The following is a 57671-nucleotide window of genomic DNA, read 5'->3' on the forward strand; positions in this document are numbered from 1 at the left end:
CACCGACGACGCCGACAACGGAGCCTCGGGCGACTCACCCCAGTCGAGTTTGAGACCATCTACAAGGCCGCTCAGGCGGCTTGAGAACCATCAACCCCGAGTGTCAACCGAACCCGGGGCAGTCCCGAACACCATTCCGCCCTACTGTGAGCGCGGTGCGGCCGATTTCCGCGCGAGAAACCAGGAGGACCCGATATGCGTTTTCCACGAGCCTTGACGACGTGGAAGTCCGCTGTGGTGGCAGCGGTGAGTGCGACATTGCTCGCGGCCACGGCGGCACCCGCGCTGGCGGCGGGAGACCGGTACCTGAACCTGCACCAGTGCGTCTACACGAACGGGAGCTACCTCTACACGAACCTCCTCGCCAACACGCCCAACACACCGTTCAACACCGGGACGAACATCTCCGACACCAGGGATACCGTGGCGAAGTGCGGTCCGGCCGCCCCGGGCTGGCGACTCGATCCCGCGAATGTGTCCGTGCTGTCACTGGATCGGGTGCGCGGCCGGTACCTGAACCTGCACCAATGCGTATATTCCAATGGCCGGTTCCTCTACACGAACCTGCTCTCGAACACACCCAACACGCCCTTCAACACGGGCACCAATCTCTCCTACACGCCGGACACCACTCCGAAATGCGCACCCGGGGCGCCCGGGTGGACGCTCGACACCGCGAACGTGGCCGTGCAGTCCCTGGACCTGGCGAGTGGCCAATTCCTGAATCTGCATCAATGTGTGTACTCGAACCGCTATTTCCTCTACACCAACCTGCTCGCCACCACACCCAACGCCCCGTTCAACACCGCCACCCACGTCTCGGGTAGCCAGGACTTGGCGGCCAGGTGCGGTCCCGGGGCCGCGGGGTGGGCCATCGACGCCGCCAACATCGCCGCCCTCCCGCTGGACCTCGGTACGCCCTGACGACTGACCGCACGGGGCGCGCCGCGATCAAGCGGCGCGCCCCGTGCTCTCAGGTCGCGAGGGCCGCGCGGTCGGTCTTGCCGTTCCGGGTGACGGGGAGTTCGGCACGCGGGACGAACGTCGTCGGGACCATGTGCCTCGGCAGCCGGGCCAGGGCGAAGCGGCGCAGGTCGCGGGTGTTGAGCGGGGCCGGGCCGAGCGGGACGACGTGGGCGACGAGTCGGGGTTCGGCACCGCTGTGGTCCACGAGCACCGCGGCCTGCCGGATCCGCGGGTGGGCGGTGAGCACGCTCTCGATCTCGCCCGGCTCGACGCGGTGGCCGCGCAGCTTGAACTGGTCGTCGTCACGACCCAGGAACACCAGTGCCCCTTCCGCGATCCGGCGCACCAGGTCGCCGCTGCGGTACAGGCGGGCGCCCGCGCGGAACGGGTCGGGGACGAACCGGGCCGCTGTCAGCCCGGGTCTGCGCCAGTAGCCGCGGGACACCCCTGCCCCACCGATGTACAGCTCCCCTTCGAGAGCCTCCCGCCCCGCCTCGTCGAGCACGTGGGCCGTGGCGCCCTGGATGGGGACGCCGATGGGCACCGAGCCTGCCAGCGGCTCGTCCACCCCGACCAGGTGGCAGCAGGCGAACGTGGTGCACTCGGTGGGCCCGTAGCCGTTGACGATCCGGCAGCCCGGCACCCGCTCGCGCAACGCCAGCACGTGCGGGACCGACAGCGCCTGCCCGCCCGCGATCACCGTGTGCAGCCCCTCGAACGCCTCCAGCGCCTCGTCGACCTGCCGGTGGAACAACGCGGCGGTCAGCCACGCCACGGTCACCCCGTTCGCCCGCACGAACTCGGCGATGTCCGCCGCGGACAGCAACCACGGCGGCCCCACGACCACGCACGCGCCGTTGAGCAGTGGCCCCCAGATCTCGAACGTCGCCGCGTCGAAGGCGACCGGGGCGAACTGCAGCACGCGGTCGGCCGGGGTGAGCCGCAGGTAGTTCGGGTCGGTGACCAGGTTGAGCACGTTGTCGTGGCCGACCATCACCGCCTTGGGCGTGCCGGTGGAGCCGGAGGTGTAGGCGATGTAGGCGAGGTCGCCGTCGACGCCCGGCTCGGCGGCCAGGTCGCGGTCGCCATCCGGTTCGCAGCGCAGCTTCGGCAGGTCCACCCCCGCCACGGACAACCCGGCGCCGTCGCACACCGCGAGCGCGGGCTGGGCGTCGGCGAGCAGGGCGGCCAGCCGGATCGCCGGGTCGCCGGGGTCCAGCGGCAGGTAGGTGCCGCCCGCCTTGAGCACCGCGAGCAGGGCCACCACCAGGTCGACCGACCGGTCCATGATCACCGCGACCACGGCGCCCGGCACCACCCCCGCCGCCGTGAGCCGGGCGGCGAAGCGGGACGCCCGGGCGTCGAGCTGGGCGTAGGTCAGCCTGCCGTCGGCGGCGACCACGGCGGGCGCGTCCGGGGTCTCGCGGGCCCAGCGCTCGAACCGGGAACAGATTCCGGCCACCTCAGATCATCCCCACCAAGACGCGCCGGTCCCCGGTGTACGGCTCGCGGCCGTGCAGGACCAGCATGTTGTCCACGATCAGCAGGTCACCCGACCGCCACGGCACCGCGAGGGTGTGCGCCCGGGCGGCGTCCCGGACCGCGGCGAGATCGGCGGCGGTCAGTGCCGAGCCGTCGCCGTACCGGGCGTTGTGCGGCAGGTTGTCCTCCCCGCCGACCGCGTCCACGAGCAACGCGGCCTCGTCACCCGGCAGGTTCGACACATGCCACTGGTCGGCCTGGTTGAACCACACCTGTTCTCCCGTCCGGGGGTGCGCGCGGGTCGCGGGTCTGCGCTGGGTGATCCGCAGGTCGTCGTCGGCGGTCCAGGCGAACTCGGCGTCGGCCCCGAGGAGGAACTCCTCGACGGCGGCCCGGTCGGTGGTCTCGAACGTGTCCTGCCACGACTTGCCGAACCCGTACCCGCCGTGCAGGTGTTGGCGGTACTCGACGCCCCGCGCGGTGAACCGCTCGCGCACGGCCGGGTCGAGGTCGGCGAGCAGCGCCCGGCCGTCGCACACCGGGGTGGCACCGCCGGTCTCGGCGGGTACCAGGCAGCAGAAGTACAGCCGCTCGGGCCACCGCGGGGCGTAGGAGAGCTCGTTGTGCTGGGAGATCGGGTATCGCGCCGGGTACTCGGTCGAGGTGAACACCCCGGTGGCCACGGTGCTGCGCGGGGTGTTCCCGCCGCGGTAGCTCGTCGCGGGTTCGCCGAACACGCGCACCGCCTGGCCGAAGTCGTCCGCGGTGGCGAGGCCGAGACCACGCACCAGCACGGCGCCGTGCCGGGTGAGCGCCTCGTCAAGTTCCCCTCCCAGGCGGGGCAACGCACCCCGGTCGTCCACTGTGTACAGAGCAAGCGCCGTGCCACCGCGGGTCAGCAGGTCAGGCTTGGACATGGGTCTCCTCCAGCAGGCTCCGCAGGGCCGCCACCGGCCGGTCGGGGTCGGCGGCCATCAGGTCGAGCAGGGTGCACAGCCGGGCGGCCAGGTCGGCCGCGAACGCCCGGTCGTACAACTGGGTCCGATAGGTGAGCAGGCCGCGCAGCGGACCGCCGTCGTCGGTGAGGTCGACGAACACGTCGCACTTGGCGCCACCGTTGTCGACCTCGACCCACTGGGCGTCCAGGTCGACCAGCTGCGGGCGCGGCGCGGGCTCGTTGTGCATGGTGAGCATGACCTGGCACAACGGCCGGTAGGCCGGGTCGCGCGCTCCGCCCAGGTCCCGGACGATCCGGTCGAAGGAGACCCCGGGGTGGTCCAGCGCGTCCACCGTGGACCGCATGACCGCCCCGAACAGGTCGCGGGCGGTCGACTCGACGCCGACCCGGGTGCGCACGGCCACCGTGTTGATGAAGCAGCCGACGACCGACTCGGCGTCGGGTTCGGCCCGTCCGGCGACCGAGGTCGCCACGACCACGTCGGTCTCCCCCGAGTCCCAGGACAGCAGCGCGACCAGGGCCGCCATGCACACCGCGTAGGTCGTGGTCCCGCAAGCGGTGGCCACCGCCCGGACGCGCTCGGTCGACTCGGGCCCGATCGGCAGCGGGACGCTGTCGCCCGCGTCGGTCAGCGCCGCCGGGCGCGGCCACGATCCCGCGAAAGTGGTGCGGCTGGGCGCTCCCCGGAGGTGGTCGACCCACCACCGCACGTCGGAGTCGGTCGCCTCGGGCTCGACGACATCGGTGTACTGGCGCGGCGTCGCGGGCGCGGGCCCGAGGCCGCGGTGGAAGGCGTACAGCGAGGCCAGGTCGTCGAGGAGCAGCGCACGGGACCAGCCGTCGCCCGCGATGTGGTGCAGCACGAGCGAGAGCACGTGGTCCGTCGCGGACAGCCTGCACAGGGTGGCGCGGACGGGCAGCTCGGTGCCGAGCCGGAACGGCAGCCGGGCCTGGGCGCGCAGCCACCCGTCGAGGTCGTCCTCGGTGACGCGGAGCATCCCGACGGCGAACCGGTCGGCCGGATCCACCTCCGGCACCGGTTGGCCGTCGCGGTCCGGGTAGCGGGTCCGCAGCACCTCGTGCCGCGCCACCACGTCGCGCAGGGCCCGGCGCAGGGCCGGGGTGTCCAGGCGACCGCGGATCCGCACGGTCAGCGGGATCGTGTAGGGCGAGTGGCCGTCGGAGAACATCTCCGCGAACCACTGCAGCCGCTGGACGTCCGACATCACCCGCGCCGGTCTGTCCACAGTGGGGGGTACAACCGGCGCGGACGCGACCCGGGCGGCGAGCCCGGCCAGGGTCGGGTCCTCGAACACCGCGCGGACCGGCAGGTCGACGCCGAGCCGTTTCCGGACCCGCGCGGTCAGCCGGGTGGCGGTGACCGAATGGCCGCCCAGGGCGAAGAAGTCGTCGTCCGGTGCCACGGAGTCGACGCCGAGCAACTCGGCCCAGACCCGACCGAGCAGGGCCGTCACGTCGGTGGTGGCCGTCATGCGGGCTCCTGTTCGGTCGCCGGGACCTCGCGCAGCCGGACCAGGGGCGAGAGGAACTGGAACACCAGGGGCAGCAGCAGACCCACCGCGCAGATCGCGATCGTGGTGCGCGTGCCCAGCGGTTCGGCGGCGAACCCGGCCGCGAGCGCGCCCAGCGGTGAGAGACCGACGCCGAACGCCCGGAAGGTCGCCGCGACCCGGCCCTGGAGCCGGTCGGGGGTCACCGCCTGCCGGATCGTCATCGTCACGATCACCCCGAGCGGCATGCCGACCCCGAAGAGCAGCTGCGCGGCGGCGAGCACGGCAACCGCGAGCCAGACCGGGTCGGTCGCCAACGGCAGCAACAGGAACGAGCCGTTGCCGAACACCCCGGAGATCAGCAGCATCCGGCCGAGACCGATCCGCTCGACGAGCTTGGGCCCGAGCGCGGCGCCGACCAGCGCGGCGGGCGCGCCCGCGGCCAGGACGAGCGCGATCGCACTCGCCGGGACGTGCAGCTCCCGGTAGGCGTACGGGAAGTAGAGGGTCTGGATCCCGGTCCAGAAGAACATGAAGAACGCGGTGGCCAGCAGCGTGGGTCGCAGCAACGGCTGCCCCCACACGAAGCGCACGCCGTCCTTGATGGACCGCAGCACCGGTTCACGCGTGTTCCCCGGTCGCGGCGGCACCACTTCCCGGTGCCGGATGAGCAGGCAGGCGACGGCCGAGACCAGGAAGGTCACCGAGTCGATGACGATCACGACGGCGGCGGAGAACCAGCCCAGCAGCAGCGCGACCAGACCCGGCCCGGCGATCTGGGCCACCGAGTACGAGACCTGGATCTTGCTGTTCGCCTCGGTCAGCCTGCGCTTGTCCACAAGAGACGGGAGATAGGCGAGGTCGGCGACGTCGAACACCACCTGGCACGCGCCCACCAGGACGACCACCGCGCACAGCCAGGCCAGCGTCAGCCCGTCGGCCAGGAAGAGCACCGGGACCGACGCGAGCAAAACCCCGCGGGCGAGGTCGGTCGCCACCAGCAATGGCCGTCGCCGCACGCGATCGACCCAGACCCCGACGAACAGGATCAGCACGAACGGCAGCCGTTCCAGGGCGGACAGCACGCCCATCTGCGCGGGCGATGCGGCGAGCAGGGTCACCGCGACCAGCGGCATCGCCACGAGCGTGACCTGCGAGCCGACCAGCGACAGGCTCTGCCCGGCCCACAGCAGCCGGAAGTCCCGGTTGCGCCAGAGCCCCGGCACCTCGGTCTTGTCAGCGGTTTCCGTCGACACGGTCGAGCACCTCCCGCAACACGGCCGCCGTTCCCCGCACGTGGGGCTCCTCCGCGGTGTCGTACCTGCTCCCCGGCACGGTCACCACGTCGAGCCGCCCGGTGACCACCTCGTCCCAGCCGTGCGCCGGACCGAACGGGTTCTCGCCGTCCTGCTCGGGTGTCAGCAGGACGAACGGGCCGCCGTAGGGCGCGTGCCGATAGCCGCGCAGGGCGGTTGCGTTGGCACGGAACACTTTCAGCATCCGCTCCGCCTGGTCGAGGTCGGTCACGGCCGGGTCGAGCGACCCGGTGGCCGACGCGCCCTCGACGATGGCGGCGAGCCGTGCACGTGGCGGCAGGGCCGCGAGCGTGTCGTGGTCGACGCCGATGGGCGCGCCCGCGAGCGCGCTGAGCATCAGCCTGGTGTCGTCGGCGAACTCCGGTGACACCGAGTCCACCGCCTGGGACCAGAACACGGCCACCAGCGGCACCGGCACGCCCTTCGACCGCAACCGCCGGGCGACCTCGAGCGCGAGGTTGCCGCCGACGCAGAACCCGGCGAGGACAACAGGCTGGTCCGGGGTGGTGGCGAGGATCCGGTCGACGTAGTCGTCGACCATCGCCGTCACCGTGTCCTGGGCGCTCTCGTCAGCGGCGAAGCCGCGGGCAGGGATGCCGTAGGCGGGTTGGTCGTCGCCGAGGAGTCCGGCGAGCTTGCGGTAGCGGAAGACCTGACCGCCCAGGGCGTGGATGAACCACACGGGCAGCCGTGAACCGTGCTCGCGCAGGGGGATCACCGGCGCGGCGGGCGCGAGCTGTTCCGGCGAGCGGAGCAGTGTCGCCAGTTCCTCGATGGTCGGGTGGGTCATGAGCGTCTCGACCGGTACCTCGCGGCCGAACTCCTTGCGCAAGCGCATCACCAGCCGCAACGCGCGCAGGGAATGGCCGCCCAGGGCGAAGAAGTCGTCCCGGATGCTGACGGCCGGGAGTTCGAGGACCTCCTCCCACAGCGTCTCCAGCCGCGACTCCACCAGGTCCCGCGGCGGCTGGAAGGCGACCTCGCGAGCACCCGTGGCGGGCAGCGCGGCCCGGTCGGCCTTGCCGTTGGGCAGCACCGGGATCTCGTCGAGGAACTCGAAGCGACCCGGCACCAACCCGGCGGGCAGGCGGTCGGCGCAGAACGCGCGCAGGGCCGCCGCGGCCCCCTCTCGCTCCCCCGCCCACACGACGTAGGCGGTGAGCACCTGCCCCCGCTCGGCGGGCAGCACCACGGCCGCCTGCAGCACGCCGGGGTGCTCGGTCAGCCGCACCTCGATCTCGCCCAGCTCGGCCCGGATGCCGTTGATCTTCACCTGGTCGTCGCGGCGTCCCGCGAACTCCAGCAGGCCCCCGGGCAGCCACCGCGCCCGGTCGCCGGTGCGGTAGAGCCGCGCGCCCGGCCTGCCGGAGAGGTGGTCGGGGACGAACTTGTCGGCGGTGAGGCCCGGCTTCCCCAGGTAGCCGCGCGCGATCTGCGGTCCGCCCGCGTAGACCTCGCCCGGGGTACCGATCGGGGCGGGTTCACCGGCGTCGTCGAGCACGTGCAGCTCGGTGCCGGGACCGGGGCCGCCGATCGGCACCGGCCCGTCCGGGTTGCCCGGGTCGGTGGGCCACTCGGTGGCCGCGACCCCGAGTTCGGTGGGGCCGTAGATGTTGTGCAGCCGGGCCCCGGACTGGGCGCCGAACGCCTCGACAACCGCGCGCGGCAGCGTCTCGCCACCGGAGACGACGTGCCGGAGCGAGGCCACCCGGCCGACCGCGCCCGCCTCGACCAGCGGCGTGAGCAGGCTCGGGACCAGGTAGGCGGTGGTGACGCCGTGCCGGGTGCCGACCTCGGCGAAGGTGTCCGGGTCGATCACGGCCTCGGTGGGGACCACGACCGCGGCGGCGCCCACGGCGTAGGCCATGGCCAGCTCGATGAACGTGCCGTCCACGCTCAGCGGGGAGCGCTGCAGGACGCGGTCGGCACCGGTGAGCCCGATGTGCCTGCCGTGCCAGGCGCAGAACTGGGTGATGGCCTGGTGGGTGAGCAGCACGCCCTTGGGCCTGCCGGTGGACCCTGAGGTGAACAGCACCGCCGCCAGGTCGTCCGGGCGCGCGGCGCGAACTGCCTGCGATGTCGAGGTTCCAGCGCCGGCGCCCGCCACCAACACGGTCACGCCGTCGAACCGCGCGCGCACGGCATCGGTGGCGATGACGACTCGCGCACCCGCGTCGGCGACCAGTTCCCGCAGCCGCAGGATGGGGTGGTCGAGGTCGAGCGGCAAGGCCGCGCCGCCCGCTTGAAGCACCGCGAGCACGGCGACCAGCGCGTCCGCCGAACGCGGGATGGCCACAGCCACCACGACATCGCGCCGCACGCCTGCGTCGCGCAGCCGGTCGGCGAGCAGGCCGATCCGGTGCCACAGCGCGCCGAAGGTGACGGTCGCGCCGTCGTCGATCAGGGCGGCGCGGTCGGGGGTGACCGCGGCCCAGTGGGCGACCATGCCGTGCAGGGTCTCGGCCGCGGGCGCGGCGACAGCGGTGCCGTTCCACCGGTTGATCGACTCGAGGTCGTGCCGCAGCAGTGGCGCGGTGCGACGCGGGTCGCCGTGCGGGTCGGTGGTCAGCGACTCCAGGGCGGCGAGGTAGTACGCGCTGATCGCCGCGACCTGCTCGGCTGGGAACCGGGTGCGGTGGTAGGACAGCGTGAGCCCGGCCTCGCCACCGCCGCGCGCGAACACCGCGGTGAACGGGATGTCGGTGGTCTCGGCGTGGTCTTGGCGCACCACCCGGACGCCGTGGTCCGCCTGCGCGCCGCTGGACTCCTCGCCACGGGAGTCGTCGACGTGGAAGTCGTGGAAGTCGAACGCGGTGCCGAAGAGCGGGGACCGGCCCGCCAGGCGTTGCACCTCGAACAGCGGCAGCCGCCGGTGCGGCAGCAGCGCGGTGTGCACGGCGTCCACTTCGGACACCAGGGCGGCCCAGCCCGGCTGGTCCACCCGCACCCGCAGCGGCACGGTGTTGAGAAACAGCCCGGCCACCTCGGCGCCGCCCTCGGTCTCCGGGCGGCCGTGGGTGACCACGCCGGTGACGACCTCGGGCAGGCCGGTGAGCAGGCCCAGCACGCGCAGGTGCACGGCGAGCAGCAGGGTCCGCACCGGCCTGCGCAGCTCGGTGGCGGTCGCGGCGAGCCGGTCCCGGAGACCGCGGTCGAACTCGACCACGTGCCGGTCGCTGACCAGCGGCCCGTCGGCCGGGTAGCCGGGCCGGAACGGGATCTGGCACGTCGGCGCGCCGTCGACCACGCCGCGCCAGTGCTCCAGGGTCACCGGGTCCGACACCGCCTGCCGCTCGGCGGCGACGAAGTCGCGGAAGGTGTCCACGGGCGCGACCACCGGCAGCGGTTCACCCGCGAGCCGGGCGGTGTAGCGGCGGACCAGCTCGTCGACCAGGCCCGCGACGCTCCACCCGTCCAGGATCGCGTGGTGGAAGCTCAGCGAGAGCGCGAACTCGCTGTCGGACAACAGGTGCACGGTCGCCCTCAGCAGTGGAGCGGCACCGAGGTCGTGCGGCCGGAACTGCTCCTGCGCGCGCCAGCGCCGCAACGCCTCGGTGGACGGACCCGGCTCGGCCCGCCAGTCGAGCACCCCCAGCGGCACCGTCGCGGTGGCGTGCACCAGCTGCACCGGCTCGGAGAAGTCGGCCAGGTCGAACGAGGTCCGCAGGACCGGGTGCCGGGCGACCAGGTCGGCCAGGGTGTCGGCGAGCACCGCCGGGTCGCACCGCCCGGCCAGGGTCAGCGTGAGCACGTCGTGGAACGCGGCGGTGCGCTCGCGGAACTCGGCGTGGTAGAGCATACCCGCCTGCAACGCGGCGAGCGGATAGGCGTCCACTATGGACTGTGTGGCCGTCATGCGGCCCCTTCCTTTCCGGGTCCGGCGAGCCGCGCGCGGTCGGCCGGGCTGAGCAGGTCGAAGGCACTCGCGGTTGGCGCGGGTGCCGTCGGGGTGGGCGCGTGGTCCAGGCGTGCGGCCAGCTCGCGCACGGTCCGGGACCGGAACAGGTCGGCGAGCGAGACGGTGAACCCCACCGCGCGGAGCCGGGAGACGACCTTGAGGCTGCGGATCGAGTCGCCGCCGACGGCGAAGAAGTCGTCCTCGGCGGTGACCTCGCCGAGGACGAGCACGTCCCGCCAGATCCCGGCGACCACCGCCTCCCGCTCGGTGAGGGGCGCGGGCGGACCCTCCGCCCGCGAAGCACTCACGCGGGTGTCCGGCAGTGCCGCCCGGTCGAGTTTCCCGTTCCTGGTCAAGGGAAGCCGGTCGAGCCGGTGGAACACGTCCGGCACCAGCTGGGCGGGCAGGCGCTCGCCCAGTCGAGCCGCCCAGTCGACGTCGGCGTCGGTCGCCAGGTAGGCGACCAGCCTGCCACCGCGGGCCACGACCGCCGCGGCCCGCACCTCCGGTTGGTCGAGCAGCGCCGCCTCGACCTCACCGGGCTCGATCCGCACACCGCGCACCTTCACCTGGTGGTCGAGCCTGCCGAGGTACTCCAGCGTGCCCACCCCGGCACTCGCGGGCGCCGAGCGCCAGCGGGCCAGGTCGCCGGTGCGGTAGAGCCTGGACCCGGGCGGCCCGTACGGGTTCGGCACGAACCGGTCCGCGGTCAGCCCCGGCTTGCCCAGGTAGCCCCGCGCCAGCTGCACGCCACCGACGCACAGCTCGCCCGGCACCCCGACGGGCACCCGGCGGAGCCCGGTGTCGAGGACCTCGACCGCGGTGTTGTCCACCGGCCTGCCGATCGGCACGCCCACACGCGGGTCGAGTCCGCGCAGCGGCTGCCAGGTCACGTCGACGGCGGTCTCCGTCGGGCCGTAGAGGTTGTGCAGCTCCGTGGCGGGCAGCGCGGCGAGGCAGCGCGCCGCCAGGTCGCCGGGCAGCGCCTCCCCCGAGCAGAACACCCGGCGCAGCGACCCCGCCGGACCGCCGAGATCGGGTTCCTCCAGGAAAGCATCCAACATGGACGGTACGAAGTGGACAGTGGTGATCCACTCGCGGTCGATCACGCTCGCGAGGTACCGGGAGTCGCGGTGCCCGTCCGGCACGGCCACGACCAACGCCGCACCGACGGTGAAGGGCCAGAAGAACTCCCACACGGACACGTCGAAGCTCGCGGGCGTCTTCTGCAGCACCCGATCGTCGCCGTCGAGCGGGAAGTGTCGCTGCATCCACGAGATCCGGTTGGCGATCGCGCCGTGGGACACACCGACGCCCTTCGGCCGCCCGGTCGAGCCGGACGTGTGGATCACGTACGCGAGCGCCTCGGGCGGAGTCGGGACCGGCGCCGACAGCGGAACCCGGGCGGCCACCACCTCGCGCTCGGTATCGAGCAGTACCAACGTATTCGCGTAGACACCCGCGTGTTCGGACGTGGTGACCACAACGCTCGCCCGCACGTCCTCGACCAGCAACCGCGAGCGCGCCGCCGGGTGGTCCGGATCCAGCGGCAGGTACGCACCACCGGCCGCCTGCACCGCGTGCAACGCCACGACCAGGTCCACGCCGCGCGGGAGGCAGACCCCGACAACGGTGTCCACCCCGACCCCCAGCGCGACGAGGTGCGCGGCCAGCCTGCCGACCCGGTCGTGGAACTCCCGGTAGGACAACCACTCCCCCGCGCCGTCAGCCCGGATCGCGGGCCGGTCCGGCCACCGGGCCGCCGCCTCGGCGACCCGGTCGGGCAGCCGCGGGCACGGGGCGTCCTCAGTCGTCCGGTTCCACGCCCCGAGCAGCGCCTCCTCCTCCAGCGTCAGCACCGGGAGACCGGCGACCGGCAGCGTCGGATCGGCGACCGCGGCGCTGAGCAGCTGCCGGTAGTGCCCCGCGATCCGGCGGGCCCGGTCGGGCTCGAACAGCTCGGCCGCGTAGACCAGTTCGCCGCGCAGCCTGCCGCCGACCTCGGTGACCTGCAGGTTGAGGTCGAACTTGGCGGTCTCCGGGGCCAGGTCGAGCTGCACCAGCCGCACCCCGGCCGCCGAGGTGAGCGGGGCGGGCGTGTTCTGCAGGACGAGCATGACCTGGAACAGCGGGTTGCCGGTGAGCTCGCGGGTCTCGGCGAGCTGGTCGACCAGCCGCTCGAACGGGTAGGTGCGGTGGTCGAAGGCGGCGAAGACGCGGTCGGTCGTGCGGCGCAGCACGGTCCGGAAGTCGGGGTCGCCCGACAGGTCACCGCGCAGCACCAGCGTGTTCAGGAACAGCCCGGCCACACCGTCGAAGTCGGCGTCCGGCCGGATCGACACCGGGCTGCCGACCGGGATGTCGGTGCTGCCGGTGTACCTGGACAGCAATGCCTGCCAACCCGCGAGGAGCACCGTGAACAGCGTGGCGCGCTCGGCGCGGGCGAGCGCGTGCAGTCGGGCGGTCAGGTCGTCGTCGAACCAGAAGGTGACCTGACCACCCCGGTAGGTCGGCCGCGCCGGGCGCGGTCGATCCGTGGGTAGCGCTAGCGTCTGGGGCATTCCGGCCAGCGCCTCTTGCCAGTAACCGAGTTCCTCGTCCACCCCGGGTTCGGTGTAGCGGGTCGCGAAGTCGGTGTAGGTGGCGGGCAACGGGGCCCACGAGGGCGTGCGGCCCTCGACGGCGTCGGCATAGGCGCTCAGCAGGTCGGACAGCACGAGGGAGAGCGACCAGCCGTCGAGCGCGATGTGGTGCGCGGCGAGCACGAGCACGTGGTCGCGCGGGCCCAGCACGAGCAACCGCGACCGGATCAGCGGACCGGCGGCCAGGTCGAAGCGCCTGCCGGACTCCTGCCCCGCGATCCGCCGAAGTGTCGGCTGCCGCTCCTCCGACGGCAGGTCGGACAGGTCGGTCACGGTCATCGGCACCTCGCCCGCGACCGGCCGGACCACCTGCCGGGGTTCGCCGTCGGTCTCGGTGAAGACCGTTCGCAGCACGGGATGCCGCTGCAGCACCGACCGCAGCGCCCCGGCCAACGCGGTCCGGTCGAGGTCACCCTCGACCCGCCACGCGGCGACGATCACGTACGCCGGGAACTCCGGGCCGAGCTGGTCGAGGAACCACATCCGCCGCTGGCTGGGCGAGAGCGGCGCGCTGGCCGCGGCCAGCCGGGCGGGGGCGGGCGTGCGGGTGCCGCGGGCGGCGCGGAGCCTGCGCTCGAGCTCGGCGCGCTGCGCGGGTCCGAGGGCGGCGACCCGGTCCAGGGGATTGGTCACCGGTCCGCCTCAACCTCGGCCAGCAGGTCCTCGCCGTCCTCGGCGGTGGCGAACTGGCCGACCAGCACCACCACCGCGAGGTCGGCGACCGTGGGGCTGTCGAAGCACCAGCGCAACGGCACCGCGACCCCGTAGTCCTGCCGGATCCGCGCCACGACCCGGGTCGCCAGCAGCGAGTGGCCACCCACGTCGAAGAAGTGGTCGGTCACCCCGATGTCCGGGTTCCCGATCAGCTCGACCCACACCCGGCACAGCTCCGCCTCGAGCTCGGTGCGCGGCGCCACGTAATCCTCGTCGTCCGCCGCGGCGGCGACCGCCTCCTCGACCGGCACGGGCAGCGTCGGGTCGGCGCTGACGAACCGGGAGACCGGCGCGTCCGGGTCGGCGAGCACCTCGGTGAACACCTGCTCGAACCGGGCGGCCAGCGGGGCGACACCGGCCGCGGTGAACAGGTCGGTCCGGAACTCCAGCTCCCCGGCCAGCCCGCCCGCCACGACCTCGAACAGCGCCACCAGCTCCGCCTTGGCCGTGCCGGTGTCGACCGGTTCGGCCTGCAGGGTCAGCTCGTCGAGCACGACCGGCGGCCGCTCCTCCTCGGCCACCATCATCATCACGTTCACCAGCGGCGTGTCGCCGAAGCGCCTGCGCGGCCGGATCTCCTCGACCAGCGCCTCGAACGGCAGGTCCCGGTTGGCGATCGCGTCGAGGGTGACCGCGCGGACCCGGCGCAGCAGCTCGCGGAAGCCCAGACCGCGGTCGACGTCGGTGCGCAGCACCAGGGTGTTGCCGAAGAAGCCGACCGTGCCCTCCAGCTCCGGCCGGGGCCGGAACGCCACCGGGATGCCGACCGCGACGTCGCGCTGCGCAGTGCGCTCGGCGAGCACCAGGTGCAAGCCGGTGAGCAGGACCATGAACAGCGTCGCGCTCTCCGCCGCCGCCAACGCGCGCAGCCGCTCGGTCAGCTCCCGCGACACCGCGAAGCGGACCCGGTCGCCCGCCGGGCTGACCTCGTCCGGGCGCGGCAGGTCGGTGCGCAGCTCGACCCGGGCGGGCAGCCCGGCGAGCCGCTCCCGCCAGAACTCCAGCTGCCGGGCGTAGGCGCCGCGGGCGAGCAGGTCGCGCTGCCAGACCGCGAAGTCCGCGTACTGGGCGGCGGGTTCGGGCAGTTCGGGCGCGTTCCCGGCCAGGAGCGCGGGGTAGAGCTCGCCGAGCTCGCGGTGCAGGATCCGCATCGACGGTCCCTCGGTGGCGACGTGGTGCATGGTGAGCAACAGCAGGTGCTCGTCCTCGGCCAAGCGGGCGATGAGCGCGCGGACCGGGATCTCGGCGGTCAGGTCGAACGGGCGCTCGGTGCACTCGGCGATGAGCGCCCGGAGCTGGTCCTCGCGGCGTTCCTCGGCGGTGTCGGACAGGTCGACGTGCTCGAACGGGATCCTCGGGTCCGGCTCGATCACCTGCACCAGCCCGTCCGGGCCCGCCACCAGCCGGGTGCGCAGCACCTCGTGCCTGCGGACCAGCTCCGCGACGCACGCCCGCAGCACGGCGGTGTCCAGCTCGCCGAGCGCGCGCACGCCCAGGTTGGTGTTGTAGAGCGGGCTGGTCGGGTCGAGCTGGTTGAGGAACCACAGCCGCTGCTGGCCGTGCGAGGCGGGCAGTGGACCGGTGCGCGGCGCCCTGGCCACCGGCGGCAACTGCGCACCGCCCCTGGTGCGGGCGGCGTCGACGTGCTCGGCGATCCCGGCGACTGTCGGCGCCTCGAACACCTGCCGGGCCGGGACCTCCACGGCGAACGCGGCGCGCAGCCGGGACAGCAGCTTCGCCACGAGCAGCGAGTGTCCGCCCAGGGCGAAGAACCCGTCAGCGTGGCCGACGCGGTCGAGGCCGAGGAGCTCGCCGAAGAGGGCCGCGACCGCGCGCTCGGTGTCGGTGCGCGGGCCGTCGCCGGTGTGCACAGCGGGCTCGGGAAGCCTTGTGGTGTCCAGCTTTCCGTGCGCGGTGAGCGGGAACGCGTCGAGTGCGACAATCACGTCGGGCACGAGGTGGGCGGGCAGCGATTGCTCGACGTGGGCTCGGATGGCCGCGGTGTCGGTGGCGTCGGCGGTGTTGGTGTTGGTGGTGTCGGTCAGCAGGACGTAGCCGGCCAGACCGGCGCGCCACGGCACGACAACGGCGTCGCGCACGGACGGGTGCCCACGCAACACCTCGGCCACCTCACCCGGCTCGACCCGGAATCCGCGGACCTTCACCTGGTCGTCGGAACGCCCGAGGAACTCGATGGTGCCGTCGGCGCGGCGCGCGCCGCGGTCGCCCGTGCGGTACATGCGCGCACCCGGCCGGGCGGCGAACGGATCGGGTACGAACACCGCCGCGGTGCGACCGGGCAGCCCGAGGTAGCCCCGGCTGACCTGGTCGCCCCCGATGACGATCTCCCCCGGCTGCCCGTCGGCCACGGGGTCGCCGTGCTCGTCGAGCAGGTACAGCGACGCGTGCCGCATCGGCGGCCCGAGCGGGGTGTCAGTGCCCGGGTCGACCACGCCCGCGGGTCCGCGCAGCGCGGCCACACCCACGGTCGTCTCGGTCGGGCCGTAGTGGTTGACCACGGCGCAGCCGGGCCGGGCAGCCGCCAGCTCGGTGAACCACGACCAGCGCGAACGCTCACCGCCGAGCACCAATGCCTTGCGCGGCAACAGGTCCGCGTCCGCGCCGCCCGCGTCCCGCAATGCGACGAGGTGCGAAGGGGTGATCTTGACGTAGTCGACCCGCGCCTCCGCCAGGTGGCCGCGGACCCAGGCCGCGTCCACCACCTGCTCCGGGGTCGCCACCCACAGCGTGCCGCCGGTCGCCAGCGCGGGGTAGATCACCGTGGCACCGGAGTCGAAGGTGAACGGCTGCAGGAGGCTGAACACGTCCCCGGGCTCGGGGGCGAGCACGTCGAGGATCTGGTCCAGGTAGGCGGCCAGGTTCGCGCGGGTGACACCGACGCCCTTGGGGCGCCCGGTCGACCCCGAGGTGTAGCAGACGTAGGCGAGGCTGTCCGGGTGGTGGACCAGCGGGGCCGCGTCTTCCTCGGGGGCCTCGGCCAGCGCGGTTCCCAGCGACACCGCCGGTAGGTCACCCAGCTCCCCGTCGGTGAGCACCAGCCGCGCACCCGCGTCGTGGAGCAGTGTCCGCAATCGGTCTGCCGGGTCGGCCGGGTCCAGCACCAGGTAGGCCGCACCCGCCTCGAGCACGCCCAACATCCCGACGACGGTGTGCACCGACGGCGCGAGGGCAAGGGCCACAACGCTTTCCGGCCCGACACCGGTCACGCGCAGGTAACCGGCGAGCAGGCGCGCCCGCTCGCGCAGCTCGCGGTGGGTGAGCCGCGCCCCGGTGCCGTCCGCGACGGCGACCGCGTCGGGGTTCACCGAGACCCCGCCCGCCAGCCGGGCGGCGAGGTCGGCATAGGACGCTCGCCGCTGTGCCGCCACGGTCATGCCTGAACCGCCCGGCGCAGGCTCGCGGGCCGCAGGTCGGTCCAGACCTGGTCGATGTGGTCCAGACAATCCGCCCTCGCCCCGGTGAAGCCGGTCTCCCGCCACCCGGCGGGCAGCTCCCGCCCCCGCGGCCACACCGAGTACTGCTCCTCGTCGTTGACGACGACCACGAACGCCTCAGGCACTTCGGAAATCCCCATCCCCCGGTCGAGGTCTCAACCGGACGAGCGGACGCTAGGAGCCCGCGTGGACATCCCTCGGACAACCAGCGGACCGGCCGTACGCCTGCCCCGGGCGTCGGCGGGCGCATAGACTCGCGACATCACGCTCTGGGGGGATTTGTGGTGGTGGACTTTCGCGTGCTGGGACCGGTCGAGGCGTGGCGGGAGGACCGGCCGCTGCCCATCGGCGGGCCCAAGCAGCGCAGCTCGCTCGCCGTGCTGCTGCTCAACGCGAACCGCGTGGTGCCCCTGGACTACTTCGTCACCCACCTGACCGCCGACGACCGGCGCGACGCGCGGGGCGCGGTGCGGCGCCAGATGTCGCGGCTGCGCAAGGTGCTCAACGACAACGCCGCCGCACCGGTGCTCACCGCCCGCCAGGGCGGGTACGCGCTGTCGGTCGACCCGGAGGCGGTCGACCTGCGCCGGTTCGAGCGGCTGGTCGCCCAGGGGCGCGCCGCTCGGGCCGCGGGCGAGCCCGCCCGGGCCGTCGAGCTGCTGGGTGAGGCGCTCGCGCTCTGGCGCGGACCCGCGCTCACCGGGGTGCTCGACGGCGTGCGGGAGGCGTCCGCGGCCCGGCTGGAGGAAGCGCGGATGCAGGTGGTCGAGGACCTCGCGGAGCTGCGGATCGCGCTCGGCGAGCACGAGCGGGTCGTCGCCGAGCTGAGCGAGGTGGTCGTGCTCGACCCGACACGGGAGCGCCTGGTCGGGCTGCTGATGCTCGGGCTGTCCCGGTCCGGTCGGCAGGCCGAGGCGCTGGAGGTCTTCAGCCGCACCCGGCGGCTGCTGGTCGAGGAGCTGGGCCTGGAACCGGGCGGGGCGCTGCGCCGGGTGCAGCAGGCGATCCTGTCCGGACCCGAGACCGAGCCGGTGCCGCGGTGCCACCCCCGGGCGCCCGCGCCCGCGCAGCTGCCCGCCGACCTCGCCACCTTCACCGGCCGCTCCGCTGAACTCGCGGTGCTGCTGTCCGCGCGGTCCGCCGCCACCGTGACGGTGTGCGCGATCGACGGGATGGCCGGTGTCGGCAAGAGCGCGCTGGCGGTGCACGCCGCGCACCGGCTCGCGCCGCACTACCCGGACGGGCAGCTGTTCGTGGACCTGTGCGGGTTCACCGAGGGCCGGGACCCGGTCGAGCCCTTCGACGCGCTCGACCGGGTGCTGCGGGCGATCGGCCTGACCGGCGAGCAGATCCCGGCCACGCTGGACGAGCGCGCCGCGCTGTGGCGCGGGCGGGTGGCGGGCAAGCGGGTGCTCACCGTGCTGGACAACGCCGCGCACGAGTCCCAGGTGCGCCCGCTGCTGCCCGCCGGGCCGGGCTGCCTGGTGCTGGTGACGAGCAGGCGCAGGCTGGCCGGGCTCGACGACACCCGCGCGGTGTCGCTGGACGTGTTCTCGCGGGCGGACGCGATCACGCTGTTCACCCGCGCGACGGACCACGACCCGGTCGCCGCCGCGCGGCCGGACCGGGTGGCCGAGATCGTCGAGCTGTGCGCGCGCCTCCCGCTGGCGATCCGGGTCGCCGCGGCCCGGTTGCGCCACCGGTCGGCCTGGACCGTGGACCACCTGGCGGAGCGGTTGCGCGACGAGCACCGGCGGCTCACCGAACTGGCCGCGGGCGACCGCAGCGTCACGGCCGCCTTCGACCTCTCCTACGCCCACCTCGACCGCCCCCGGCAGCGGATGTTCCGCCTGCTGGGCCTGCACCCCGGCCCCGACATCGACGTGGCAGCGGCCGCCGCCCTCACCCGGGTCCCGACCGACGACGCCGGGCGGTTGCTGGAGGACCTGGTCGACGCGCACCTGGTGCAGCAGCGCAAGCCGGGCCGGTACCGGATGCACGACCTGGTCCGCGCGCACGCGGCCCGGCTCGTGGTCCAGACCGACCCGCCGCCGCGCAGGCGGGCGGCGCTGGCCCGCCTGCTCGACCACTACGTCCGCACGGCGGCGGCCGCCACGCGCGTGGCGTACCCGCGGGAGGTGCGCCGCCACGGCGCCGTACCCGCGCCCGCCCGCCCGTTCGCCGGGAAGGCGAGCGCGGTGACCTGGCTGGAGGCCGAACTGCCCAACCTGCTCGCGGTGGCCGCCCAGGCCGCGGGCATCACCGGCTTAACCGACTACACGGTGTCGCTGTCCGCGCTCCTGCACCCGTACCTGCGCACCTGCGGTCAGTGCAGCGACGCCAAGGCACTGCACGGGCAGGCGGTGCGCGCCGCGGGCGACACCGGCGACCAGGTGGGTCTGACCCGCGCACTCACCGACCTGGGCACCATGCACCTGGTGCGGGCCAGGCACGAGGAGGCCAACGACCGCCCGCAGCGGGTCCGGCGGGAGTACAGCTCGGCCGCCGAGTACCTCGGGCAGGCGCTCGAGGCGACCCGCGCCACCGGCGACCGGGCCGCGGAACCGGCGCTGCTGGACCACCTGGGCCACATCCACCGGGCCCTCGGCGACCACGACCGGGCCCGCCAGGCCTGGCGGCGGGCGCTGACCGCGCTCGCCGACCTCGACCTGCCCGCCGACGCGGACGAGATCAGGGCCAACCTCGCCGCGCTGTGACCGCGCGCAAGAAGCACACCGGCGCACAGGAAGGGCACAGCGGGGTCAAAGGACCCACGGAGGATGAGGGCGCACTGTTGGGCCATGACCGTCATCGCGCCCCGGACCAGCCTCGTCCCGACCGTCGCGCTGCCGCGGCACCTGGTCCGGTTCGCCGCGGTGAGCGTGGCCAACACGGTGCTGTTCCTGGCCGTCTACCTGCTGTTCCGGACGGTGCTGCCCGCCACCGGTGCCAACGTGCTCGCGACCGTGCTGACCACGGTCACCGGCACGGCGGCGAACGGGCGGGTGACCTTCGGGGTGGACGGCGCGATCGGCGTGCGCAGGCACCTGAAGAGCATGGCGATCACCGTCCTGGGACTGGTGATCACCACCGGGGCGGTGAGCCTGGTGGGGGCGGGCGGCGGGACGGTGGACGAGATGGCCGTGCTGGTCGTGGCAGGCGCGGTGGCGGGCGGCCTGCGGTTCGCGCTGCTGCGGCACTGGGTGTTCGCGCCCGCCGTGGACTGAGCTCGTGCCGGGGTGATCAGCGGGTCGCCGCGTCCAGGCCCGCGATGATCACGGCGCTCTTCTCGGGGGTGAGCAGGCGCAACCCCATGAAGTTGTCGCCGGCGGTGAACCCGGGCAACGCCCAGACCACCTCGTAGGGAACCTGGACGCGGCGGTAGTCGGTGAGGCTGTAGACATTGCTCCACAGGCACCGGGCCGGGTCCGGTGTCCACAGCCTGCGGGCGAACTCGGGGGCCCGCACGAGGTGGCCGATCCGACCGATGGCCCGCACGTGCTTGGCACCGGTCAGCACCGCCACGTCGCCGGTGCTCAGCCGGTCGACCCGGTGGTCGTGCCGCTCCGTGGTGCCCCAGAACCGCGCGGAGCCGGACGGGTGCAGGGCGCGCAGCCTGCTCAGGTCCTCGGCGCGCAGCGCGTCGGCGTAGTGGGGTTCGGCGAAGGGGACCTCGGTGTCGAGCGTGTCGGCCCAGTGCCTGCGGACCTCTGGGCTGCCGTAGGAGGGCTGGATCACCACCAGCGCGGCCGGGTCGGTCAAGTCGACGGGTTCTCGATGAAGGTGATCGTGTTCCCCGACGGGTCGACCACCGAGCCGAGCGTGGCGTTCTTGGCCGTCGTCGTGGTCTCACCGAGCGTGATACCCCGGGCCGCGAGGGTGGCCGCGTGCTCGGCGAGGTCGTCGACGGCGAAGTTGAGGAACGTGCGCCCGGCCCGCTCCGGGTCGGTGAACACCTGCACCCAGGCCGTGTCGAACACGTGCCAGTCGGCCAGGCCGGGCATCGGGCGGGCACTCGGCCCGACCCCGAACAGCGACTCGTACCAGGTGAGCGCGGTGTCGAAGTCGGACACCGGGACGACGGCGAGGACCTTGGTCACGGGCACGGTGGGTTCCTTCCGGTCGGGTGACCCAGCCAAGCGCATCCCGCGCGGTCCCGCTCGACGTGGTGGCTCACCCGCGGGCGCGCTCGATCACCTCCTCCAGCCGCAGCGGGCTGGCCGGGTGGTGGGTCAGGCAGAGCGGGGTGGTCACCTGCCGGAAGCCGAATGCCTCGCCCGAGACGTAGAACTGGGCGCGTTCCAGCCGGGAGATGTCGGTGACCGGACTCCCCTTGGCCCGGGCCAGCTCGGTGGCGGCGGCGATCTGGGCCGGGCTGTTGAGCCTGCCGAAGAACTGGGTCATCGCGTTGCCCACGACCTGGTTGTGCAGCCCCTTCGGCGCCTGTGTGGCGAACAGCAGTCCCAGCCCGTACTTGCGCGCCTGCGACGCGAGCACGATGGTGCTGCGCGTACTCGCCGACAGAGACCCGGACGCGGCAAGGGTTTGCGCCTCGTCCATCACGAACAGTGCCCCCAACGGCCGGTCGCCAGCCGGGTTCCGCTTCACCCAGGCGAAGAGCTCCATCTGCAACTGGTTGACGAAGTTCTGCCGCTGCTCCTCCCCCGGCAACCCCACGAAGCTGATCACCGAAACCCGCGCCCGCTTTCCCTCCCGAGGGGCGAGCAGCAACCCCGGGTCAACAGGTTCACCACCCCCGGCGAACAAGGGGTCGTTCACCATCGCCGCCTTGAGCGCCTCCGCGAGATCAGCGGCAACCCGCCGGGCGTCGTTGAGCGTGCTCACACCCTCAGGTAGATCGGCCAGAACCTCGATGAGCGCGGGCAAACTGCGCGACCCGGTCCGAGCGTGGTGGACCACGGCCTGCCGGAGCACGGCGAGCCCGATGTTCGCCTTGACCGTGCTCCCGGTCAACCGAACCTGCGGCGCCAACGTCGCCACCGCCACCTCCACGGCGGCACCGAACTCGTCGTCGTCATCAAGAACCCCCGCGAAGTCCGGCAACGGCTGGAAGGCCAACGGCCGCCCACTCGCCCGCCCCGGCGTCCACACCACCACATCGGTCTCAGCCAGGTACCGCTGCGCCGCCTCGGCGTCCCCCGGCCCCCAGGCACCCGGCGCCTCCGGCCAGGCGTCACCGAGCCGGGAGAGGTCGTTGTTGGGGTCCAACACGATCGCCGAGACACCGAGCAGCGCACACTCCTCGACGATCCGCCGCAGGAGAACCGTCTTACCCGACCCGGAGCCAGCGAACACCACAGCATGCTTCCGCAACGCAGAAAGCTCCAGCCGCACCGGCTCCCCAGTCCCGATCACCCTCCCCAACGTGATCTCCCCCTCACCCGGCGGGGGGTGCGTCCCTTCTTTTGGGTGCCCCGACGAAACCTCCGGCAGCACTGCGGACAGCAACTCGGAGCGACTGGCAGGTCGACGCTGGACCAGCCACTCGTGCAGCTTGGTGCCCCCCTTGGCGAACATCTCGTTGAGCGCCCAAAACGTGCGCACATCCGATTCGGAGAACTTCAATCGCCGCCCGCCCACGGCCTCGAACGACTTCAGTTCTGCCTGGGTCGTGCGGCCCTTCGACCACGACGCGTCGCGAACCAGGATCAGGTGCCGGTCATCGGCACCTTGCCGCAGTCCTGCCGCCGAACGAGCCTTCCGAAAGCGGTGCAACGCGGCGACGGGGTGGTGGTCGGCGCCGATCACCCGGAACGCCCAGTGCTCCACGAGGTCGGACGCCTCATCCACGGTCCGGGTCAGCCAAGCGTGCAGCTCGCTTCCCCGGTTCCGCTTCTCGCACTCCCACTCCATGTTGTCGTCGCCGACCTCGGTGATCCACGCCCGCAGCGCCGCGGACAGCAGGCCTGGCATTACCTTGTCCTCAGTGTCCTTGTGCATCAGCGCCTTGACCTTGGCCGCGGCGCGCAGCTTGTCGAAGGTGCGGTCGAACTCGGCGAAACCATCGGACTTCGGCGCCGGACGCACCGAGGGCACCGGGCGGGGCGCGTGATCATCGAATGTGGTCAGCTCACGCACCTCACCACTGCGCAGGCAGGCATCGATGTGCGCACCGATGCGTTTGAGCACCTCGCGCGGGGTGAGCTCCTCCCAGGCGCCCTCGAACGCCGAGGGCGCCACCGGCCACGTCGAGTACGGCGGCTCGAAACCCATGTTCTTGTAGGCCACCCCCAGCCGTCGCTCGACCAACGCGTGGCCGAGTCGGCCGTCGGTGACCCGGCCCAGGGTCGTGAGTTCGCGAAAGCGGTCGGGAACGCTTTCGGCGGCCTTGGTCTTGATCTGCAGCCAGGTGGTGGGCAGACAGGCGAGCACCGTCACAGTCCGCCGGGTCACCTCGCGCAGCCGCATCAGGCCGTCCGCGATCTGGGCGACCAGCAGATCGCCCTCGCCGCCGGAGCTGACTTTCTGGGTCTGCAGAGCCGACCGCGCGACCAGCGTGTCGAGTTGGTCCACGGCGATGACGATCGGACCGGTCAGCGCCAGGAGCCTGGTGATGTCGTGCACCTGGGCCAACACGGACTTCGGCCGCGGCTGGATGCCCCACTTGCGCCGCTCGCCGTCCTTCGACTCCTCGAATCCGCCCAGGTAGTCGTCGCCGATGTAGTTGGTGCGCTCGTCCTGGTTCGCGGAGAGCACCAGGGCACGCGCGGTGTCGGCACTCGCCGTGGCGAGCTCGCGGTCGAGGGTGCGCAAGCCCGCGATGAACGCGTCGACATCCTTGCGGTCGAGTTTGTGTCCACTCAGGATCGCGGTGGTCGACCGGGGATCGACGGCGCCGCGCTCGCAGACCCGGCGCAGGAAGCTGGCTAGCTGCGAGTCGCCGGAGTCATCGGACCGGGACAGCCCACGGCGCAGCGCCTCGGCCGTGTTCTCCCAGAAGGCATCACCAGCGGTGAGGTCGTTGAGGAAGAAGTAGCCGCCCGCGCTGTGCGTCTGCCTGCGGACAAGCCCGAGGAGGTGGGTCTTGCCGACGCCCTTCTGCCCTTGCAGGACCAGCCCGATCGGGCTGGGGCCGTCACTGGCCGCGGCATCGGCGATACCCGAGTCGATCGCGGCGGCGACGTCGGTGTGCAGACCGTCCACGTGGTACGGGGAGTCGCGCCACACGTGGTCCGGGGTGTCGGCCCAGTCGAAGCGGACTGTCCCGAGCACTGCCAGTTGCTCGGTCATGACGCCTCGATGGAGAGCAAGTGGTTGTCCTCGCCGCCGATGCGGACGGCGGCGTCGCGGTCGGCAGCCGTGATCGTCTTGCGGTTCGCCTCCGGGATCAGGTGCGCCTGACCCGTTCGGCTCAGCTCCTTCAGGACGGCGTCAACGTCGCGGGTCGGCGCGTCACCCAACATCGGCCGCAGGTCGACGAGTCCTACCCAATCGCGCGGCGAGGGGGCGAGTTTGCGGTACGCGGTTCGGATGCGGCTCTCGATCTCGTCGGCCGTCAACTCGACGTCGGGGGTGAACACGTCAGCCAAGCGCAACTTCTCCCGTCGGAGATACCGGTCCAAGCCACCCAGCAGGATGTACAGCGCGACACCGAGGCTGCTGCGGGGAGCAGGAGCCTCACCCGCCCCCAGCTCCTCGTCGCACCACGCCCACCCGCTGTCGGTCAGTTCGTGGACGAAGAGCCGACCCTGTTTGCGGCTGGCGACCAACTGGAGGTCGTTGAGGCGCCTGCGGTCCGCACCGACTAGGGTGAACCCAACCAGGTCTTGCAGCTCCGGGTTGGACACCTCGCGCGACAACGACATCAGCGTGAACATCGCCGCGATCTGCTTGTGCCCCAGACGATCTGTCATTCTAGGTCCTTCCGCAAGGTGGTCGCCCGACCGCGTGGTCGCGGCGGGCGGTACTTCCGTGAGCCCAGGCCGGGCTCATGCCCGCGTGGAATCGGTGGCGTCGCGACGAGCACCTCCACTGGTGGCGCGGGTGCCGAGTACTCGCACGACCCATTCGATCGCGGCACGCGTCGGCGCAGGCACACCCACCCGATCCTCACCGGGACCGGAACGGGGCTTGATCGTCAGAGCCAGGTCGGTAGCGAGTTCCTGACCACGCACGTCGTCCCCGGCACCCACGGCCGCGGACAGGCCCAGGACGACCTCGTCCACCAAGGCCCACAGCGCCGGGCGCAGCCGCGCTCGAACGGCTTGCTTCAGCACGCCCGCGATGTCGACGTCCTCGGTGTCCACCAACCCGGACGTGCGGTTGAGCTGGTCAGCCAAGTCGCGTGCCACCTCGGCCGGGCCTCGGGAGGGTCCGAGTCGCAGGTAACGCAAGTTCCCGATGTAGCCGGGCAGGGTGTTGGGCTGCGCGTGCTCGGTGAGCACGGGGATGACCCTGCGGTCTTGACCGAGAGTCCGGTGCAGGAACAGTTCGACCTCCGCCTTCTGCCACCGGCTCACCTCCTCGTCGATGACCAGGCACAGGTGGCGCGCGTCGTCCTCCGGCCTCGCGAGCAGTGACCGGTCTCCGGACAACGAGCGCTCCACCCGCACACCGAGCTCGCGCAGCTCGGTGATCAGCGCGTCCAATACGTCCAATGTGGAACGTGGACTGCTCACCCGCAGGTCCAGGTCGAAGTCCACCCGCTCAGGTCGCGCGGCGGCGACGTAGGCGTCACGGTTCTCCGCCAACAGGTCCGTGCGGTCGAAGTGGTGCGCCACGACGGCCGCGACGGTCTCCAACGCGAAGCTGATCTGGTCCGAACTGGGATTGGCCTCGGAACTGACCGGGAGCTGTTCACCGAAGCTCCAGTAGGACACGTAGGGCAGGGTCAGATGTCGGGCCATCACATCCGGCTCGACGTTCGAGTAGAGCCAGTTGTCGAACAGCGGCTTGGTCTCCTGCAGACAGATGCGCCTCCATTCCTCCGACCGGTCGTACTCCTCACGGGAGTCGAACCTGGACAGCACGGGAAGGACCGTGAGCCCGGGTCGGTCGAAGGGCAACCGGTCGCGGGCGACGTTGGCACGTCGAGCGATGTCGACGGCGCCCCGAACGCTTTGCATGTTGGCGGTGAACAGCACGACGAGGCGGTCCGGGAGCTGTGCGGTGCAGATACCACCGATGTCGGAGACGCCGGTGCGACTGTCCAGCAGCACGAAGTCGTAGTCGGCCGTCCACTGCTCGCGGCATCGTTCGAGGTAGTCGCCGAAGCCCATCTCGTACAGCCGTTCCCAGTCGATGTCCTGAACCCGGCCCGGGTAGTGGGCGTCGTGCCGCCCCGCAGCGAGGAAGTCGAGTGCGCCGACGTCTCGCAACCGGGCCGCGCGGTCGACCGGACGCGTCTTGCCCGCGAGGAAGTCGTCGACCAGATCGACGACACCACCGGCCGGTGGGGCACTGAGCATCGGCTCGAAGTACTCGTGCAGCCCTGGGGCTTCGAGGTCCCAGTCCACGCACAGCACCCGGTAGCCCCACCGGGCCAGCAGGATGGCGATATTGGCCAGCGTGAAGCTGCGGCCGACACCGCCCTTGTAGGAGTAGAAAGTGACCACGGTTCCCTGCATGCGTCAGAACCTCGGCAGCTTGGGGGTTGTGGGCGGGCCGGGCTCTGGTGTGTCAACTGGCCAGTCGGGTCGCCATTCCGGCACCCGTTCGAGGAGGTCCACCAGCTCCTCGGCGATCCGCTGGACCTCGCGGTGGAACCCGAGGTACTCCACGGTGTCCTGGAACTGCGGATAGGGCAAGTTCCACGTCTTGAGGTCCTGCAGCCTGCGCTCGTGCGCGTAGTTGGGGAAGTTCTCGGAATCGCAGAAGATGACCGGGTAGATCAAGCCGTGTGATTGCTCCGACGATGTCATCCCGACCATTTCCTCTCGCCGCGCCATGGAGTGCCACTCGGCGAGGCACCACTCGTTAAGGAAGTACCTCGGCGAGCAGACGGCGAGCAGGACTCGGGTTCGCTGCAGGGCGCTGCGCAGCGCCGAAGGCACTTTGACGCCACCGGGCAGCTTCTCGTCGAAGAAGACCTTCACGTCCCGGTCGAGATTGTCGTGCAACACCTCCAACAGGCGCGGGTAGAGGTGTGTGCGTACCCAGGCCGGAATGAGGTTGCCCTCGCGTTGGTAGCTGATGAACACGTCGTACTCGTACACGCGTGTCATCGCTCCTTCGGACCGGTCACCGGGCGGTCATGATCGTAAGTTGCCGGGCCCACGTCGAAACAGGCGTGCGGCGTGACAAAAGTCGGACAGTCTTCGGTCATACCCGGCTGATCACTACCCCTGGGATCCGGTGTGTCGTCCACAATTCCTGTCGGTTGGCAGTACCGGGTTCGAGGAGCGGGAGCGTCGATGTCCGATCGCGGAGCGCCCAAGGTGGTCATCGCCTACGCACGTGAGTCAGAGCAACACGACACAGTGGTACGTCTGTTCGCGACATTCCTTCGCGTCCACCTGGGGTTGGCAGTGGAACTCGACCAGTGGGAGGAGGGCAGGCGCCGGGACAAGGTGCTGTGGGCGACCAAGCACTTCAGCGAAGCGGACTTCATCCTGGTCATCGCCTCACCCGCGTACCGCCGCCAAGCGGAGGGCACAGCACCACCGGACGAAGGGCGGCAGGCGCAGTTCGAATCAGCGTTCATCACCAACCTCCTGGTGAAGAACCTGCGCAGTGGGACAGCCCAGATCCTGCCGGTCGTGCTACCAGGACACACGGTCGACGACATCCCGGCGTTCCTCGCGCCGCACTCCACAACGATCTTCAAGGTCGAGTCGTTCACCCAGGAGGGCGTGTCGAGGTTGGTCGGCGCGATCACCGGGCACGCCCGGTACCCGATGCCCGAACGGGGTGTGTGGCGGGATGGATTGGCTACCACTCCCACCAGGTCGCAACTGCTGCTGACCGACCGGTCCCAGTGGGTGGCCAGCGGCTGGGACGTGCGGCCCAGCGATGCGTGGATCGATGGTGTGCACTACGACGACAGCATCGTGTTGCGCCCCTCCTCGGTCACACCGCAGGCGCGAGGTTTCGTGGAGGTCGACCTTGCTGGGGCCTACCGCAGGCTGACGTCGGTCGTGGGGGTGCTCGACGATGCCGCCGAAGCGTTCCAGGTGGGGCGGTTCGCGGTCTACCTGGACGGTCGAGAGCACCCGGAACACCAGGCGTCCTACCGAAAGCCGAGGATGGTCGAGGTGGATGTCACCGGAGCTATGCGGTTGCGGCTGGAGATGTACCGCCCGAGTGTGTCGTCTTCGCCGTTGCGCGCAGGCACCCGAACGGCCCAGGTCAGTCGGTTGCCGGAGTTGGCCTGGGGCAATCCGACCCTGCTCTGACCCGCTAGTCCCCGCTGGCGAAGCGTTCCCAGGCCGACTGCCGGGTCATCCCCAACGCTTCTCCCACCTGCGACCAGGTCGCTCCCAAGGTCCGGGCCTTCGCCACCCACAGTCCCAGGTTTCGCTCCGCCTGGGCGCCCGCCGCGGCCACCGAGCCCAGGGTCGCGAGTACCGCCTCCAGGGACAGTTCCAACTCCCACGGCGCCACCGGCGACCCCGACGACTCCGCCGACTCGGCCACCCGGGTCCCGGCGATGACCTGGGCGGCGAGCGCCACGCAGCCGTCGCAGATGAAGACTCCTGGGCCTGCTACCAGGGTGGTGACCTCGGTGTTGGGTTTGCGGCAGAACGAGCAACTGGCGATCGACATCTGACCCCTCCGCTTCGCGTCAGGGGTTACCTTACGGGCGTCAGGGCCATCCTGACAACTTCACTTCAGCAGGGTGGCCACCAGTGCCGGGTCGGCGCCGAGGTCGACGTAGAGCTTGGCCCAGTCGCGGTCGGTGGTGGTGGCGGGTTGGTTGTCGCAGTAGGGCTTGGCGGTGTTGGCGGTGTAGTAGCGCAGCACCGCGAGGGTCTCCTCGGTCCTGCGCTGCGCCGGATCGGTGTAGCGGGGGCCGGGTGCGGCGCTCTGGTGGTTGAGGCAGGTCAGCTCCGCCTGCGCCTGGTCGTCGAACCGGGGACCGGGGTCGGGAGTGGCCGAGCACGCCGCGAGGGTGAGCAGGGTGGCGACCGCGAGGGTGGTGGTGCGCATGGCTATCCGATCCCGGAGGCCGCGCGGGCGGCCAGTCCGACGCCGACGACGAGGACGAGCAGGGCGGTGACCACCGGCAGGAACGCGCTGAACCGGGCGACCCGTGACCGCAGGCCGTTGAGCCGCTCCACCCGTTCCAACCGGTCGCGGAAGCGCACGAGCAGGATGCCGACCAGGGTCAGGGTGCCCGCCATGCCGAGGCCGTAGCCCAGGACCAGCAGCACGCCGAACCACGTCCGCCCCAGGCCCACCGCGCCGAGCAGCACGACCAGGGCCGACGGACTGGGCACCAACCCACCGGCGACGCCCATCCCGATCAGGCCGGACCGCCCGATCCGCTGCCCATGACCGTGCGCGTGACCGTGTCCATGCCCATGGCCGTGCCCGTGCCCGTGACCGAAGCCGGAACCGGAACCGGAACCGAGGGGCGAACCATGCCCGTGGTCCGAACCGGAGCCGTGTTCATGGCCAGAACCAGAACCCGGCCGCGGATCGAGGTCCGGGACCACGCCCACACCGGCCGGGGCACCGGCGCCGACCAGCGCCGGAACCGGGCTGGACAGCACCGTCCCCCGCGTGCGGTCGCGCAACGCCGAGCGCAGCAGTCCGGCGCCGATGGCGGCGACCAGCACACCGCTGGCCACGCCCAGCCAGCTCAGCACGCTCTCCCCCGCGATGGCGCTCGACGCGCTGATCAGCAGGCCCAGCACCAAGACGCCCGCGGTGTGGGTGACCGTCACCGTCGCGCCGACGGTGAGCGCGTCGCGGGTGGTGCCGTGCTTGCCCGCCAGGTACGCCGCGATGACGGTCTTGCCGTGGCCCGGAAGCATCGCGTGCGAGGCACCCAACAGCAGCGACAGCAGCACGGCGAGCACCCCGACAAACGGCGTCAGCTCCCGGGTCCCCGCGAGCCCGGTGAAGAACCCGGTGACCTTCGCCAGCCCGGCGTCCAGCCAGCTCGATCCCGTGGACACCGATCCGGCGACGCCGGAACCGTTGCCCGGCCGCACATCCAGCGTGGCCGTGCGCACGTTCAGCGGATCGGCCAACAGGTCTGCCGGGTAGGCGCGCAGCTCATCGCTGACGGTGCGGTCGGGCACCGGCGACCCGGTCAGCGCCACACCCTCGCCGCGGGCGGTGATCTCGTGCCAGCCGATCCGGTCGCCGCGGAAGGTGTCGGTGATCGTGACGGTCGTCGCACTGTCCATAGTGGCCGGACCGGTCAGTTCGCACGTCAGCCGGGTGGTGGGCAGCCCGGCCTCGCCCGGTGGAGACTCCAGGACCACGCTCGGCACAGCCCACGGAACCGCCTTGCCCGCGACGGTCACGGTGACCGCGCGTGCCAGTTCCCCGCACTGCTCTCGGGCGTAGTCGGGCCCGATCGGCTCCTGCACGGTCGGGATCTCGGCGAGGTCGACCACGGCGCGCAGGTCGACCCGGTCCGGGTGCAGGGTCAGGCCGTTGTAGTGGTTGACGGTGAAGTTCCCCAGCGGGTGCGCCGAGGCCGTGCCCGGGGCGGCGAGCAGGGCGCCCGCGCACAGCAACAGCAGCAGTGCCAAGCGCCTCACCGCGGTCCTCGCAGTTCGGTCAGGGCGCGCTGCGCCTCGGGGCCGTGCAGCAACGAGAAGTCCGGGTTCACCCGCAGCGCTTCTTCCAAAGTGGACACCGCATCCCCCGCGCGCCCGAGGCCGGCGAGGATCACGCCCCGGTGGAACAGGAACGTGGCGTTGCGCCAACCGAGCGCGGCCGCCTTGTCCGCATAGGACAGTGCCTCCGCGTCCCGGCCGTTGAGGTGCAGCGCCCAGGCCATGGCGTCGGCGACGAGCACGTTCTGCCTGCGCCCCCACTCGGCCTCGGCCAGGCGCAGCGCGGTGGCGGCGTCGCCGCGGTCGGCGGCCACGACCGAGTCGGCGAGGTCGTCGACCGCGCCCGACGCCTGCGCGAGCGTGCGCTGTTTGTCCAGCACCGCGAACTGGCTGTCGGCGGGCTGCCCGGCGGCGGTGAGCAGGAGCGCGTACTCGTGCAGGTACTGCGGCAGCGGCACCCTGGCGACCAGGTCCCGGTACCCGGCGATCGCCTCGTCGGTGCGCCCGCGGGCGGCGGCGACCTTGGCCCGGCCCTGCAGCAGCGCGGCGTTGGTCGGATCGGCGCGCAGGCCGTCGGCGTAGTGCGCCTCGGCCTCGTCGAGCTTGCCGCTGTCGAAGGCGAGCTCACCGAGGTGGTAGCGGCAGAACGACGCGTCGGCGACGCTCACCGAGGCGGCCAGCGCCCGGTCCAGCGCCTCGCGGGCGTCGTCCACGCGACCGTGCAGCTCGAGGTCGTAGGCGGCCCGGGTGAACGAGGCGACGCCCGGTTCGAGGTCGAGCATCCGCTGCACGGCGGCGGTGGCCTGCTCGGCCTGGCCGAGCTGGGTGTAGGCGTCGGCGAGCACCCCGTACACCTCGGCGGTGTCCGGCGCGGCGACCCGGGCGCGCTCGCCCCAGTCGCGGGCGGTGCCGAACTCGTGCCGGGCGTTGGCCAGCGCGCCCAGACCGATCAGCGCGGGTCCGTTGCCGTCGGCCTGCTGGGCGAGGGACTTCTCCAGCGCGCCCTGGGCCTTGGGGTAGTAGGTGGCGTCGCCGGTGACCCTGGCCTGCTCGATGTAGGCGGTGCCGAGCAGCGCCCAGGTGGCCGGGTCGCGCGGGGTGCGGCGCAGCTTGTCCTGCGCGGTGGCGATGGTGCGCTCGAGCGGCGGGCGGTCGGCGGTGGCGGTGGGCGCCGGCGCGGGGTCGGCCGGGGCGACCAGGGTCGCCACCGTGGCACCGAGCAGGCCGACGCCCGCGACGATCACGGCCACGGCGAGCACGCGCCTGCGGCCGGGTGTGGGAGACATGCGGGGAACCTCCGACAGGGCGGGCGGGGTGCCCCGGGACCGCGGCTCGCGGCCCCGGGGCTGGTGCGGACTACGCGACCGCGGGTGTCCACTCGGGACGGCGCCGGAAGAGCGCGACGCCCGAGCCGATGAGCACGGCGGCGACCAGGCCGCCGAGCAGCGACTGGAACGGGAAGTGACCCGAACCGCCGCCCGCGGGCACCGCGGCGGCGTCCCCGGACGACTGGTTGACCGCGGTGTTGCCCGGCAGCGCGACGTAGGGGAACACGGTGCCGAACGGCTTGTCGTTCGCGTTCACCTTGTCCCCGGCCGCCAGCGCCGGGACGATGCCGCTGACCGCGGCGCCCTCGACGGCCTGCACGGCGATGTCGAGCACGTCATCGGTCAACCTGCGCCCGTTCGGGAAGCCCTGCAGGTCGTTGGCGAGCACGCCGAGCCGGTTGGGGCTCGCCGCGGGCGGGATCGAGACGTTGAGCCGGAGCTGCTCGGAGGGGTTGAACCGCTTCGGGTCGACGTCGGCGTTGTTCAGCTGCGAGTTGAGGTCGGCCGCGATCGGCCCGCCCGCCTTGGTGGTGATCCCGGTCAGGAAGATCTCCACCAGGTCGTTGCGCGGGGTGGCGGGCGCGGGCAGCCCGTAGATGCCCTGGATGAGCTTGGGCAGTTCCGGGTCGGTCACCCGGTTCACCAGGTCCGGGACCTTGCGGTCCTGGTCCGGGGTGAGCGCGTTGAACTTGTCCTTGAGCCCGGCGGGCACGACGACCTCGTTGACCAGGGGGTTGCCCAGCCGCGAGACCTGCACGTACGGGCCGAAGGCGTGCGACTCCCCCGGGCTGATGAACATCGACTTGCGCTCGGTGTCGCTCCACACCCCGATGACCGGGTTGCGGGTCGGGTTGCCCCTGAGCACGACCGCGGACTTGGGCAGCTGCAGCGCGATCGTGTTCACGCTGTAGCCGGCCAGGGTGTCCTGGCCGACCTCGGAGAGGTTGCCGCCGTAGAGCAGGTCGAAGACCCGCAGGTCCAGGAAGAACGAGTCGTCCGCCTGGCCGACGTAGGTCTTACCGCCACCGGGCACGTCCACTGTGGCCTGGTCGCGCAGGGCGCCGTAGTCGGGCATGGAGGCCGCGCCGGTGTTCGACGGGGCGACCTTGCCGTCGCGGATGACCGTGCTCTCGTGGCCGTAGCGGTCGATGACCTGCAGGGTGTAGGTCTGCCGGAACAGCAGGTTCGGGTCGTCGAGGGAGGTGACCGGCCCGTTGTCGTAGAGGAAGGTGTTCTTGCCCCGGCGGTCGTCGGTGCGGAAGGTCCACCGGTAGGTGAGGTCGGCCTTCGCGTCGCCGTCGTTGTCGATGTTGATGTCGTAGTGGGCGTCGGTGGCCCACGGGTAGAAGTTCGGACCGCCGTTGGGCTCCTGGAACGGGTACCAGTTGGCGATCAGGGTGACGGTGTCCGGCTTGTCCGGGCTGACGAACGCGTACACGTCGGTGTTGTCGGCGGGCGGGTCGCCCGCGATCAGGGGTGCCTCGCGGTGGCTCGACGCGGTGGCCGTGCCGGGCGCGAGCCCGACCAGCGCCCCGGTGAGCACCGTGCTGCCTGCCGCGACCAGCGCGACAGCCACCCGTCGTCGACGGCGAGTGGGGTGCGGTGTTGACATGCTCCATCCCTTCGCCGGCCCGCTCAGGACGCGGACCGACTTCGTTGGGGAATCGGACAGTCGGTTATTCGAGACAGAATGGCATTCGGCTCGGAATTAAATGCGATTCACCTTGGCACTGTTGCCAGTCGGTGGCAATTAGCGATCAATATCGGGAAGTCAAACAATCACTGATTAGCCCGTGCGGGTGACAAGGGATCGGAGATATTCGACGCAGTGCCGCAATCACCGAACTGGAGCCCCCTGTTCCAGCGACACACCATCCGGCGCGCGCGGTCCGCTCAGTGACCACACCATCGGGTGGACCTGCCCGCCACGGGGGCCGGGACGACCGCGCGATGCGCCAGCCTGGGCCACGACGATCCAGCCGGTCCGCAGGTCCGATCACCAGGGAAGAGGCAGCAGTGCGCGCAACAGTGGAGACCGGTCGGGTCCGACGGGTGCTGGCGGCGGCCCTGCTGCTGACCGCGGCCGGGTGCGGCGGCAGTGGGACGTCGACCCCCGCCGGGTCGGCCGCGCCCGCGTCCTCCGCCGCCGGGCAGGTGGCCAGCGGGGAGGCGACGGTGGAGGTCAAGCAGTTCACCTTCACCCCGGCGGCGCTGACGGTGGCCGTCGGGACCAAGGTGACCTGGAAGTTCCTCGACAGCGCCAAGCACAACGTCAAGGCGAACGACGGCAGCTTCAAGTCCGACGACCTCGCCGGCGGCGCCACCTACAGCTACACCTTCACCAAGGCGGGCGAGTTCCCGTACATCTGCACCATCCACCAGTACATGACGGCGACCGTCACGGTGCGCTAGTCCGCTCACCCGACCGGGTAGGTTGGCCCGGTGGCCCCGCGCGTGATCGAGTCGGACCGGCTCGACCCGGGCGGGTGGGCCACCGTCGGCACCCAGCGCGCGGTGCTCGCGGTGGTGCACAACGTCACCGCGGCGACCCGCCTGCTCGACGTGCTCGACCTGGTCGCCGACGACGACCGGGTGCGGGTGGCGTTCACCATCCCCGGGACCTCGGCGTTCACCGCGGGCACCGAGCAATTCCTCGTCGACCGCGGGATGGCGGTCCGCCCGTGGGACTCGGCCGCCGACTACCGGGCCGATCTGGTGATCAGCGCGAGCCTCGGCGGCAGGCTGCGCGCGGCCGGGACACCGCTGGTGGTCCTGCCGCACGGAATGGGCTACAACAAGTTCCTGGACACCGAATCCGGGAATGGGAACGCGGTTTTCGGCCTTTCGCCGGAGTGGCTTCTCGACGACCAGGGCAGGCTCATCCCGGACGTCCTGGTCCTCTCGCACGAGGAACAGCGGGCGCGCTTGGCCCGCTCGTGCCCGCCCGCGGTCGGGGTGAGCGTGGTGGCGGGCGACCCGTGCCTGGACCGGATGGTCGCCAGCGGGCCGCTGCGCGGGGTGTACCGGCGGGCGCTCGGGGTGCGCGCCGGTCAGCGGCTCGTGGTGCTGAGCTCGACCTGGGGGCCGGACTCGCTGTTCGCGCTGGGCGCCGGGCTGGTGGAGCGGTTCGCCGGGCTGGCCGTGGACGGGCACCGGGTGGTGCTGGCGCTGCACCCGAACATCCGGGCGTGGCACTCGCCGTGGCAGGTCGACCGCTGGCTGGCGCGGTGCGCCCGCGCCGGGGTCGCGCTGCTCCCGCCGGACGAGGGCTGGCGGGCCGCCCTGGTGGCGGCCGACGTCGTGGTCGGCGACCACGGTTCGGTGACCTTCTACGGCGCCGCGCTGGGCAGGCCGGTCCTGCTGGCGACCGCGCCCGCGCACACCGTGGCCGCGGACTCGCCGATCGGGCGGTTCCTGGCGGTGGCGCCCAGGCTGACCGCGTCCGACCTCGCCGACCAGCTCGACGCGGCGGTCGGCGCGCACCGGCCCGGTGCGCTCGCCGGGCTGACCGACCTGGCGACGTCGGTGCCCGACCGGTCGGCGGCCGTGCTGCGCTCGGAGCTCTACCGGGCCATGGACCTGCCCGAGCCCGCGCACCCGGTGCAGGTGCGGGCCGTCCCGGTGCCGCGGACCGACGCCGCCGAACCGGGGGCCCAGCTGGTGCGGGTGGACCGTGCGGTGGGCCGGGCGGTGGTCACCCGGTACGCCGCGGTGCTGCTGGCGGCCGGTGGTCCGCTGCCCGAGGGGACGCACCTCGTGGTCGACACCGAGGAGCCGACCCGGCGGGAGCTGGAGCTCGCCGAGATCGTGGTGGCTCCCGACCCCGCGCTCGCGGCGGACCTGCTGCGGCGCCTGCCCGGCTGCGCCCTGGCGACCGCCCCGGTGGCCGCGGACAGCTGGGAGGTGCTGACGCGGGCCGGGGAGCGGGTCCGCGTCGACGGACTCGGCGAGCACGGACGCGTCGGTGCTTCCCTTGTGCACCAGTGGTTGTGCACACAGGGTCCACTCGCCACATTGCCCGACCGACTGTCAGTCCACTGTGGAGCGGCCGGCTTCGACGTCACCTTCTGGGTCGTGCCCTAGCGACGACAGCCTGGCCCGCAGCTCGCGGGCACGCGGCTCGTAGCCGAACGACTCGGCGACGACCAGGGCGCGCCGGTACTCCTCGACGGCCGCGGTGACCTCGCCCCGCGCCGCCGCGAGGTCGCCGACCGCGGTCAAGGCGTGCGCCTCGTCGAACGGCCGGGCCAGCTCCCGTGTCAAGCGGTGCGCGGCCGACAGGCACGCCGACGCCCGCTCGTACTCCCCCGCCGAGGTGAGCGCGACGCCGAGCAGGAGATCGCACTTGGCGACGTTGTGCGCGTCCCCGGTCCCGTCGACGAACCGCTCGCGGGCCGCGGTCAGCAACCGCACCGCTTCCGCGGGTTCGACAGCCTTGGCGAGGTGCATCCGGGCGAGCGCGATCCGGCGTTCGTCGCCGGTCGCGGTGGCCAGGTCTACGTTGCGGCGCAACAGTTCGGCGGCGTCCGGGCGGCCGAGGGCGAGCGCGGCCAAGCCCAGCGACTCGACCGCGGTGGCCAAGGCCGCCGGGAGGTCGGCCGCCAGGTCGACGGCGGTGCTGAACAGCGCGTACGCGGTGTCCGGGTCTCCGCCGTGCAGGGCCGCGAACCCCTCTTGGGTGCGCAACACCGCCTCGACACCGACCAGGCCCTCCCGGTGCGCGGCCTCGGCACCGAGGGCGCTCGCGGTCGCCAGGTCGTCGAGGTACTTGCCGCGTTCGTGCACCGGCCACAGCAGCAGCGCCAGCTCCCAGGCCCGCGCGGGGTGCGCCGACTCGGCGGCGCGGCGCACCGTGGTCAGCAGGTTTACCCGCTCGGCGGCGAGCCAGGCGGCGGCGTCCTCCGGGACCTGGTCGTCGAACGCGGCCAGGTGCGGCGCCAGCAGGTCGCGCCAGGGCCGTCCCGGCATCACCGCGTGGCCCGCCGCAACGCCGACCCGGTGGTAGAAGTCGTCCACCGCGGCGAGCAACCTGGCAGCGACGCCGTCCTGCTCGGCCTTGGACAGCGCGTGCAGGCGGACCAGGTCGTGCAGGCTCAGCCGTTCGCCGCGGCCCTCCTGGGCCAGGCCGGTGGCGAGCAGCTCGTCGACGGCGTCCCGGGCGTCCCACTCGGCGAGCCCGAGCACGGCGGCGACGGTGTCGACGTGCACATCGCCGGGACCGGGGTGCACGCCGAGGAGCTGGTAGCAGCGCCGGGCGGTGTCACCGAGCCGCTCGCTGGCGCTGTCGAACACCGCGGCGACCGACGCGTCGGCGGTCCTGGACAGCGGCGCGAGGCCCTCGCGCCGATCACGCACCTCGCGCACCAGCCGGGCGATCGGCCGGTGCGGGTACGCGGCCAGCGTCGCGCCCACCACGCACAAGGCGATCGGCAGGCCCGCGCAGAACGCGATCAGCTCGGCGACAGCCGCGGGCTCGGCGCGCACCCGGTCCGCGGTGGCGATCCGGCCCAGCAGCTCACGCGCGGCGGAGTCCTCCAGCGGCGTCAGCTCGATCTCGGCGACCACTTCCCGGACACCCAGTCCGACCAGGCGCGCGGGCACGGTCACCACGACCACCGAGCGGCCGCCCCTCGGCATGAGCATCCGGACCTGGCTCGCCGTCAGCGCGTCGTCGACCAGCACCGCGACGCGCTTGTCCGCCGACCACTCGCCGAACGCGAGCGCGCGGCTCGCGGCGGTGTCGGGGATCGCGCCCGGCTCGCGGCCCACCGCGAGCAGGAACTCGCGCAGGACCGTGCTCTCCAGGCCGTTCTCCCGCACACCGGCGGACAGGTCGGCACCGAACAGGCCGTCCGGGAACTCCTCGGCGTGGTCGCGCAGCCACCGGCGGGCGACCTCGGTCTTGCCGACACCGGGCAGCCCGACGACGACCAGCACGAGCGGCCGGTCGTCGGGCGCGGCGCGCCAGTGCCGGTCGGCCTCGTCGAGCGCGCAGACCTGGTTGGTGAAGTGGCGGCTGGCGGGCGGGACCATCCTCGGCACCCGGGCGGCGGGCACCGGCGCGTGGAAGTGCACGTCACCGGTGATGTTGTTGGCCTGCACGACCGAGTGCGCGTGGCCGCCCAGCACGTTCGATACGTCGGACATCCCGCTTCCCCCTCGTGGCCGCGTGTGACGATCACCGTACTGGAGGCGACCGGGCGGGGGGCGTGTCCATCCGGGCGGGTGCCGTTCGTAGTGGTGCTGTACGACCGCGAGACCCATGATGGCGAGAGCGACGAGGTGGACCATGAAGTACCTACTGCTGATCAACTCCGGTGCGGTGGACGACAACGGCGGCGCGGCCGAGTGCACGGTCGCGGACTGGCAGGCCTACGACGAGGAGGTCCGCGGGGCCGGGATCTGGGTGTCCGGCGAGTCGCTGGCCGACCTGGTCACCGCGACCACGGTGCGGGTCGGCCCGGACGGCGCGCGCACGGTCACCGACGGCCCGTTCGCCGAGACCCGCGAGGTGCTCGGGGGCTTCTACGTGATCGACGTGCCGGACCTGGACGTGGCGCTGGACTGGGCGGCCCGCTGCCCGGGGGCGCGCGGCAGCGGCTCGGTCGTGGTGCGCCCGATCGCCGACTTCGGCGGCTGAGCGCGGTGGACGAGCGCGGCGCGCACGGCGACGGGCCGGGCGTGGACGGGCCGGGCGTGGACGCGGTCGCCGCGGTGTTCCGGGAGGAGCGCGGCCTGCTGCTGGCCGCGCTCACCCGGCGCTTCGGCGACCTGGACCTGGCCGAGGAGGTCACCGCCGAGGCGATCGAGGCGGCGCTGGTGCACTGGCCGGTCGACGGCGTGCCGCCGCGGCCGGGGGCGTGGCTGATGACCACGGCCCGGCGCAAGGCCGTCGACCGGCTCCGGCGCGACCAGGCCTACGCGGCCCGGTTGGCGATCCTGCAGGTCGAGGCGGACCGGGCGGGGCCGGTGCCCGCCGCGGACGCCGACGGCGGGTTGCCGGACGAGCGGTTGCAGCTGTTCTTCACCTGCGCGCACCCCGCGCTGGCCGCCGAGGACCACACCGCGCTGACCCTGCGGTGCCTCGCGGGGCTGACCACCCCCGAGGTGGCCCGCGCGTTCCTCGTGCCGACCGCGACCATGGCCAAGCGGATCGTGCGGGCGAAGAAGAAGATCCGCGAGGCCCGCATCCCGTTCCGGGTCCCCGGTCCGGACGAGCTGCCCGCCCGGCTGCCCGGGGTGCTCCAGGTCGTCTACTCGATCTTCACCGAGGGCTACGCGGCCAGTTCCGGCCCGCGGCTGCAGCGGCTCGACCTGGCCGAGGAAGCGATCCGGTTGGCCAGGATCCTGCGCGCCCTGCTGCCCGACGAGCGGGAGGTCGCGGGCCTGCTGGCGCTGATGCTGCTGGTGCACGCCCGCCGGGACGCACGGGTCACTCCGCAGGACCACTTGGTCCTACTCCAGGACCAAGACCGCGGGAAGTGGGACCGCCCGATGATCGAGGAGGGTCGGGTCCTGGTGCTGGCCGCGCTCACCGGCGGCCCGGCGGGCCGGTACGGGGTGCAGGCCGCCATCGCCGCGCTGCACGACGAGGCCGCGGACGTGCCGACCACGGACTGGCCCCAGGTGGTGGCGCTCTACGACGTGCTGATGACGCTGGCCCCGTCCCCGGTGGTCGCCCTCAACCGCGCGGTGGCGGTGGCGATGCGGGACGGGCCCGCGGCGGGATTGGCCCTGCTGGACGACCTCGCGGACGAGCCGCGCCTGCGGTCCTACCACCCGTACCCGATGGCCCGCGCCGACCTGCTCGGCAGGCTCGGCCGGTGGCCGGAGGCCGCGGCGGCCTATCGGGAGGCGCTGGAGTCGGCCGGCACCGAACCCGAACGCGCCCACCTGCGCCGCAGGCTCGACGCGATCGAACACGGCGGGTGAGGTGCCCGGCCGCCGGGTGTTGATCAGTTGAGCCGATCGGCACCCGGCGGCGGACCTGCGGGTTGTCCGGAAACGGCTCGGTCACCCAGGGTGTCGGGCTATCGTCGGGGATGCGTGCCGACGCTGGATCAACCCGCTCGGTCGGACGAACCGAGAAGGACCGGGAACCACTGTCGCCATGACCGACTTGATCATCACGATCGTCCTCTGCGTCGGGGTGGCGATCATCTACGCGACCGCGGCGCTCATCCAGGCCCGGCACGGCCACCTCAGCGTCCGGGAGCTGACCCGGGTGCCGATCTGGTGGGCCGCCCAGGCCCTCAACGTGCTGGGCGCGGCCCTGCACGTGGTCTCCCTCGGCTTCGGCCCGCTCTCGCTGATCCAGCCGCTGGGCGTGCTCACCCTGGTCATCGCGGTGCCGTTGGCCGCGAGCTCGGCGCACCGCCGGGTGACCGGGCTGGAACTGGCCGGGATGGCCTGCACCGTGGTCGGGCTGACCGGGCTGACCCTGATCATCGCCACCGGGGGCCACGCGGGCACGCTCACCAGCACCCAGCTGACCGGGCTGCTCACCGCCACCACGGTCGTGGTCACCCTGCTCGGCCTGCGCGGCAGGCGCGCGGGCGCGTCGACGGTGTGGGAGGCGGTCGGGGGTGGCGTGGCCTTCGCGGTGTGCTCGGCGCTGTGCCAGACCACGGTCGTGCACCTGCAGGCCGAGGGCCTGGCGGTGCTGCCGCGGCCGGTGACCATCCTGACCGTGCTGGCCATCGGTGCCTTCGCGATCGCCGCGACCGTGCTCACGCAGCGGTCCTACCGGCACGGCCTCGGCGCGCCGCTGGCGGTGACGAACCTGGTCAACCCGGCGACCGCCACCGCGATCGGGGTGGTGTTCCTCAACGAGGACCTGGCCGCGTCCAGCCTGGAGATCGTGCTGGCGGCCGCGTGCGGGGCCGTCGCCGCCGTCGGGGTCACCCTGCTGGCCAGGGCCCGCGACGTCGAGGCGCCGACCGGCGCGTCGACCGACGCGCACGCCGACGCCTGATCGGCGCGAGACTCTTACTTGACCGGGGCCGCGCCTGCTCGCGTGCTCGACAGCGGCAGGCGCGACGGGATCAGGAGCGGCGGGTGCGGCGGTCGGTCGAGGTCGGCCGCGTCCGCACGACACCGCGGGGCTGCGGGACCTCGTCCACCGGGCCGTGGAAGACCGGGACGGCCATCCGCTCGGCCGTGGCGTTCTCCACGTGGTAGGCCACCGCGGGGTGGCTGAACAGCGGGATCGCCGGCGTCCGGTGGTCGTGCTCGACCACGGTGGTGCTCATGTCGGTGGTGCTCAACTGGGTGGTGCTCATCGTGTTTCCTGACTCGGCTGCCCGAAGGGGACGACCGGGGAATAGTCCGCGGAGGCCGAGCCGACATGGTGGTCCATGCGCTCGGCCAGGTGCAGGCGGTTGGCGGGTGGGGGGACGGCGACCAGCGTCCGGTGCGGGCCGCCGCGGGCGATCGAGGTGCTGACGAACTCGGCGACCGTGCGCGGTGCGGCGACGACGTCGCCGTCGAGCCGGGCCAGGACCACCGGGGAGGCCACCTCGACCGAGACCGCCCAGCCCTGGCGCTCGTTCCAGACCAGCATCAGGTCCTGGTCGGGGCGCTCGGGCCTGCGGCGGGAGAGGGCCAGGTACGCGGTGGCCGTGTCGGTGACCTCGAAGCTCGTGCCCTCCACCGGCACCCCGACCGCCTCGGCGACGGCGCGGACGTAGCGGCCCAGTGCTCGGCCGAGCACCGCCGCCTCGTCCGGCCCCTGCTCGGCGCGCTCGGGCAACCCGAGCATGGCCAGCAGGGCGCTCTGGTCGCCTGCGTCGATCGAGTTGTCGGCGACGGTGCGGGCGGCCTTGACGCGCTCGGCGCCCTCGGCGCGCGTCGCCTCGGCCTTGGCCTTGGCGAAGTCACCGGTCTCGTGCCTGGGGCGGTGCGGGGTGGCTCGGGTCATCCGGGTTCCAATCTGTCTGGCGGTGGGACAAGGCACCCCCGCTGGGGGCGCCGCCGGGTTCAGACGAGGCGGACGGCCTGGGCCTGCGGCCCCTTGCGCCCCTCGCCGACGGTGAACTCGACCTCCTGCTTGTCCTCGAGCCCGAGGAGGTCGCCCAGCTCAGAACGGTGCACGAACAGCTCGGCCCCGCCGTCCGCGGGGGTGATGAAGCCGAAGCCCTTGGTGCCGTTGAACCACGCGACCGTTCCCCGTGCCATGCGTTCTCCCTCGTGTCCGGTCGACCCGATCGCGGGCAGCCCCGAGCCTGCGGCCTGGGGGGCTGGTGGGACGGCTGAACCGTCGAGATGTCCAGGGTGGACGACGGCACTCCAGTGGAAGGGGGGCCGCGTCCCGCGCCATGCGCGAACGGGTCACGTCGAGGACCGCGCGGGCTGAGTGCCCGTGTGTGCCTGCTCGACACAAACAACCCTACCAGCACCCGGGCCGTCATGGGCGAGAACACCGTACGGCGGCGCGGCGGTACCCGGCCGGACGCGCCCGGCAGGCGGTTGGACCGGTTGGGCTAAGTCCTGCGGCGTAGCGGATCCGGCCGGATGTCAGCCGTCAGGAGGGGGCGCGGTGGCGCTGGGCCGCACTAGGGTGGCGGCGTGGTCGGCGCACGGGTTGAGGCGTGGTTGGCGCGGCGGGCACCGCTGGTCGACGTGGTCACCGCGGCCGCGCTCGCGACCTCGTCCGTCCTCTTCGGACTGATCGTGCACGCCGGGCCGGACTACTTCCTCGTCACACTGGGATTGTCGCTGCCGCTGGCGGTGCGCAGGCGCAGGCCGGTCGGCTGCGCGGTGGTCGTCGGGACTGTCGCGTTTGTACAGTGGGCCACCCTGCGCGACACCGTCGGCGCGGTGCCCGCGAACCTCGCCGTGCCGATGGCGGTCTACGCCGTCGCGGTCGGCGGTTCGGCGCGGGCCGCCCGGCTGGTCCTGCTGGCCGGACTGGTCGGCGCCTGCCTGGGTGGGCTCAGCTGGCCGCGGTTGGCCCAGACGGTGTCCGCGCACGTCATCACCGGCGCCTTCCTTGGCGCCTCGGTGCTCGCGGCCTGGGCACTCGGCGCGCTGCACCGGGTGCGCCGCGGCCAGGTGGACGCCCTGGCCGAGCGGGCCCGGCTGCTGGAGGTCGAGCGGGAGCAGCGCGACCGGCTCGCGGTGCTGGCCGAGCGCAACCGGGTCGCCCGCGAGGTGCACGACATCGTGGCGCACTCGCTCGCGGTGGTGATCGCCCAGGCCGACGGCGGCCGCTACGCCCCGGACCCCGCGGCCGGGCGCGCCGCGCTGGCCACCATCGCCGAGCACGCCCGGCAGGCGCTCGGGGAGACCCGGCGGGTCCTCGGCGTGCTGCGCGACGGACCTGGTGACGCGCTGGGCATCGACGACATCCCCGCACTGGTGGACCGAGTCCGCGCGGGCGGTCTGGACGTGCGCTTGGCGATGCGACCACCACCTGGCCCTGTCGACCCGGGACTCGGCCTGGTCGCCTACCGGATCGTCCAGGAAGGACTGACCAACGTGCTCAAACACGCCGGACCGGCCGCCAGCGCCGAGGTAGCGCTGCGCTGGGGACCGGGACGACTGGAGATCGAGGTCGCCGACGACGGCCCCGCGCCGAGTGCCCCGGCCACCCCCGGGTACGGGGTGCGCGGCATGCGCGAGCGGGCGGGCGCCTACCACGGGACTGTCACGCTGGCGCCGCGTCCCGGCGGCGGGCGGGTCCTGCGCGCCCGGATCCCGGTGCCGGGGTGAGCGCGCGGGTGCCCGTGCGGGTCCTGCTGGTCGAGGACCACGCCCTGATCCGCGCCGGGTTGCGGATGGTGATCGACTCCCAGCCCGACCTGACCGTGGTGGGCGAGGCCGCCGACGGCGCCGAAGGCGTCGCGCAGGCCGAGCGGCTGCGCCCGGACCTCGTGGTGATGGACGTGCGGATGCCGGTGCTCGACGGCGTGGCGGCCACCCGGCTGGTGACCGCGCTGCCGAACCCGCCCAGGGTCGTCGTGCTGACCACCTACGACCTCGACGAGAACGCGCTGGCCGCGATCCGGGCCGGGGCGGACGCCTTCCTGCTCAAGGACGCCGCGCCGGAGGAGCTGCTCGGCGCGCTGCGCTCGGTGTGCGCGGGGGACGCCGTGCTGGCCGCGTCGACCACCCGCAGGCTGCTCGACCGGCTCGCGCCCGGATACGACCCGGTCGCCGCGCGGGCGGTCGAGGGGTTGACCGGGCGCGAGCGCGACGTGCTGGTGGCGCTGGCCCGCGGGTGGTCGAACGCGGAGGTCGCCGAGCACCTGGTACTGGCCGAGGGGACGGTGAAGACCCACGTCAGCCACCTGCTGGCCAAGCTGCGGGTCCGCGACCGGGTGCAGGCGGTGGTCACCGCCTACGAGGCAGGTTTGGTCCGCCCCGGCGAGGTGCGTGCGCAGGTCCGGTCGGCGTCGGGGAGCGCACCGCCGAGCAGGTAGCCGTTGACGCTGTCGTCGACACAGGGGTTGGCGTCGAAGAGGTAGACACCGTGCCGGAAAGCGCTGTCCAGGGTGATCATCCGCGACCCGGGGAGCGCGTGGCGCATGGCCCGCTGCCCCGGGTACGGGGTCACCGGGTCACCGGCCGCGCCGACGAGGAGGGCCGGGTGGCCGGTGGTGAAGCTGGTCGGCGGTTCGACGGGTCGGGTCGGCCAGAACGCGCACGGGGTGATGTCGCGGGTCAGCGGTCCGTAGAGCGGCTCGGCGGCCCGGTGCGCTTGGATGTCGCGGTAGTACGCCTCGGGGTCGCGGACGGCGGCCCGGTCGGCGCACTGGTTCGCGGTCGCGGCGCTGAAGCCGAACTCGGGGATCACCTCGGGGGTGGCGTAGAGGGCCAGTTTGGCCGCCTGGTCGGGAGTCGGGGTCACCGGCAGCCGCCGGGCGGCGTCGCGCAGCACCCGCACCTGGGCACTCAGCTCCACATAGGACGATTCGGTGTCGTCGACGGTCAACAGCAGACCCGGGACCATCGACGCATCGATCCGGTACTCGCCGACGCGCAGCGGCTCGCGGGCGGCCGCGCGGTTGATCTGGTCGACCGTGCCCAGCACCCGGTCGGGCGTGCGGCCGAGGTTGTACTGTTCGTCGTGCCGAGCGGCCCACCGCGCCCAGTCGGCCAGGGCCGCGGCGGTGGCCGGACCGGCTTCGCGGGTCAGGGCCGGCCCCTGCGCGTCGGGGCCGATGGTGCTGTCCAGCACGACTCGGTCAACGTGATCCGGGAACATCTGGAGGTAGACCGCGCCGAGGTAGCCGCCGTACGACCAACCGAGGTAGGAAACGCGCCGCTCCCCCAACGCCGCACGCACCATGTCCAGGTCACGCGCGATGTCGCGGGTGGACACATAGGGCAGCACGTTCCGCTTCGGTTCACACCGGGCCGCGAGGTCGCGCGCGACCCGCACACTCCGGTCGAACGAGAGGCGGTCCGGGCTGGCGAACTGGGCGCTGCGCAGGTAGCGGTCCGTGGGCCAGCCGCACTCCAAGGGGTTGCTGCGGCCGAAGAAGCGCGGGTCCACACCGACCAGGTCGTAGTGGGCGGCGACCTCCGGGGCCCCGGCAGGCGCGGGTGGCAAGCCCGCGGCGAGCAGTACCACGCCGTCCCGCGACGGGCCGGGACCGCCGGTGTTGACCAGCAGGGTGCCGAGCCGGTTCGAGGTGGCCGGACGACGGGCGATCGCGATGGACAGCTTGCGGCCCTTGGGGTCTCGGTGGTCGACGGGCACTTCGATCTCGGCGCACTGTGCGCCCGCATCGTGCAGCTGCGCGCCGATCTCGTCGTCGGGGGTGGTGCGGCAGTCGTGCCAGGTGACGGTGGGGGTGGCAGTTGCCGGGGTGGCTAGGGTGGCGGCGAGGGCGACAGCCAGGAGTGCGTGTTTCACAGTTCTCCGCGGTGCAGAAGGGATACCTGGTGAACGTAGGGCTGAGGTGCTCGTGGCGTCTTCTGTCGCGCGAGGGATCTTGCCGAGGGCGTAGGTCTGTCTTGCGGGGTGGTCTACCCCGAGGGGCGGTGCTGGTGCGAGCGGTGCCGGCACGGCTTGGCGCGGCCGTGGTGATCGCGCTGTCGTTGGCGTCCTGCCAGGCGGCGGGTCCGGGAGAGCGGGCGGGCACGCACAGCGACGGCCAGGCGCGCAAGTCCGGCACGGGTGAACTGCGCTCGGACCTGGACCCGCTGCTCACGCGGTTCCCGCTGCTGGGCACCCCCGAGTCGGTCCGGTGGATGTCGGGCACCTACGGCGACCCGGACACACCGGGCCCGTCGACCTATTGGATCGACGCGGTCGTGAAGCTGACGCACACCAAGGCCACCCAGCTGACCACGGCGTACGCACCGGTCGCGGGCGACAGCAAGCCGGAGGTCGTCGACGGGATGGCCGCGCACCTACCCGCCGGACCGTTCAGCACCAGTCCGGCGTTGGACGCGGCGTTCAAGCGGGACCGGTGGTCGGCCTCGGTGTACGTGGACCCCAGGACCGACGAACTGGTCATCGTGGCGACGGGCGAGTAGCAGGTGGCGGGACCGTGATCGGCCCCGCCACCCGACGTCAGTGCTTGAATGGTGCCAACAGGTCCTCGACCGTGTGCAGGGTCCCGTTCCGCATCACCATCCGCACCTTCGCCAACGCTGCCACGTCCACTGACGGATCGCCTTCCACGAAGGACAGGTCGGCCAGCTTGCCCGGCTCCACACTGCCCAGGTCGTCCGCGACGCCCAACTGCCGCGCGGGCAGCAAGGTCGCGCTCTGCAACGCCTGGAACGGGGTCAGCCCGTACTTCACCATCGCCCGCAGGTTCAGGTGCACGGCCACCGCTGTGGTGTCGAGCGGGGCGTCGGTGCCCGTCAGGACTGTGCCGCCCGCGTCGATCAGCCGCTTGATCACCGACACGTCGCGGCGCGCCTGCTCCGCGGTGCCGTCGAGGAAGCCGCAGGGACCCGTTCCCAGGGCGCACAACACCTTCGCGTGCAAGATCTGCTGCTCGACACCGGTGAACAAGGTCCGCACGCGCGGATCGGACTCGATCGCGGAGTCGTCGGCCAGCAGCGAGCTCGCACTGAAGAGCGTGCTGCTGAACGGCATCCCGCCGCGCGCGGCCAACTGGATCACGTCCTCGTACACCCCGCCCGGCGACGCCTCGCGGGCGAACCCGAAGCCCCACTTGGACGGCGCGGCGATGTGCTCCTTCATGTCCACGCCGTGCCCGATCGCGGGGAACAGGTAGTGCGACGTGGTCGGGACGCCCCACCGGTGGGCGCGGTCGGCGACCTGGGCCTGCCAGTCGACGCGGAACCGCTCGTAGGTCTTGACCAGGTCGTAGTCCAGTTCGCGGACCCGCGAGAGCTCCAGCCCCAGCTGCTGCTCGTCGCGCACCGGGCGGGCGAACTCCCAGTCGACCCGGGTGCCCTCCAGCATCTCACCGGTCATGAAGAAGCGCGGCCCGACCCGGGCACCCGAGCTGAGCGACTCGCGGCCCTCCAGCGCCCGGTACGCCGGGTCGCCGGTCGAGCGGGTCGCGGTGATGCCGAAGGACAGCAGCAGCCTGCCCTGGCGGTCGCCGTAGGACTTCGACCGCATCTCCTGGTGGTTGTGCACGTCCACCAGACCCGGGGTGACCGTCAACCCGCTCGCGTCGACGAACCGCCAGCCCGCCCGGGGCCGGTCCGCGCGGTGCGGCTCGACGCGCTGGATCCGGTTGCCCACCACCAGGATGTCCACGTCGGTGCGCGGTTCCGGGTGCACGCCGTCCCACAGCCGACCGGCGTGCACGACCGTGCGGGTGGTCGGCCGGTCCTGGGTGAAGGTGAGGCCGACCGGGACCTCGCGCACCACCGATCCGTCCACTGTGGTCGTCTTGAGCCTGCCGTTGTTCAGGTACAGCAACGTCTTCGAGTCGCCGCTCCAGGTGGGCGCGTCGCTCGCCTCCCGGGTCACCTGACGGGCCGGGCCGGTCGGGGTGCCCGTCGGGTCGACCGGCAGCACCCAGATCGTGCTGTTCATCGAGAACGCCAGCAGCCTGCCGTCCGGCGACCACACCGGCCCGTCATCACCGCGCGTCGACACCGATCCGGACGGCGCGGGTTCGACCGTCCGGGTAGTGCCCGCCGCGAGGTCTGCCAACAGGATCCGGTTGTGCTCCGCGGCGGTCACCGTGAGCGCGAGCACCTTGCCGTCGGGTGACCAGCTCGGTTTGCCCGGTACGCTGAACGTCTCCCCCAGCACCAGCCGCACGGCACCGGTGGAGATGTCCACAGTGGACGTCTGGTTCGCGGTGTCCTGGAACGCCAGGGTCTTCCCGTCGGGCGACCAGGCGGGCGCGAACTCGGCACCGGGCAGCGCGGTGACCCGCCGTTCGGCCCCGGTGGCCACCTCGCGCACGTAGAGGTCTTCGGTGCCCGCCTTGTCGGAGGCGTAGGCGATCCGGGTGCCATCGCGTGACCAGGCCGGGTCGATCTCGTAGAACTGGTCGTCGGTCAGCCGCCGGGGCGTGCCACCGATGGGCAGCGACCACAGGTCGTTGAGCGCCTTGAACACGACCGTCCGGCCGTCTGGGGACAGCGCGGGCCCGACGATGCCGCGCACCGGCTGCGGCGCCCGGGTGTCGAAGTCGCGTTCCTTGGGCCGGTAGCGGTCCCGGTCGAGGGTGAAGGTGGCGGCGAACGGCACCGTTCGACTGGTCCCGTGCGTAGCGTCGGTGACGACGATCTTGCCGTTGGCACCGTAGGTCAGCTGGTCCGGCGAGAGCCAGCGCGGCGGGAACGGGAAGACGTCGGTGAAGGTGCCCACCGGGCGCACACTGCCCGCCTCAAGCACCTGCAACGCCCGACCACCCTGACCGGAGCGCAGGAAGGCGAGCCTGCGCCCGTCCGGCGACCACGACGGTGCCGCGACAAACCCTTGCGCCGCGGGCAGAAGCGTCCGCACGGTCCCCGTGGCGAGGTCGACGCTCTCCAGCGTGTTGCCCTGGACGTAGGCGATGCTGGCACCGTCTGGCGCCCAAGTGGGCTGGGACTCGGCCGTGGCCGCCGTGGTGACGCGCCGCGGCTCGCCGCCGCGCAGGTCGACGGTCCAGATGTCCTGGTTGCCCGAGCGGTCCGAGGTGAACGCGATCCGGGTGCCGTCCGGCGACCACGCGGGGTACAGGTCGTCGGACTCGCCGCGGGTCAGCTGCCGGGTGGTCCGCCCGTCCGGGCTGACGGTGCGGAGGTGGAAGAAGCCGTCGGCGAAGGACTGCACGACCAACTGGCTGCCGTCCGGGGAGAACGAGGGCCAGAACGGGTCGAGGAAGTCGGATCCGATCGGCGTGGCGGCGCCCCCCGCGCGGGGCACCGAGAACAGTTTCCCTTGCACGTCCATCACGAACGACCCGTCACGCGGGGACACCGCGACGGCGAGGTTGGTGCCCTCGGTCACGGTGACCGTGATGGGTACGTGCCCGGGGGTGGGCGGCCCGGCCGCCCCGGCGGCGGTCGGGGGCAGTGCGGTCAGCAGGCAGGCCAGTGCGGCGCTGCCGAGTCTCCGTTTTCTCATCAGGACTCCTCAGGCGGGTGCGCCCCCGCGCCGGGGCCGGGAACCGGTGCGGGGGCGACTGGGGTCCGGCGGGTGGGGGCAGGTGGGTCAGAGCCCGAACGCCAGCAGGACGTTGCCGTGGTCACTGGGGTAGCCGGGCCAGTAGCCCGACTGGACGTAGAGCATGCCGTTGGCGACCACCGCGCCGCCGTTGCCGGAGATCGCGCTCCCGGTCCCGGTCAGCCCGTTGACGCCCGGGAAGTCGCGGATCGTGTCGAACTCCCAGACGACCTTGCCGTCCTTGGTGTCGTAGACCCGCATCTTCCCGTCGTTGCTGCCCTCGTAGAGCAGCCCGGGCGTGGTGGTCACGGCGGGGGTGTGCGCCAGGCCGCACACGGTGGGGAACTTCGCCGCGCCGCCGGTGGTGCACCCGTTGGCGGGGTTGGGGGTCTGCCACACGACGTCGCCGTTGGCCGGGTTCAGCGCGAACACGGTGCCCGGGTTGCCGCGGTTGGTGGCCATGTAGACGTTGCGGCCGTCGAAGCTGCTCCCCCACTGGATGCCGGAGAGCCCGCCGCCGGGCATCGGGGTGGACAGCTGGCGGCGCCAGGACACCGCGCCGGTGCGCGCGTCGAAGGCGTGGAACACCCCGCTCTTCTGCCCGATGCCCACGAACTGCCTGCCGCGCGACTGGAACAGCGTCGGCGTCGCCCCCAGGTCGTAGTCCAGCGCGGTGCCGTCCTTCTGCCCCGGGCAGTAGCCCTCGCTGTCCGGGAAGCCGCACAGCAGCCGCCAGGTGTCGGCCTTGGTCACCTGCTGCTTCCAGCGCACCGCGCCGGTGCGGGCGTCGAGTGCCAGCAGCGAGTCGAAGTCGCCGGTGGTGCCGGAGTAGAGGTTGCCGGTCCCGACGTAGAGGGTGCCGGTGCGCTCGTCGACCACCGGCGAGCTCCACACCCCCGCGCCCGAGGGCTCGTAGCGGGTGGCGCCGCTGGGCCAGGTCCCGACGTTCTTCGGCTCGGGAACCGTGTAGTAGCGCCAGGTCAGCTCACCGGTGTCGGCGTCGAGCGAGTCGACGTGGCCGCGGAAGGTGCAGCACGGGTAGTTGCGGTCGGGGTTGATGTTCTCGCCGCTGGAGGCGCCGACGTAGATGTGCCCGTCGTGGTAGAGCGGGGAGCTGGTGTGCATCCCGGCCACGTGCGGCTCGGTGTCCTTGGCCCACAGCTTGCGCCCGGTGCGCTGGTCGAGCGCGTAGATGACGCCGTTGGTGTCACCGAAGTAGACCCGGCCGCGGGCCACGGTCGGCCCGTCGATGGAGGTGCTGCCGGGGTCGAGGTCGAAGCTCCACCGCGCGGTACCGGTCTTGGCGTCGAGGGCGTGGAACTTCCCGTCCGGACTGCCGAAGTAGATCGCGTCGCCGACCACCGCGGGCTGGCTCTTGGCCGGGAACCCGTTCTTGGGGTAGGCGAACGCCCACTTGAGGCTCAGCTTGCCCACCGTGCGCGGGGTGATCCGGAACTCCGCGGCGTTGTGCCGCGACCCGGACTTGTCACCGGTCCAGGTCGGCCAGTCGCCGAAGCCATGGCCCGCCGGTCCGCCCACCGGTCCGCCCGCGGCGCCCGCCGTGCCACCGACGAGCAGCGCCACGGCACCGGCCAGGGCGGCCGCACCCCGCTTCGCCCTCGATCGTCCCGCCCCGAATCGTCTTCCTCCGAACAGAGGCACGTGCACTCCTCATGTCTCGTGAACACGCCCGGGGGCGCGCTCGGATGGCGGCCGGGGTCTCGACCGCGCCGCGCCCAGCAGGGCCGCGCGATGTCGCGGACCAGTCTCCGGGCGCGTCGCGCCGTCCGGCCAATCGCGAAACGAGGATGGAAGTGCGCTATCGACCAACCGTGCCGGTCAACTGGGAACTGTCAACCGCACTGAGCGGGGCGGGCGCGCTCGGGCTGGGCTGAACGGCTGATGGTACCGACGCGGGCACCGGCGTTCCATTGATTGGACAAGTGCCGCGCGGACGAGAGGTCTGGCCGCCGCCGGCCCCCGTTGATCACCGTCGTGCCGCTGGTGCGCACCCCCGCGAGCGGAGCACAAATCAATGTTCACTCGATCGGAGTCGAATGCCCCCACATGGCCCAATGCGCGCCGCGATTAATACACTTTCCGCCACGGGATGACCGATTCGGCCCGTTTACCGCCGGGTAGCAGGACAAATCCTGGACAATCCCGCGTACCACGGCCATACCGGCGCGTTGACCGCTCACCGCAGGATTGCGCCCATTCGTCGGCCGCTCGTCGGGGATAGCCGGCGACCCGTATGATCGGCTGTGCAGAGTTACACATGCCGATGGCCGCGTTCCCTTGGCAGAGCCGCGGCCATCGGAATTGATCACGCTAGTGGAGGAATATTCCTTGATGTGGATCGTACGCGGCGAAGAGGCCGCGGCGCCACCGGCGAACCCCGTGGTGACGTCGCCCAATCAGGTTGTCTTACCGCCGGGGGAAGACCGCGCCCGCGCCCCGGTGTGGTGCGTGGTCCTGCTGCGGGGGCCGGTGGAACCGGGCAGGCACCGGGCACCGCGGCCACCGTCGTGGTGGCGCCGCGCGTCGCGCGGACCGGTGTTCACCTTGCTGGCACTGGGGATCGGCGCGCTCACCTGGCTCGCCTGGGACGTGGCGGGCGGATCGGTGGCGCTGCTGGCCACTGGCTCGCTCAGGCTCGTCCGTCGGCGCGCCGGGTCGACGAGGGGTTCCCGCGCGCGCGCAAGGTGATCCCGGCCGCGAGCAGCGTCTCGCGGACCCGGGCGTAGGACATCCCGGAACGGTCGGCCAGGTCGCGCAGGCTCGCGCCCCGGCGGTAGGAGTCGATGAGCTCAGTGTCGGTCAACCTCGACCGGTCCGACCGCGGCGGCGGTGCGGCCTCGGCGCGCTCGAGCAGGCGCCGCACCGCCCGCCGGTCGATCCCGGTCTCCCTGGCCAGGTTTTCCATCGAGGTGCCCGCCAGGTACCGCGCGGCCAGGACCGCCGCCAGTTCCGGTTCCGGGACGCCCAGGCACGCGGGCCACCCCGGGGCGACGATGCCCGCCTCGGTCAACAGCCTGCGCACCAACGAGGTGGACCGACCGACCGACTCGGCCAGCGCGCCGACGGACTCACCCCTCCTGAAGCGCACCGCCAACTCCCGCCCCAGGTCCGCGCGGCGCGATCCGCGTAACGGGGCGGGTCCCTCGCTCATGGCGCGCCCCCGGCGCGCGCAGGTACCGGCTTCCCCGCGGGCACACCGCGACCGGGGAGCGAAGCAGAGAGAAGGACTAACCGCGATGTCACCGCTTCGAGCGGATCGTCATCCATGGCAGGTGAACACTCCCCGGTCGGCTTGCGACGTGATTATTCCTAGGACAGTATTAATCACATCCGCTCAGTCCACGGCACTCCGGGGGTTCCCATGGACATCCGCGAGCCGCGCGCCAGCGCGCTTTCCCGCTTCGAACCCAACGCCGACGGCTGGCGCACGGCGAGCCGCTGCGGCCCCGACGGCGGCAACTGCGTCGCGGTCAACCGGGGGAACGCCGAGGTCGTCGGCGTGCGCGACACCAAGCGCCCCGGCGCCGCGGTGCTCCGGTTCCGCACCAGCGCCTGGATCGCCTTCCGCACCGCGAACTTCCTCAGCGCGAACCGCTGACCCGCGCGGTGTCCCGGCCGGGCGGTGGGCCCGGTGACCGAGCCGCGCGGCGAGCTCGGCCAGCTGATCCGGGACGCCCGCAAGCGACACCGGCACAGCCAGCACCACATCGCGGTCATGCTGGGGTTCAGCCAGTCGAAGATGAACAAGATCGAGGCCGGGCGCACCCGGATCGACCCGGGCGACCTGCACCGGCTGATCGACTGCCTCGAGGTCGAGCCCGAGGCCGCGGCCCAGTGGTGGGAACTGCTCGCCCAGGCGCAGGAGCAGCGGCTGGCGATCAACGCCCGGCCGCTGATCCCGGCCTACTTCAAGCGGTTCCTCACCTTCGAGCGGGTCGCGGTGCGCATCCGCGGCTGGCACAGCGAGGAGATCCCCGGTCCGCTGCAGGGCGAGGCGCACATGATCGCGATGTTCCCGCTGGACCACGACCACCCGAGGCCCAGCGTCTTCCCGCAGATCCGCAACCGCCTGCAGCGGCGGGAGATGTTCGCCAAGAACCCGAAGTCGCGCTACGAGTACCTGATCGGCGAGGGCGCCTTCCACCGGATCGAGCAGGCGCACCGGGTGGCCGTGGCGCTCGACCAGGTGGAGTCGCTGATCCACCTGCAGGACGAATTCCCGAATGTCGCCGTGCGGATCCTGCCGTTCCAGGCGACCGCGACCGTCCCCGTGTCGTTCACCCTGCTGGACATGCCGGGAAAAGCGCCGGACGTCGCCTACGTCGAACACGTCGGCGCCGCCCTCTACCTCAACCGAAAACCGGAGATAGCCAGGTACGAGGTGCAATGGGAATTTCTCAGCGCCCGCGCTCTGGACCGCCGGGGCAGTCTGGAATTCCTGGCGAAGTGGCGGGAACGATTGCACGGCGCACTTCCCCCTGAAGGTCGGATATGACTCGCGGGCACCGCGCACTAGGCTTGGCGGGACCGAGGCAGGCAGATCCGGCGGACGCAGAGGACGTGGCGTGGAATCGGAGCACGAGCCGTACCGGCCCCGGCCCATCGACCTGGACCGACCCAGCATCGCCCGGGTCTACGACTACCTGCTCGGCGGTGACGCGAACTGGGCGGTCGACCGCGAGCTCGCCGAGCGGCTGCTCGCCAAGTTCCCGCTGCTGCGCTCGATCGCGCGAGCGAACCGGCAGTTCCTTTACCGCGCCGTGCGGCGGCTGGTCGAGCTGGGGGTGCGCCAGTTCGTCGACATCGGCTCCGGGATCCCCACCATGGGCAGCACCCACCAGGTGGCCGAGGAGTCCGCGCCCGGGCGGGCGCGGGTCGTCTACGTCGACAACGACCCGGTGGCGGTCGCGCACTCCCAGGTGCTGCTCGAGCGCACCGGCGACGACGCCAGGCACGCGGTGGTCACCGCCGACCTGCGCGCGCCCGCCGTGCTGTGGGACGAGGTCCTGGGCACCGGGATCATCGACCCGGACCAGCCGGTGGCGCTGCTGCTGATCGCGGTGCTGCACGTGCGCCAGCCCGACCCCAGCGGGGCGGACCTCGGCCCGGCCGCGGTGGCCCGCTACCGCGACCTGCTGCCGCCGGACTCCTACCTGGCGATCTCGCAGGTCACCGACGAGGGCGTGCCGACGGACCTGGAGCACAGCCTGGGCACCCTCAAGCAGCTCTACGACGACTCCGGCAACCCGGTCATCTGGCGGGCGCGGGCCGAGATCGCCCGGCTCTTCGGCGACTTCGCGCTGCTGGAGCCGGGGTTGACCTGGACCCCGCTGTGGCACCCGGAGTACGCCGCGCCCGGGCAGCCGGAGCTCGCCTTCCCCGAGCCCAACCACTCGCTCATCCTGGCGGGAATCGGCCACAAGCCCGCGTGAGCTCCACAGTGGACACTCTCGTTCGGACTCCCCCGGGTGGTTCCCCGGCGCGCCGGTTTGCGCCATGCGGGTGGCGGTGGGTAACGATGGCCGGGAGATCACGACCCAGTATCGGTAGGCTCGACCGTCGGAGTCCCAGCCGTCGGGGGTGAGGGTGGAATGGCGGCGATGAACGGCGCACCGGTCAACCCGTTCGCCCTGCCCGCGCTCGAGCACTACGAGGTCGGGGTGCTGCAGCCGCACCTGGTCGCCGAGCACGAGCACCTCTACGTCGACATCTGCGGCGGTGGCGGCGCCTTCAAGGAGTTCACCGCGGCGTTCGACGTTCCCGGCGCGCGCGAGCACGGCGGCTTCGTCCTGGTGGTGGGCCGCACCGGCTCGGGCAAGAGCGCCTTGGTCAACCGGTGCGCGGCCCACCTGCGGGACCGGCTCGACGAGCTCGGCCTGCGCACGACCGTGCTGGACCTGGCCCCGGTGCTGCCGTCGGTCTTCGACCCCAGGGACGCCCTCTCGCGCAAGGAGCGGATAGCCGGTGTGGGCGCCGAGCTGCTCTCCCGGCTGCACGAGCTCCACCTGCTCAAACCGGGCGCGGAGCACTCCGCGGCGGACTCGCGCGGCTACCCGTGGCTGCTGCGCAGGCTGCACACCGTGCTGGCCGCGCGCACGGCCGTGGTCGTGCTGCTGCCCAGCCCGGGCGACCTGGTCGACGAGGTCACCGAGTACGCCTACGCCTGCGGTTCGCCGCGGGTGGTGTTCCTGGCCGAGTCCGACCGGTTCTTCCCCGAGCACATCGCGCACATCCGCCAGGCGCCCTCGACCAGGCTGCCACCAACGGTGGTCACACTGCGTCAGATCCAGGCGCACGAGGTGCGGCTGTTCGTGGACGATCGCCTGACGCGGGCCGCCGAGCGCGGTACCTTCCCGTACGTGCACGAGGACGCGTTCACGTTCCTGCCCAGGCGCTGCCGCTCGGTGAAACGCCTGCAGGAAGTGCTGTTCAAGACCTACCAGGCGCGGCTGGACGCGGGCGCGGGCTACACCGCGACCGACGTGGTCACGATTTCGGACTTCCAGCGGTTCCTCGACTGATGAGCACCCCGGACGACGGCGAGGGCAGTGACATGAGCGGTGGCGCGCAGGCGTGGCGCAGGAACCCGTTCCGCCCGATGGCGGTCGCCGACACCGGCCTGATCGGGCACTACCCGGACCGGGCCGAGGTCGCGGTGCGCACCGGCGCCCGCGAGGACGCGTTCCGCCACCTCGACGACTACCTCGGCGGCGCCCAGGTCGGCGACCAGCAGGCCGACGAGGGCCCGCGGCGCGGCGTCGGCGTCACCATCGTCCTGTCCGGCGACTACGGCGTCGGCAAGACGCACCTGGCGATCCGGATGGTCGACCACGCCCGCACCGTGCTGGACGAGGACGTCCGCGCGCTCTACCTGGTGGCCGCGCGCGGTGGTTTCCTCAGCCTGTTCCGGCAGTTCCTCGCCGAGGTCACCGAGGCCGAGCTGGTCCGCCAGGTCCAGCTCTACTACCTCGACGCGGTCGAGCAGGCCATGGCCGACGCCGACATCCCGCCCTCGGAGCTGGCCGACCCGGCCGACGTCAGCCGGATGGCGCGCCGCTACGACCTGCTGGAGAGCGGGCTCACCCGCAAGGTGCAGCAGACGCTGGCCGCGGTCACCGACGACCCGGCGTTCACCACCGCGATGTCGCTGCTGCTCGAGGACGGCCTGAGCAAACCGGTGTGGGACTGGCTGATGGGCGGCGAGCCCGGGCACCACCTGCGCAACCGGGGCGTGCACAAGCGCATCGACGACGACCTGGCCGCGATCGAGGCGCTGTCGGTGCTGGCGCTGCTGCTCGGCGGCCGCGACCGGCGGTTCGTGCTCGCCGTGGACGAGGTCAGCGGGATCTTCGCGCGCAGCAACGGTCCCGAGGAACAGCTGATGGAGGCGTTCCGCACGCTGCTGGAGGCGGCGGGCCGGTCGGGCGCCTGCTTCATCCTGTGCGGGCTGCCGGACTTCATGCCGTACCTGCCGCAGCGGGTCAGCGTGCGGATCACCCACCACCTGCGGCTCGGCGGCTTCACCGAGGCCGACATCGTCGAGTTCATCCTGACCTCGCACGAGCGCACCTTCGGCAGGCGCGAGTTCGCGCCGTTCAGCGCCGGTGCCGAGCGCACCATCCGCGACTTCACCAAGGGCAACGCCCGCGCGGTGGCCCGGCTGCTGCACCAGGCGTTCCTGCTGGCCGACGCCGGCGCGGGGGCACCGGCACCGATCACCGACGAACTGCTCTACCAGGCGGCCTACGAGCTGACCCCGCCGACGATCGACACGGTGGCCGAGGAGGTCCGCCGGGTCGCCGCCCAGCGGGGGTGGCAGGTGCGCGAGGAGCAGGTGCTGCCCGGCGCGCCCGGGGCCCGGGTGGAGCTGCGGGTCAGCTCGGCCGGGCGGGAGGACGGCTGCGCGGTGCTGGTGCTGCGCGCCCTGCTGTCCACAAAGGACGTCGACCGGGTGCGCGACTGGGTGGCCGCGGTACCCGGCCCGCGGCTGCTGGTCACCGTGGGCAACCCGAGCAGCACCGCCGCCGCGGCGGCGGGCGACCTGCTGGGTGCCGAACCGCTGGTGCACCGGGGTTCCTTCGGCACCGACCTGGCCGCCGCGCTGCACAACGTGCTCGCCCTTGCGCCGCAAGGGGAGAGTG

General features: G+C 72.5%; 44 protein-coding genes (1 of these 44 running past the window's edge). 17 read left to right on the forward strand and 27 right to left on the reverse strand.

Annotated features, from left to right (window positions below; translation table 11 throughout):
* Positions 1-246 precede the first annotated feature (246 nt).
* The gene (locus QSK30_RS27305; RefSeq protein WP_285507078.1) at positions 247-924 is read left to right on the forward strand and encodes a hypothetical protein; all 678 of its coding nucleotides are present in this window, start codon (positions 247-249) and stop codon (positions 922-924) included.
* A 49-nt stretch (positions 925-973) separates the two neighbouring features.
* Here QSK30_RS27305 and QSK30_RS27310 read toward each other — a convergent pair whose 3' ends face one another.
* Genes QSK30_RS27310 through QSK30_RS27345 form a run of 8 tightly spaced genes read right to left on the reverse strand, consistent with a single transcriptional unit; the run spans position 974 to position 17082 of the window.
* Entirely contained in the window at positions 974-2428 is a 1455-nt protein-coding gene (locus QSK30_RS27310) for an amino acid adenylation domain-containing protein (RefSeq protein WP_285507079.1), read from the reverse strand.
* A gap of 1 nt (position 2429) precedes the next feature.
* Positions 2430-3365: a TauD/TfdA family dioxygenase gene (locus QSK30_RS27315; RefSeq protein ID WP_285507080.1), complete on the reverse strand. Its 936-nt coding sequence runs from the start codon at positions 3363-3365 to the stop codon at positions 2430-2432.
* Positions 3352-4899 carry a condensation domain-containing protein gene (locus QSK30_RS27320; protein ID WP_285507082.1) on the reverse strand — a complete coding sequence of 516 codons (1548 nt, stop codon included), beginning with the start codon at positions 4897-4899 and terminating at the stop codon, positions 3352-3354. Before QSK30_RS27320 ends, QSK30_RS27315 begins: the two co-directional genes overlap by 14 nt.
* Positions 4896-6173, reverse strand: a complete 1278-nt coding sequence (locus QSK30_RS27325; RefSeq protein WP_285507083.1) for an MFS transporter — start codon at positions 6171-6173, stop codon at positions 4896-4898. Before QSK30_RS27325 ends, QSK30_RS27320 begins: the two co-directional genes overlap by 4 nt.
* Positions 6154-10089: a non-ribosomal peptide synthetase gene (locus QSK30_RS27330; RefSeq protein WP_285507085.1), complete on the reverse strand. Its 3936-nt coding sequence runs from the start codon at positions 10087-10089 to the stop codon at positions 6154-6156. Before QSK30_RS27330 ends, QSK30_RS27325 begins: the two co-directional genes overlap by 20 nt.
* The gene (locus tag QSK30_RS27335; RefSeq protein WP_285507087.1) at positions 10086-13406 is read right to left on the reverse strand and encodes a non-ribosomal peptide synthetase; all 3321 of its coding nucleotides are present in this window, start codon (positions 13404-13406) and stop codon (positions 10086-10088) included. The genes QSK30_RS27330 and QSK30_RS27335 overlap by 4 nt, the downstream gene beginning before the upstream one ends.
* On the reverse strand, positions 13403-16882 hold the full coding sequence (locus tag QSK30_RS27340) for a non-ribosomal peptide synthetase (RefSeq protein ID WP_285507088.1): 3480 nt from the start codon (positions 16880-16882) through the stop codon (positions 13403-13405). The genes QSK30_RS27335 and QSK30_RS27340 overlap by 4 nt, the downstream gene beginning before the upstream one ends.
* Positions 16879-17082, reverse strand: coding sequence for an MbtH family protein (locus QSK30_RS27345; protein ID WP_285507090.1), 204 nt, complete (start codon positions 17080-17082; stop codon positions 16879-16881). The genes QSK30_RS27340 and QSK30_RS27345 overlap by 4 nt, the downstream gene beginning before the upstream one ends.
* Before the next feature lie 147 nt (positions 17083-17229).
* Here QSK30_RS27345 and QSK30_RS27350 point away from each other — a divergent pair, with 147 nt between their 5' ends.
* Both QSK30_RS27350 and QSK30_RS27355 read left to right on the forward strand, forming a co-directional pair.
* Entirely contained in the window at positions 17230-19659 is a 2430-nt protein-coding gene (locus QSK30_RS27350) for an AfsR/SARP family transcriptional regulator (RefSeq protein WP_285507092.1), read from the forward strand.
* A gap of 84 nt (positions 19660-19743) precedes the next feature.
* Positions 19744-20169, forward strand: coding sequence for a GtrA family protein (locus tag QSK30_RS27355; protein ID WP_285507093.1), 426 nt, complete (start codon positions 19744-19746; stop codon positions 20167-20169).
* A gap of 16 nt (positions 20170-20185) precedes the next feature.
* Here the strand turns inward: QSK30_RS27355 and QSK30_RS27360 are convergent, their stop codons facing one another.
* The 6 genes from QSK30_RS27360 to QSK30_RS27385 form a co-directional block, all read right to left on the reverse strand.
* The gene (locus tag QSK30_RS27360; protein WP_285507095.1) at positions 20186-20704 is read right to left on the reverse strand and encodes a hypothetical protein; all 519 of its coding nucleotides are present in this window, start codon (positions 20702-20704) and stop codon (positions 20186-20188) included.
* Entirely contained in the window at positions 20701-21048 is a 348-nt protein-coding gene (locus QSK30_RS27365; RefSeq protein ID WP_285507096.1) for a VOC family protein, read from the reverse strand. The genes QSK30_RS27360 and QSK30_RS27365 overlap by 4 nt, the downstream gene beginning before the upstream one ends.
* A 67-nt stretch (positions 21049-21115) precedes the next feature.
* On the reverse strand, positions 21116-24193 hold the full coding sequence (locus tag QSK30_RS27370; protein WP_285507097.1) for an ATP-binding protein: 3078 nt from the start codon (positions 24191-24193) through the stop codon (positions 21116-21118).
* Positions 24190-24816, reverse strand: a complete 627-nt coding sequence (locus QSK30_RS27375) for a hypothetical protein (RefSeq protein WP_285507098.1) — start codon at positions 24814-24816, stop codon at positions 24190-24192. Before QSK30_RS27375 ends, QSK30_RS27370 begins: the two co-directional genes overlap by 4 nt.
* 75 nt (positions 24817-24891) lie before the next feature.
* Positions 24892-26529 carry a KGGVGR-motif variant AAA ATPase gene (locus QSK30_RS27380; RefSeq protein WP_285507099.1) on the reverse strand — a complete coding sequence of 546 codons (1638 nt, stop codon included), beginning with the start codon at positions 26527-26529 and terminating at the stop codon, positions 24892-24894.
* 3 nt (positions 26530-26532) lie between these two features.
* Positions 26533-27126 carry a toll/interleukin-1 receptor domain-containing protein gene (locus tag QSK30_RS27385; RefSeq protein WP_285507101.1) on the reverse strand — a complete coding sequence of 198 codons (594 nt, stop codon included), beginning with the start codon at positions 27124-27126 and terminating at the stop codon, positions 26533-26535.
* A gap of 189 nt (positions 27127-27315) precedes the next feature.
* Here QSK30_RS27385 and QSK30_RS27390 point away from each other — a divergent pair, with 189 nt between their 5' ends.
* Complete coding sequence (locus tag QSK30_RS27390; RefSeq protein ID WP_285507104.1) at positions 27316-28296, forward strand: SEFIR domain-containing protein; 981 nt, start codon at positions 27316-27318, stop codon at positions 28294-28296.
* Positions 28297-28300: 4 nt separating this feature from the next.
* Here QSK30_RS27390 and QSK30_RS27395 read toward each other — a convergent pair whose 3' ends face one another.
* From QSK30_RS27395 to QSK30_RS27415, 5 genes are all read right to left on the reverse strand, one after another.
* Positions 28301-28666 (reverse strand): ClpX C4-type zinc finger protein, encoded by a 366-nt coding sequence (locus QSK30_RS27395; RefSeq protein WP_285507106.1) that lies wholly within the window; start codon positions 28664-28666, stop codon positions 28301-28303.
* Between the two features lie 60 nt (positions 28667-28726).
* Positions 28727-29050, reverse strand: a complete 324-nt coding sequence (locus QSK30_RS27400) for a hypothetical protein (RefSeq protein ID WP_285507107.1) — start codon at positions 29048-29050, stop codon at positions 28727-28729.
* A gap of 2 nt (positions 29051-29052) precedes the next feature.
* Complete coding sequence (locus QSK30_RS27405; protein ID WP_285507108.1) at positions 29053-30618, reverse strand: nickel/cobalt transporter; 1566 nt, start codon at positions 30616-30618, stop codon at positions 29053-29055.
* Positions 30615-31922 (reverse strand): tetratricopeptide repeat protein, encoded by a 1308-nt coding sequence (locus QSK30_RS27410; RefSeq protein WP_285507109.1) that lies wholly within the window; start codon positions 31920-31922, stop codon positions 30615-30617. Before QSK30_RS27410 ends, QSK30_RS27405 begins: the two co-directional genes overlap by 4 nt.
* Before the next feature lie 70 nt (positions 31923-31992).
* Positions 31993-33576 (reverse strand): DUF4331 domain-containing protein, encoded by a 1584-nt coding sequence (locus tag QSK30_RS27415; protein WP_285507110.1) that lies wholly within the window; start codon positions 33574-33576, stop codon positions 31993-31995.
* Between the two features lie 404 nt (positions 33577-33980).
* Between QSK30_RS27415 and QSK30_RS27420 the strand changes: the two genes are divergently transcribed.
* Both QSK30_RS27420 and QSK30_RS27425 read left to right on the forward strand, forming a co-directional pair.
* The gene (locus QSK30_RS27420) at positions 33981-34376 is read left to right on the forward strand and encodes a cupredoxin domain-containing protein (RefSeq protein ID WP_285507111.1); all 396 of its coding nucleotides are present in this window, start codon (positions 33981-33983) and stop codon (positions 34374-34376) included.
* 30 nt (positions 34377-34406) lie between these two features.
* On the forward strand, positions 34407-36047 hold the full coding sequence (locus QSK30_RS27425) for a hypothetical protein (RefSeq protein WP_285507112.1): 1641 nt from the start codon (positions 34407-34409) through the stop codon (positions 36045-36047).
* On the opposite strand, the gene QSK30_RS27430 is transcribed toward QSK30_RS27425, so the two are convergent.
* The gene (locus tag QSK30_RS27430) at positions 35994-38111 is read right to left on the reverse strand and encodes an NB-ARC domain-containing protein (protein ID WP_285507114.1); all 2118 of its coding nucleotides are present in this window, start codon (positions 38109-38111) and stop codon (positions 35994-35996) included. The genes QSK30_RS27425 and QSK30_RS27430 overlap by 54 nt on opposite strands.
* 142 nt (positions 38112-38253) lie before the next feature.
* Between QSK30_RS27430 and QSK30_RS27435 the strand changes: the two genes are divergently transcribed.
* The 3 genes from QSK30_RS27435 to QSK30_RS27445 all read left to right on the forward strand — a co-directional run bounded on the left by QSK30_RS27435 (position 38254) and on the right by QSK30_RS27445 (position 40938).
* Positions 38254-38604 (forward strand): YciI family protein, encoded by a 351-nt coding sequence (locus tag QSK30_RS27435; protein WP_285507115.1) that lies wholly within the window; start codon positions 38254-38256, stop codon positions 38602-38604.
* Between the two features lie 5 nt (positions 38605-38609).
* The gene (locus tag QSK30_RS27440; RefSeq protein ID WP_502871894.1) at positions 38610-39896 is read left to right on the forward strand and encodes an RNA polymerase sigma factor; all 1287 of its coding nucleotides are present in this window, start codon (positions 38610-38612) and stop codon (positions 39894-39896) included.
* A 178-nt stretch (positions 39897-40074) separates the two neighbouring features.
* Positions 40075-40938 carry a DMT family protein gene (locus tag QSK30_RS27445; protein ID WP_285507116.1) on the forward strand — a complete coding sequence of 288 codons (864 nt, stop codon included), beginning with the start codon at positions 40075-40077 and terminating at the stop codon, positions 40936-40938.
* 70 nt (positions 40939-41008) lie between these two features.
* Here the strand turns inward: QSK30_RS27445 and QSK30_RS27450 are convergent, their stop codons facing one another.
* The 3 genes from QSK30_RS27450 to QSK30_RS27460 are packed head-to-tail and all read right to left on the reverse strand — an operon-like array spanning position 41009 to position 42140.
* Entirely contained in the window at positions 41009-41245 is a 237-nt protein-coding gene (locus tag QSK30_RS27450; protein ID WP_285507118.1) for a hypothetical protein, read from the reverse strand.
* On the reverse strand, positions 41242-41883 hold the full coding sequence (locus QSK30_RS27455; protein ID WP_285507121.1) for a DUF6292 family protein: 642 nt from the start codon (positions 41881-41883) through the stop codon (positions 41242-41244). Before QSK30_RS27455 ends, QSK30_RS27450 begins: the two co-directional genes overlap by 4 nt.
* 59 nt (positions 41884-41942) lie before the next feature.
* Positions 41943-42140, reverse strand: a complete 198-nt coding sequence (locus QSK30_RS27460; RefSeq protein ID WP_285507122.1) for a cold-shock protein — start codon at positions 42138-42140, stop codon at positions 41943-41945.
* A 390-nt stretch (positions 42141-42530) separates the two neighbouring features.
* Between QSK30_RS27460 and QSK30_RS27465 the strand changes: the two genes are divergently transcribed.
* Together QSK30_RS27465 and QSK30_RS27470 are read left to right on the forward strand one after the other, a co-directional pair.
* The gene (locus QSK30_RS27465; RefSeq protein ID WP_285507126.1) at positions 42531-43676 is read left to right on the forward strand and encodes a sensor histidine kinase; all 1146 of its coding nucleotides are present in this window, start codon (positions 42531-42533) and stop codon (positions 43674-43676) included.
* On the forward strand, positions 43673-44386 hold the full coding sequence (locus QSK30_RS27470; protein ID WP_285507127.1) for a response regulator: 714 nt from the start codon (positions 43673-43675) through the stop codon (positions 44384-44386). The genes QSK30_RS27465 and QSK30_RS27470 overlap by 4 nt, the downstream gene beginning before the upstream one ends.
* Here the strand turns inward: QSK30_RS27470 and QSK30_RS27475 are convergent.
* Entirely contained in the window at positions 44305-45825 is a 1521-nt protein-coding gene (locus tag QSK30_RS27475; RefSeq protein ID WP_285507129.1) for an alpha/beta hydrolase, read from the reverse strand. The genes QSK30_RS27470 and QSK30_RS27475 overlap by 82 nt on opposite strands.
* Before the next feature lie 143 nt (positions 45826-45968).
* On the opposite strand from QSK30_RS27475, the gene QSK30_RS27480 reads away from it, so the two are divergent.
* Positions 45969-46451: a hypothetical protein gene (locus tag QSK30_RS27480; RefSeq protein ID WP_285507130.1), complete on the forward strand. Its 483-nt coding sequence runs from the start codon at positions 45969-45971 to the stop codon at positions 46449-46451.
* Positions 46452-46488: 37 nt separating this feature from the next.
* Here the strand turns inward: QSK30_RS27480 and QSK30_RS27485 are convergent, their stop codons facing one another.
* The 3 genes from QSK30_RS27485 to QSK30_RS27495 all read right to left on the reverse strand — a co-directional run bounded on the left by QSK30_RS27485 (position 46489) and on the right by QSK30_RS27495 (position 52681).
* A complete protein-coding gene (locus QSK30_RS27485; protein ID WP_285507132.1) occupies positions 46489-49470 on the reverse strand; it encodes an amidohydrolase family protein in 2982 nt (993 codons plus the stop codon).
* An 87-nt stretch (positions 49471-49557) separates the two neighbouring features.
* Positions 49558-51093 (reverse strand): outer membrane protein assembly factor BamB family protein, encoded by a 1536-nt coding sequence (locus tag QSK30_RS27490; RefSeq protein WP_502871895.1) that lies wholly within the window; start codon positions 51091-51093, stop codon positions 49558-49560.
* Between the two features lie 1066 nt (positions 51094-52159).
* Positions 52160-52681, reverse strand: coding sequence for a helix-turn-helix domain-containing protein (locus tag QSK30_RS27495; RefSeq protein ID WP_285507133.1), 522 nt, complete (start codon positions 52679-52681; stop codon positions 52160-52162).
* Positions 52682-52891: 210 nt separating this feature from the next.
* Between QSK30_RS27495 and QSK30_RS27500 the strand changes: the two genes are divergently transcribed.
* The 5 genes from QSK30_RS27500 to QSK30_RS27520 all read left to right on the forward strand — a co-directional run.
* The gene (locus tag QSK30_RS27500) at positions 52892-53128 is read left to right on the forward strand and encodes a DUF397 domain-containing protein (RefSeq protein WP_285507134.1); all 237 of its coding nucleotides are present in this window, start codon (positions 52892-52894) and stop codon (positions 53126-53128) included.
* Between the two features lie 33 nt (positions 53129-53161).
* Positions 53162-54025, forward strand: a complete 864-nt coding sequence (locus tag QSK30_RS27505; RefSeq protein WP_285507136.1) for a helix-turn-helix domain-containing protein — start codon at positions 53162-53164, stop codon at positions 54023-54025.
* A 70-nt stretch (positions 54026-54095) separates the two neighbouring features.
* Positions 54096-54962, forward strand: coding sequence for an SAM-dependent methyltransferase (locus QSK30_RS27510; protein ID WP_285507138.1), 867 nt, complete (start codon positions 54096-54098; stop codon positions 54960-54962).
* A gap of 168 nt (positions 54963-55130) precedes the next feature.
* Entirely contained in the window at positions 55131-56051 is a 921-nt protein-coding gene (locus QSK30_RS27515) for a P-loop NTPase family protein (RefSeq protein ID WP_285507139.1), read from the forward strand.
* Positions 56051-57671: the 5' portion of a hypothetical protein gene (locus QSK30_RS27520; RefSeq protein WP_285507141.1), read on the forward strand. 623 nt of this gene lie beyond the right edge of the window; 1621 of the gene's 2244 nt are visible here — the first part of the coding sequence; the start codon lies at positions 56051-56053; its stop codon lies beyond the right edge, outside the window. Before QSK30_RS27515 ends, QSK30_RS27520 begins: the two co-directional genes overlap by 1 nt.

The organism is Actinokineospora sp. NBRC 105648 (assembly GCF_030269645.1).
Lineage (GTDB): Bacteria > Actinomycetota > Actinomycetes > Mycobacteriales > Pseudonocardiaceae > Actinokineospora.

Bases quoted from the DNA above. Each gene is read 5' to 3' on its own strand.
- QSK30_RS27375 (WP_285507098.1), bottom strand. From the start codon at position 24,816: ATGACAGATCGTCTGGGGCACAAGCAGATCGCGGCGATGTTCACGCTG.
- QSK30_RS27370 (WP_285507097.1), bottom strand. From the start codon at position 24,193: ATGACCGAGCAACTGGCAGTGCTCGGGACAGTCCGCTTCGACTGGGCC.
- QSK30_RS27390 (WP_285507104.1), top strand. From the start codon at position 27,316: ATGTCCGATCGCGGAGCGCCCAAGGTGGTCATCGCCTACGCACGTGAG.
- QSK30_RS27385 (WP_285507101.1), bottom strand. From the start codon at position 27,126: ATGACACGCGTGTACGAGTACGACGTGTTCATCAGCTACCAACGCGAG.
- QSK30_RS27445 (WP_285507116.1), top strand. From the start codon at position 40,075: ATGACCGACTTGATCATCACGATCGTCCTCTGCGTCGGGGTGGCGATC.
- QSK30_RS27355 (WP_285507093.1), top strand. From the start codon at position 19,744: ATGACCGTCATCGCGCCCCGGACCAGCCTCGTCCCGACCGTCGCGCTG.
- QSK30_RS27380 (WP_285507099.1), bottom strand. From the start codon at position 26,529: ATGCAGGGAACCGTGGTCACTTTCTACTCCTACAAGGGCGGTGTCGGC.
- QSK30_RS27400 (WP_285507107.1), bottom strand. From the start codon at position 29,050: ATGCGCACCACCACCCTCGCGGTCGCCACCCTGCTCACCCTCGCGGCG.
- QSK30_RS27320 (WP_285507082.1), bottom strand. From the start codon at position 4,899: ATGACGGCCACCACCGACGTGACGGCCCTGCTCGGTCGGGTCTGGGCC.
- QSK30_RS27345 (WP_285507090.1), bottom strand. From the start codon at position 17,082: ATGGGGATTTCCGAAGTGCCTGAGGCGTTCGTGGTCGTCGTCAACGAC.
- QSK30_RS27450 (WP_285507118.1), bottom strand. From the start codon at position 41,245: ATGAGCACCACCCAGTTGAGCACCACCGACATGAGCACCACCGTGGTC.
- QSK30_RS27500 (WP_285507134.1), top strand. From the start codon at position 52,892: ATGGACATCCGCGAGCCGCGCGCCAGCGCGCTTTCCCGCTTCGAACCC.
- QSK30_RS27455 (WP_285507121.1), bottom strand. From the start codon at position 41,883: ATGACCCGAGCCACCCCGCACCGCCCCAGGCACGAGACCGGTGACTTC.
- QSK30_RS27430 (WP_285507114.1), bottom strand. From the start codon at position 38,111: ATGTCCGACGTATCGAACGTGCTGGGCGGCCACGCGCACTCGGTCGTG.
- QSK30_RS27460 (WP_285507122.1), bottom strand. From the start codon at position 42,140: ATGGCACGGGGAACGGTCGCGTGGTTCAACGGCACCAAGGGCTTCGGC.
- QSK30_RS27495 (WP_285507133.1), bottom strand. From the start codon at position 52,681: ATGAGCGAGGGACCCGCCCCGTTACGCGGATCGCGCCGCGCGGACCTG.
- QSK30_RS27330 (WP_285507085.1), bottom strand. From the start codon at position 10,089: ATGACGGCCACACAGTCCATAGTGGACGCCTATCCGCTCGCCGCGTTG.
- QSK30_RS27410 (WP_285507109.1), bottom strand. From the start codon at position 31,922: ATGTCTCCCACACCCGGCCGCAGGCGCGTGCTCGCCGTGGCCGTGATC.
- QSK30_RS27485 (WP_285507132.1), bottom strand. From the start codon at position 49,470: ATGAGAAAACGGAGACTCGGCAGCGCCGCACTGGCCTGCCTGCTGACC.
- QSK30_RS27415 (WP_285507110.1), bottom strand. From the start codon at position 33,576: ATGTCAACACCGCACCCCACTCGCCGTCGACGACGGGTGGCTGTCGCG.
- QSK30_RS27515 (WP_285507139.1), top strand. From the start codon at position 55,131: ATGAACGGCGCACCGGTCAACCCGTTCGCCCTGCCCGCGCTCGAGCAC.
- QSK30_RS27315 (WP_285507080.1), bottom strand. From the start codon at position 3,365: ATGTCCAAGCCTGACCTGCTGACCCGCGGTGGCACGGCGCTTGCTCTG.
- QSK30_RS27395 (WP_285507106.1), bottom strand. From the start codon at position 28,666: ATGTCGATCGCCAGTTGCTCGTTCTGCCGCAAACCCAACACCGAGGTC.
- QSK30_RS27435 (WP_285507115.1), top strand. From the start codon at position 38,254: ATGAAGTACCTACTGCTGATCAACTCCGGTGCGGTGGACGACAACGGC.
- QSK30_RS27340 (WP_285507088.1), bottom strand. From the start codon at position 16,882: ATGACCGTGGCGGCACAGCGGCGAGCGTCCTATGCCGACCTCGCCGCC.